The organism is uncultured Modestobacter sp., assembly GCF_947486615.1.
Classification (GTDB): Bacteria; Actinomycetota; Actinomycetes; order Mycobacteriales; family Geodermatophilaceae; genus Modestobacter.
Genome location: NZ_CANKUD010000003.1, coordinates 332,821 through 388,366, shown reverse-complemented (window position 1 = coordinate 388,366; position 55,546 = coordinate 332,821). Strand labels below are relative to the sequence as shown.

At 74.8% G+C, this 55,546-nt stretch carries 58 protein-coding genes (2 of these 58 running past the window's edge); 33 read left to right on the top strand and 25 right to left on the bottom strand.

Going from position 1 to position 55,546, the window contains the following annotated elements; genetic code table 11:
- From Q1A09_RS08115 to Q1A09_RS08090, 6 genes are all read right to left on the bottom strand, one after another.
- Positions 1 to 285, bottom strand: the 5' portion of a protein-coding gene (locus Q1A09_RS08115; protein ID WP_299953417.1) for a DUF4383 domain-containing protein. Its footprint begins 171 nt before the window's first position; only the first 285 of its 456 coding nucleotides appear in the window; the start codon lies at positions 283 to 285; its stop codon lies beyond the left edge, outside the window.
- Positions 286 to 407: 122 nt separating this feature from the next.
- Positions 408 to 2,069 (bottom strand): carbamoyltransferase C-terminal domain-containing protein, encoded by a 1,662-nt coding sequence (locus Q1A09_RS08110; protein WP_299953415.1) that lies wholly within the window; start codon positions 2,067 to 2,069, stop codon positions 408 to 410.
- 118 nt (positions 2,070 to 2,187) lie between these two features.
- Positions 2,188 to 4,455 carry a bifunctional diguanylate cyclase/phosphodiesterase gene (locus tag Q1A09_RS08105; RefSeq protein WP_299953413.1) on the bottom strand — a complete coding sequence of 756 codons (2,268 nt, stop codon included), beginning with the start codon at positions 4,453 to 4,455 and terminating at the stop codon, positions 2,188 to 2,190.
- A gap of 84 nt (positions 4,456 to 4,539) precedes the next feature.
- A complete protein-coding gene (locus Q1A09_RS08100; RefSeq protein ID WP_299953411.1) occupies positions 4,540 to 6,252 on the bottom strand; it encodes an ATP-dependent DNA helicase RecQ in 1,713 nt (570 codons plus the stop codon).
- Positions 6,253 to 6,332: 80 nt separating this feature from the next.
- Positions 6,333 to 7,757: a phospholipid carrier-dependent glycosyltransferase gene (locus Q1A09_RS08095; protein ID WP_299953409.1), complete on the bottom strand. Its 1,425-nt coding sequence runs from the start codon at positions 7,755 to 7,757 to the stop codon at positions 6,333 to 6,335.
- 3 nt (positions 7,758 to 7,760) lie between these two features.
- Positions 7,761 to 8,042 (bottom strand): hypothetical protein, encoded by a 282-nt coding sequence (locus Q1A09_RS08090; RefSeq protein WP_299953407.1) that lies wholly within the window; start codon positions 8,040 to 8,042, stop codon positions 7,761 to 7,763.
- Between the two features lie 146 nt (positions 8,043 to 8,188).
- On the opposite strand from Q1A09_RS08090, the gene Q1A09_RS08085 reads away from it, so the two are divergent.
- The 5 genes from Q1A09_RS08085 to Q1A09_RS08065 all read left to right on the top strand — a co-directional run bounded on the left by Q1A09_RS08085 (position 8,189) and on the right by Q1A09_RS08065 (position 12,087).
- Positions 8,189 to 8,971, top strand: a complete 783-nt coding sequence (locus Q1A09_RS08085) for a polyprenol monophosphomannose synthase (RefSeq protein WP_299953395.1) — start codon at positions 8,189 to 8,191, stop codon at positions 8,969 to 8,971.
- Between the two features lie 62 nt (positions 8,972 to 9,033).
- Positions 9,034 to 9,426, top strand: coding sequence for a molybdopterin-binding protein (locus Q1A09_RS08080; RefSeq protein WP_299953392.1), 393 nt, complete (start codon positions 9,034 to 9,036; stop codon positions 9,424 to 9,426).
- On the top strand, positions 9,423 to 10,208 hold the full coding sequence (modA, locus tag Q1A09_RS08075) for a molybdate ABC transporter substrate-binding protein (protein WP_299953389.1): 786 nt from the start codon (positions 9,423 to 9,425) through the stop codon (positions 10,206 to 10,208). The genes Q1A09_RS08080 and modA overlap by 4 nt, the downstream gene beginning before the upstream one ends.
- Before the next feature lie 53 nt (positions 10,209 to 10,261).
- Positions 10,262 to 11,041 (top strand): ABC transporter permease, encoded by a 780-nt coding sequence (locus Q1A09_RS08070; protein WP_299953387.1) that lies wholly within the window; start codon positions 10,262 to 10,264, stop codon positions 11,039 to 11,041.
- Positions 11,038 to 12,087 (top strand): ABC transporter ATP-binding protein, encoded by a 1,050-nt coding sequence (locus Q1A09_RS08065; protein WP_299953385.1) that lies wholly within the window; start codon positions 11,038 to 11,040, stop codon positions 12,085 to 12,087. Before Q1A09_RS08070 ends, Q1A09_RS08065 begins: the two co-directional genes overlap by 4 nt.
- 3 nt (positions 12,088 to 12,090) lie before the next feature.
- On the opposite strand, the gene Q1A09_RS08060 is transcribed toward Q1A09_RS08065, so the two are convergent.
- Positions 12,091 to 13,290: an epoxide hydrolase family protein gene (locus tag Q1A09_RS08060; RefSeq protein WP_299953383.1), complete on the bottom strand. Its 1,200-nt coding sequence runs from the start codon at positions 13,288 to 13,290 to the stop codon at positions 12,091 to 12,093.
- A 91-nt stretch (positions 13,291 to 13,381) separates the two neighbouring features.
- On the opposite strand from Q1A09_RS08060, the gene Q1A09_RS08055 reads away from it, so the two are divergent.
- The 4 genes from Q1A09_RS08055 to Q1A09_RS08040 all read left to right on the top strand — a co-directional run bounded on the left by Q1A09_RS08055 (position 13,382) and on the right by Q1A09_RS08040 (position 16,662).
- Positions 13,382 to 13,879: a MarR family winged helix-turn-helix transcriptional regulator gene (locus Q1A09_RS08055; RefSeq protein ID WP_299953380.1), complete on the top strand. Its 498-nt coding sequence runs from the start codon at positions 13,382 to 13,384 to the stop codon at positions 13,877 to 13,879.
- Positions 13,876 to 14,451, top strand: a complete 576-nt coding sequence (locus Q1A09_RS08050) for a nucleotidyltransferase family protein (RefSeq protein WP_299953378.1) — start codon at positions 13,876 to 13,878, stop codon at positions 14,449 to 14,451. The genes Q1A09_RS08055 and Q1A09_RS08050 overlap by 4 nt, the downstream gene beginning before the upstream one ends.
- A 40-nt stretch (positions 14,452 to 14,491) precedes the next feature.
- Positions 14,492 to 14,911, top strand: a complete 420-nt coding sequence (locus Q1A09_RS08045) for a molybdenum cofactor biosynthesis protein MoaE (RefSeq protein ID WP_299953376.1) — start codon at positions 14,492 to 14,494, stop codon at positions 14,909 to 14,911.
- A gap of 134 nt (positions 14,912 to 15,045) precedes the next feature.
- Entirely contained in the window at positions 15,046 to 16,662 is a 1,617-nt protein-coding gene (locus tag Q1A09_RS08040; RefSeq protein WP_299953374.1) for a SpoIIE family protein phosphatase, read from the top strand.
- Positions 16,663 to 16,686: 24 nt separating this feature from the next.
- On the opposite strand, the gene Q1A09_RS08035 is transcribed toward Q1A09_RS08040, so the two are convergent.
- From Q1A09_RS08035 to moaA, 3 genes are all read right to left on the bottom strand, one after another.
- Complete coding sequence (locus Q1A09_RS08035; RefSeq protein WP_299953373.1) at positions 16,687 to 16,899, bottom strand: hypothetical protein; 213 nt, start codon at positions 16,897 to 16,899, stop codon at positions 16,687 to 16,689.
- 93 nt (positions 16,900 to 16,992) lie between these two features.
- Entirely contained in the window at positions 16,993 to 17,232 is a 240-nt protein-coding gene (locus Q1A09_RS08030; protein ID WP_299953371.1) for a MoaD/ThiS family protein, read from the bottom strand.
- Positions 17,233 to 17,236: 4 nt separating this feature from the next.
- A complete protein-coding gene (moaA, locus tag Q1A09_RS08025) occupies positions 17,237 to 18,286 on the bottom strand; it encodes a GTP 3',8-cyclase MoaA (RefSeq protein WP_299953369.1) in 1,050 nt (349 codons plus the stop codon).
- A 150-nt stretch (positions 18,287 to 18,436) separates the two neighbouring features.
- On the opposite strand from moaA, the gene Q1A09_RS08020 reads away from it, so the two are divergent.
- The 4 genes from Q1A09_RS08020 (at position 18,437) to Q1A09_RS08005 (ending at position 23,278) form a co-directional block, all read left to right on the top strand.
- Positions 18,437 to 19,684, top strand: coding sequence for an MFS transporter (locus Q1A09_RS08020; RefSeq protein WP_299953368.1), 1,248 nt, complete (start codon positions 18,437 to 18,439; stop codon positions 19,682 to 19,684).
- Positions 19,685 to 19,768: 84 nt separating this feature from the next.
- Positions 19,769 to 21,394: a peptide chain release factor 3 gene (locus Q1A09_RS08015; protein WP_299953366.1), complete on the top strand. Its 1,626-nt coding sequence runs from the start codon at positions 19,769 to 19,771 to the stop codon at positions 21,392 to 21,394.
- 18 nt (positions 21,395 to 21,412) lie between these two features.
- Positions 21,413 to 22,300, top strand: a complete 888-nt coding sequence (locus tag Q1A09_RS08010; RefSeq protein WP_299953364.1) for a tryptophan 2,3-dioxygenase — start codon at positions 21,413 to 21,415, stop codon at positions 22,298 to 22,300.
- 135 nt (positions 22,301 to 22,435) lie between these two features.
- Entirely contained in the window at positions 22,436 to 23,278 is an 843-nt protein-coding gene (locus tag Q1A09_RS08005; RefSeq protein ID WP_299953362.1) for an aldo/keto reductase, read from the top strand.
- Here Q1A09_RS08005 and Q1A09_RS08000 read toward each other — a convergent pair.
- The 3 genes from Q1A09_RS08000 to Q1A09_RS07990 form a co-directional block, all read right to left on the bottom strand.
- Positions 23,263 to 23,763, bottom strand: coding sequence for a GntR family transcriptional regulator (locus Q1A09_RS08000; RefSeq protein ID WP_299953360.1), 501 nt, complete (start codon positions 23,761 to 23,763; stop codon positions 23,263 to 23,265). The two genes, Q1A09_RS08005 and Q1A09_RS08000, sit on opposite strands and share 16 nt — an antisense overlap.
- Positions 23,764 to 23,767: 4 nt before the next feature.
- The gene (locus tag Q1A09_RS07995) at positions 23,768 to 24,343 is read right to left on the bottom strand and encodes a hypothetical protein (protein WP_299953358.1); all 576 of its coding nucleotides are present in this window, start codon (positions 24,341 to 24,343) and stop codon (positions 23,768 to 23,770) included.
- 450 nt (positions 24,344 to 24,793) lie between these two features.
- Positions 24,794 to 25,603 carry a DUF3097 domain-containing protein gene (locus Q1A09_RS07990; protein ID WP_299953356.1) on the bottom strand — a complete coding sequence of 270 codons (810 nt, stop codon included), beginning with the start codon at positions 25,601 to 25,603 and terminating at the stop codon, positions 24,794 to 24,796.
- Between the two features lie 281 nt (positions 25,604 to 25,884).
- Between Q1A09_RS07990 and Q1A09_RS07985 the strand changes: the two genes are divergently transcribed.
- Together Q1A09_RS07985 and Q1A09_RS07980 are read left to right on the top strand one after the other, a co-directional pair.
- Positions 25,885 to 26,709 (top strand): PRC and DUF2382 domain-containing protein, encoded by an 825-nt coding sequence (locus Q1A09_RS07985; protein ID WP_299953354.1) that lies wholly within the window; start codon positions 25,885 to 25,887, stop codon positions 26,707 to 26,709.
- Positions 26,710 to 26,828: 119 nt separating this feature from the next.
- A complete protein-coding gene (locus Q1A09_RS07980; protein WP_299953352.1) occupies positions 26,829 to 27,959 on the top strand; it encodes an FAD-binding oxidoreductase in 1,131 nt (376 codons plus the stop codon).
- A gap of 10 nt (positions 27,960 to 27,969) precedes the next feature.
- Here the strand turns inward: Q1A09_RS07980 and ppk2 are convergent, their stop codons facing one another.
- On the bottom strand, positions 27,970 to 28,959 hold the full coding sequence (ppk2, locus tag Q1A09_RS07975; RefSeq protein WP_299953350.1) for a polyphosphate kinase 2: 990 nt from the start codon (positions 28,957 to 28,959) through the stop codon (positions 27,970 to 27,972).
- Positions 28,960 to 29,117: 158 nt separating this feature from the next.
- On the opposite strand from ppk2, the gene Q1A09_RS07970 reads away from it, so the two are divergent.
- From Q1A09_RS07970 to Q1A09_RS07960, 3 genes are all read left to right on the top strand, one after another.
- Positions 29,118 to 29,363 (top strand): hypothetical protein, encoded by a 246-nt coding sequence (locus Q1A09_RS07970; RefSeq protein WP_299953348.1) that lies wholly within the window; start codon positions 29,118 to 29,120, stop codon positions 29,361 to 29,363.
- A gap of 161 nt (positions 29,364 to 29,524) precedes the next feature.
- On the top strand, positions 29,525 to 29,686 hold the full coding sequence (locus Q1A09_RS07965) for a hypothetical protein (protein ID WP_299953346.1): 162 nt from the start codon (positions 29,525 to 29,527) through the stop codon (positions 29,684 to 29,686).
- Positions 29,687 to 29,726: 40 nt separating this feature from the next.
- Positions 29,727 to 30,482, top strand: coding sequence for a hypothetical protein (locus Q1A09_RS07960; protein WP_299953344.1), 756 nt, complete (start codon positions 29,727 to 29,729; stop codon positions 30,480 to 30,482).
- Between the two features lie 2 nt (positions 30,483 to 30,484).
- On the opposite strand, the gene Q1A09_RS07955 is transcribed toward Q1A09_RS07960, so the two are convergent.
- From Q1A09_RS07955 to Q1A09_RS07935, 5 genes are all read right to left on the bottom strand, one after another.
- Positions 30,485 to 31,678, bottom strand: a complete 1,194-nt coding sequence (locus Q1A09_RS07955) for a glycosyltransferase family 1 protein (RefSeq protein WP_299953342.1) — start codon at positions 31,676 to 31,678, stop codon at positions 30,485 to 30,487.
- Complete coding sequence (locus tag Q1A09_RS07950) at positions 31,668 to 32,603, bottom strand: 1-acyl-sn-glycerol-3-phosphate acyltransferase (RefSeq protein WP_299953340.1); 936 nt, start codon at positions 32,601 to 32,603, stop codon at positions 31,668 to 31,670. The genes Q1A09_RS07955 and Q1A09_RS07950 overlap by 11 nt, the downstream gene beginning before the upstream one ends.
- The gene (locus Q1A09_RS07945) at positions 32,600 to 33,385 is read right to left on the bottom strand and encodes a GNAT family N-acetyltransferase (RefSeq protein ID WP_299953338.1); all 786 of its coding nucleotides are present in this window, start codon (positions 33,383 to 33,385) and stop codon (positions 32,600 to 32,602) included. The genes Q1A09_RS07950 and Q1A09_RS07945 overlap by 4 nt, the downstream gene beginning before the upstream one ends.
- Before the next feature lie 149 nt (positions 33,386 to 33,534).
- Entirely contained in the window at positions 33,535 to 34,182 is a 648-nt protein-coding gene (locus Q1A09_RS07940) for an FMN-dependent NADH-azoreductase (protein WP_299953335.1), read from the bottom strand.
- 83 nt (positions 34,183 to 34,265) lie between these two features.
- Positions 34,266 to 34,652: a YchJ family protein gene (locus tag Q1A09_RS07935; protein WP_299953333.1), complete on the bottom strand. Its 387-nt coding sequence runs from the start codon at positions 34,650 to 34,652 to the stop codon at positions 34,266 to 34,268.
- Between the two features lie 149 nt (positions 34,653 to 34,801).
- Between Q1A09_RS07935 and Q1A09_RS07930 the strand changes: the two genes are divergently transcribed.
- Positions 34,802 to 36,193, top strand: a complete 1,392-nt coding sequence (locus Q1A09_RS07930) for an NAD(P)/FAD-dependent oxidoreductase (RefSeq protein ID WP_299953332.1) — start codon at positions 34,802 to 34,804, stop codon at positions 36,191 to 36,193.
- A 27-nt stretch (positions 36,194 to 36,220) separates the two neighbouring features.
- On the opposite strand, the gene argG is transcribed toward Q1A09_RS07930, so the two are convergent.
- Both argG and Q1A09_RS07920 read right to left on the bottom strand, forming a co-directional pair.
- A complete protein-coding gene (argG, locus tag Q1A09_RS07925) occupies positions 36,221 to 37,669 on the bottom strand; it encodes an argininosuccinate synthase (RefSeq protein WP_299953330.1) in 1,449 nt (482 codons plus the stop codon).
- 69 nt (positions 37,670 to 37,738) lie between these two features.
- Entirely contained in the window at positions 37,739 to 38,629 is an 891-nt protein-coding gene (locus Q1A09_RS07920; RefSeq protein WP_299953328.1) for a dihydrodipicolinate synthase family protein, read from the bottom strand.
- A 112-nt stretch (positions 38,630 to 38,741) separates the two neighbouring features.
- Between Q1A09_RS07920 and Q1A09_RS07915 the strand changes: the two genes are divergently transcribed.
- Entirely contained in the window at positions 38,742 to 38,945 is a 204-nt protein-coding gene (locus tag Q1A09_RS07915; protein WP_299953326.1) for a hypothetical protein, read from the top strand.
- Positions 38,946 to 38,947: 2 nt separating this feature from the next.
- Here Q1A09_RS07915 and Q1A09_RS07910 read toward each other — a convergent pair whose 3' ends face one another.
- On the bottom strand, positions 38,948 to 39,343 hold the full coding sequence (locus Q1A09_RS07910; RefSeq protein ID WP_299953325.1) for a helix-turn-helix transcriptional regulator: 396 nt from the start codon (positions 39,341 to 39,343) through the stop codon (positions 38,948 to 38,950).
- A gap of 271 nt (positions 39,344 to 39,614) precedes the next feature.
- Between Q1A09_RS07910 and Q1A09_RS07905 the strand changes: the two genes are divergently transcribed.
- From Q1A09_RS07905 to Q1A09_RS07885, 5 genes are all read left to right on the top strand, one after another.
- Positions 39,615 to 39,899 (top strand): hypothetical protein, encoded by a 285-nt coding sequence (locus Q1A09_RS07905; RefSeq protein WP_299953323.1) that lies wholly within the window; start codon positions 39,615 to 39,617, stop codon positions 39,897 to 39,899.
- Positions 39,900 to 40,033: 134 nt separating this feature from the next.
- Positions 40,034 to 41,587 carry a methyl-accepting chemotaxis protein gene (locus tag Q1A09_RS07900; protein WP_299953322.1) on the top strand — a complete coding sequence of 518 codons (1,554 nt, stop codon included), beginning with the start codon at positions 40,034 to 40,036 and terminating at the stop codon, positions 41,585 to 41,587.
- 115 nt (positions 41,588 to 41,702) lie between these two features.
- A complete protein-coding gene (locus Q1A09_RS07895) occupies positions 41,703 to 42,344 on the top strand; it encodes a hypothetical protein (RefSeq protein WP_299953320.1) in 642 nt (213 codons plus the stop codon).
- Between the two features lie 127 nt (positions 42,345 to 42,471).
- On the top strand, positions 42,472 to 42,990 hold the full coding sequence (locus tag Q1A09_RS07890; protein ID WP_299953318.1) for a hypothetical protein: 519 nt from the start codon (positions 42,472 to 42,474) through the stop codon (positions 42,988 to 42,990).
- Positions 42,987 to 43,565, top strand: coding sequence for a signal peptidase I (locus Q1A09_RS07885; protein ID WP_299953316.1), 579 nt, complete (start codon positions 42,987 to 42,989; stop codon positions 43,563 to 43,565). The genes Q1A09_RS07890 and Q1A09_RS07885 overlap by 4 nt, the downstream gene beginning before the upstream one ends.
- A 12-nt stretch (positions 43,566 to 43,577) precedes the next feature.
- Here Q1A09_RS07885 and Q1A09_RS07880 read toward each other — a convergent pair whose 3' ends face one another.
- Positions 43,578 to 44,933, bottom strand: coding sequence for a glucose-6-phosphate dehydrogenase (locus Q1A09_RS07880; protein WP_299953313.1), 1,356 nt, complete (start codon positions 44,931 to 44,933; stop codon positions 43,578 to 43,580).
- Between the two features lie 142 nt (positions 44,934 to 45,075).
- Here Q1A09_RS07880 and Q1A09_RS07875 point away from each other — a divergent pair, with 142 nt between their 5' ends.
- Positions 45,076 to 46,305: a serpin family protein gene (locus Q1A09_RS07875; protein ID WP_299953311.1), complete on the top strand. Its 1,230-nt coding sequence runs from the start codon at positions 45,076 to 45,078 to the stop codon at positions 46,303 to 46,305.
- A gap of 13 nt (positions 46,306 to 46,318) precedes the next feature.
- On the opposite strand, the gene Q1A09_RS07870 is transcribed toward Q1A09_RS07875, so the two are convergent.
- Entirely contained in the window at positions 46,319 to 47,590 is a 1,272-nt protein-coding gene (locus tag Q1A09_RS07870) for a M18 family aminopeptidase (protein WP_299953310.1), read from the bottom strand.
- Positions 47,591 to 47,868: 278 nt separating this feature from the next.
- On the opposite strand from Q1A09_RS07870, the gene Q1A09_RS07865 reads away from it, so the two are divergent.
- On the top strand, positions 47,869 to 49,377 hold the full coding sequence (locus Q1A09_RS07865) for an HNH endonuclease signature motif containing protein (RefSeq protein ID WP_299953308.1): 1,509 nt from the start codon (positions 47,869 to 47,871) through the stop codon (positions 49,375 to 49,377).
- Between the two features lie 146 nt (positions 49,378 to 49,523).
- Here the strand turns inward: Q1A09_RS07865 and Q1A09_RS07860 are convergent, their stop codons facing one another.
- Complete coding sequence (locus tag Q1A09_RS07860; RefSeq protein ID WP_299953306.1) at positions 49,524 to 50,516, bottom strand: aldo/keto reductase; 993 nt, start codon at positions 50,514 to 50,516, stop codon at positions 49,524 to 49,526.
- 142 nt (positions 50,517 to 50,658) lie between these two features.
- Here Q1A09_RS07860 and Q1A09_RS07855 point away from each other — a divergent pair, with 142 nt between their 5' ends.
- The 6 genes from Q1A09_RS07855 to Q1A09_RS07830 form a co-directional block, all read left to right on the top strand.
- Positions 50,659 to 51,705, top strand: a complete 1,047-nt coding sequence (locus tag Q1A09_RS07855) for an NAD(P)-dependent alcohol dehydrogenase (protein WP_299953304.1) — start codon at positions 50,659 to 50,661, stop codon at positions 51,703 to 51,705.
- Between the two features lie 95 nt (positions 51,706 to 51,800).
- Positions 51,801 to 52,070: a hypothetical protein gene (locus tag Q1A09_RS07850; RefSeq protein WP_299953302.1), complete on the top strand. Its 270-nt coding sequence runs from the start codon at positions 51,801 to 51,803 to the stop codon at positions 52,068 to 52,070.
- Positions 52,071 to 52,100: 30 nt separating this feature from the next.
- Positions 52,101 to 52,991 carry a MoxR family ATPase gene (locus tag Q1A09_RS07845; protein ID WP_299953300.1) on the top strand — a complete coding sequence of 297 codons (891 nt, stop codon included), beginning with the start codon at positions 52,101 to 52,103 and terminating at the stop codon, positions 52,989 to 52,991.
- Positions 52,981 to 54,093 carry a VWA domain-containing protein gene (locus tag Q1A09_RS07840; RefSeq protein ID WP_299953298.1) on the top strand — a complete coding sequence of 371 codons (1,113 nt, stop codon included), beginning with the start codon at positions 52,981 to 52,983 and terminating at the stop codon, positions 54,091 to 54,093. Before Q1A09_RS07845 ends, Q1A09_RS07840 begins: the two co-directional genes overlap by 11 nt.
- 14 nt (positions 54,094 to 54,107) lie before the next feature.
- Positions 54,108 to 55,250 carry an XdhC/CoxI family protein gene (locus Q1A09_RS07835; protein WP_299953296.1) on the top strand — a complete coding sequence of 381 codons (1,143 nt, stop codon included), beginning with the start codon at positions 54,108 to 54,110 and terminating at the stop codon, positions 55,248 to 55,250.
- Positions 55,251 to 55,293: 43 nt separating this feature from the next.
- Positions 55,294 to 55,546, top strand: the beginning of a protein-coding gene (locus tag Q1A09_RS07830) for an MOSC domain-containing protein (protein WP_299953294.1). Its footprint extends 359 nt past the window's final position; only the first 253 of its 612 coding nucleotides appear in the window; the start codon lies at positions 55,294 to 55,296; its stop codon lies beyond the right edge, outside the window.

Genomic DNA, 55,546 nt, shown 5'->3' with positions numbered 1-55,546 from the left:
CGCGCCGTAACCGACGGCGAGCAGCCAGCCGTAGGCCCGGGCACCACCGAGGGTGCTGGCCAGGGCGATGCCGGCCAGCCCGATGACGATGTGCACCACGTTGTGCATCGGGTTGATCATGAAGCCGAGCAGGGTGTCGTCCGACATCCCGAAGAAGTCGTCGAAGCCGGTGATGAAGAACCCGATGACCCCGATGGCGAGGTAGACGACGCCGAAGGCGAGCGACAGCCACTGGGGCCAGGTACGACCCCGGCTGCCGGCGCCGGGCAGGTCTGCGTTGGACATGGTGGTCCTCCCGTTCCGTGCGGGCCCGCCAGGTCTCAGCAGGCCGCTCAGGGAGTTCCCAGGCAGGCGGTGCGAAAACGACCGCCACCCGAACGGGTGACGGTCGTCATCAACTCGCAACCTCAGGCCGGGCGGGGGGTCGCCTTCGGCCGGCGGACGACGAACGGGCCGATCGCCAGCAGGTCGACCGGCGCCGAGCCGAAGCACTCCAGCGCGTCGCGGGGGTCGTCGACCATCGGCCGGCCGGCGGTGTTCAGGCTGGTGTTCACCACGACCGGCAGCCCGGTGCGCCGCTCGAACGCCGAGATCATCCGGTGCACCAGCGGGGAGACCTCCGGGTCGATGGTCTGGATCCGCGCCGTCCCGTCGACGTGGGTGACCGTGGGGATCCGGTCGCGCCACTCCTGCGCCACGTCGTGCACGAAGAGCATGTACGGCGAGGGGATCGGGCCGCGGCTGAAGATCTCCGGGGCCTTCTCCAGCAGCACCATCGGGGCCACCGGGCGGAACTGCTCGCGGCCCTTGACGTCGTTCATCCGCTCGAGGTTGGCCTCGAAGCCGGGGTGGGCCATCAGCGAGCGGTGGCCGAGCGCGCGCGGGCCGTACTCGCTGCGGCCCTGGAACCAGGCGACGATGCCGTTGTCGGCCAGCACCTCGGCGACCGCCTCGGCGACGTCGTCCGGGCGCTCGTAGTCGATCGCCGCGGTGACCAGCACCTGCTCGATCTCGTCGTCGCTCCAGCCCCGGCCGAGCGCCGCGCCGGGCATCGGCTGGGTCTCCTCGCCGAGCTCGCGGGCCACGTGCAGGGCGGCGCCCAGCGCCGTCCCGGCGTCGCCGGCGGCCGGCTGCACCCAGACCTGGTCGAACGGGCTCTCGGCCAGGATGCGGGTGTTGGCCACGCAGTTGAGCGCGGTGCCGCCGGCCAGGGTGAGGGTCTTCTCGCCGGTCTGCTCGTGCACCCAGCGGGCCAGGTCGACCAGCACCTCCTCCAGGCGCTGCTGGACGCTGGCGGCCAGGTCGGCGTGGTCGGAGGTCCAGGCGTCGCCCTTGCCCAGCCGCGGGGCGAACTCGGTGTAGTCGATCTGCTCGGTGCGGAAGCCGCCGTCGTCGGTGGCCCGGATCAGCTCGGTCAGGTCGCCGACGAACCGCGGCTTGCCGTAGCTGGCCATCGCCATGACCTTGAACTCGTCGGAGCTGCGCAGGAAGCCCAGGTGGTCGGTGAGGTCCTCGTACATCAGCCCGAGGGAGTGCGGCAGCGCCTGGCCGGCGAGCACCTCCAGCTGCCCGTCGACGTAGCGGCCGGCCAGGTGGCTGTGCGCCTCGCCGCGGCCGTCGAGCACCAGCACCGCGTTGTCCCGCTGTCCCGCGCCCCCGGGCGCGGCGAGGCCGGCCGAGGCCGCGTGCGCGACGTGGTGCTGGACGAAGCGGACCTTGGCCGGGTCGAGCCCGGGCAGGGCGTGGGCCAGGAAGTCCGGGGCCATCTCGGCGTACTTCTTGCGCATCACGTCGCCGTCGTCGAACAGCCCGGACTCCTCCGGGGTGCCCATCAGCGCCGGGTCGAAGGAGTAGGCGACCGCGTCCAGCTCCTCGGGCCGGATGCCGGCCTGCCGCAGGCACCAGGCCGCGGCCAGCTCGGGCAGCTCCCAGGCGCTCCAGGGCAGGGGCCGCTTGCCGTGCTTGCGCCGGCTGAAGCGCTCCTCCTCCGCCGCGGCCACGACCTCGCCGTCGACGACCAGCGCCGCCGCCGGGTCGTGGTAGATCGCGTTGATGCCCAGGACCTTCACGTGCGCACTCCTCCCGGCCGGGCTCCCAGCGGCCCGGTCCACGGTCGATGATCAGGTGCAGCGCGTGGCAGCGCACGGCGAGCGGCCGGGATCACCCGTCCGCGCGACCGGCCCCGGCTCAGGCGGGCTGCAACAGACCGGCCTGCGGGCCGGGGACCAGCGTCGCGACGAGCTCCTCGGCCGGCACCGGCCGGGAGTGCAGGTACCCCTGCGACTCGTCGCAGCCGAGCGCGCGCAGCCGGGTGAGGGTGGCCTGCTGCTCCACGCCCTCGGCGACGACCCGCAGGCCCAGCCGGTGGGCCAGCTCGATCGTGCTGGCCACGATCGCCTCGGTGCGGGCGTCGGTGAGCAGGTCGGCGGTGAACGACCGGTCGAGCTTGAGCTCGCTGACCGGCAGCTCCCGCAGGTAGCTCAGCGACGCGTACCCGGTGCCGAAGTCGTCGATGCTGACCGCCACACCCAGGTCGGCCAGCGCAGTGAGCACGGCGAGGCTCGCGTCCGAGTCGCTCATCAGCACCGTCTCGGTCACCTCGAGCACAAGCGCTCCGGCGGGCAGCCCGTGGGTGGCCAGCAGGCCGGCGACCCGTCGCGGCAGCGACGCGTCGAGCAGGTTGCTGACCGAGAGGTTGACCGAGGTGCGCAGCGCCAGCCCGTCCCGGTGCCAGGCGGCGGCCTGGGCGACGGCCTGGGCGAGCACGGCCTCGGTCAGCTGGCCCATCAGGCCGTGCACCTCGGCCAGCGGCAGGAAGTCCGCCGGCGGCAGCAGTCCCCGGGTCGGGTGCTGCCAGCGCACCAGGGACTCCACGCCCACGGTGCGGCCGGTGGCCACCGACACCTGGGGCTGGTGGTGCAGCACCAGCTCGCCCCGGGCGATCCCGGTGCGCAGCTCCTCCACCAGGGTCAGCCGGCCGCTGGTGTCGACGTGCCGGGCCGGGTCCCAGGCCAGTGCGGTGGAGCCGGCCCTCTTCGCGTCGTACAGCGCGGCGTCGGCCCGCCGGAGGAGCCGGGTCGCGCAGGCGCCCGGGTCGTGCTCGTCGCACTCGTGGGTGCTCAGCCCGATGCTGGGGCCGCTGTGCAGCACGAGCCCGGCGACCTCGAAGGGCGCGGCGAACTGGTCGAGCAGCTCGCTGCCCAGGCGGGCGGCCGGGTCGTCGGTGCGCAGCGACCCGGTGACCGGCGCGACCACGGCGAACTCGTCCCCGCCCAGCCGGCCGACCACGGTGCCCGGGCCCGCGGACGCCTCCAGCCGGCGCGCGATCATCCGGAGCAGGTCGTCCCCGGCCGCGTGCCCGAGGCCGTCGTTGACCTCCTTGAACTTGTCCAGGTCGACCAGGCCGAGCACGAAGGGCGTCCCGGCCGTGCAGAGCCGCTCGACGGTGCGCAGCACCGCCCGCCGGTTGGGCAGGGCGGTCAGGTCGTCGGTCAGCGCCTCGCGCCGGCTCACCGCCAGCTCGGCGAGGTCACGGACGTTGACCAGCAGCCGCAGGCTCGACCCGATCGCGGCCAGGCCCGCGCAGCCGGCGGACGCCCAGGACGGCGCGGTGGTGGCTGCGACGACGAGGGTCAGCGTGGCGATGGTGATGACGACGAAGGCCCCGACCGTGGAGTCGACCGGGTCGGCCGGCTGCGGGGTGGACCGGCGCGGCGCCAGTGCCGCGGCGACCGCGAGCAGGCCCAGCGCGGCGCAGCCCAGCGCGACGGCGGTGCCCGGCGACCGGTCGGCGGTGACCAGGCCGACCAGCGCGGCGGAGAAGAGGCAGGTGAGCGCCGCGGCGACCAGCCAGATCCGGGTGTCGGTGCGCAGCTCGGCGATCACCGTCATTACCCAGGTGGTGCCGAGGTACACGATCGTCGCCCCGGCCGCCCCCAGCAGCGGCTGCAGCCGCCAGTCGGGCAGCGCGGCCAGCGGCCCGTCGAGGTGGTCGACGACCACGTTGCCGATGGCCACGACGACCAGGACGGCGGAGACGCCGTTGAGCACGTCGTTCGGGTCGGCCAGGCTGGTGGAGAACCGGTTCCACCGCAGCAGCCCGCCGTACACCGCGGGGAACGTCGCGACGACCGCCAGTGCGATCGGCAGCCCGCCGATCGCCGGTGCCCCCGGGACCGCCGACCAGACGACCGTGGCCGCCACGCCGGTGCCGAGCACCAGGCCGGAGAGCGTCAGCCGGCCCCACACCTCGCGCTCGGGCATCCCCGCACCGGTGCGCGAGCGGACCAGCCGGCCGGCCGCGGCCACCAGCAGCACGGCCACCAGGACGCCGGGGAGGTCCGCCGACCGGCCGGCCGCGACGGTCGCGGTCAGCGCCAGCGCGGCCACCAGCAGAGCGGGGGCCGCGGTGCGGGCGGCACCGGGCAGCCAGCGGACGGCGACGGCGGAGGTCATACGGCCACCCTGCCCGGCGAGATGGTTGACCGCACGCAACGTAGTTGGTTGCTCACCCAAACGGAGTTGCCGGCGCTCGCTCCCTCAACGCCGGGTGAGCAGCTGCTGGTCCAGCACCGCCTGCAGGGCGAGGGTCTTGTAACCGACCTCCTCGAACAGCACGACCACCCGGTCGTCCTCGTGGCGCATCACGACGCCCGGTCCCCACTCGGTGTGGGTCACCGCGGCGTCCACCGGGAACGGGTGGTCGGCATCGGCGGTGTGCTGCTCCCGCGACAGCCCGGCGCTGCAGTTGTCGCAGTTGCCGCAGGGCTCGTCGAGCTGCTCGCCGAAGTAGCCGAGCAGGAACTGCCGCCGGCAGCCGGTGGTCTCGGCGTAGCCGCGCATCATCTCGATCCGGCTCTCGTCGACCCGGGCGTGGTGCTGGGCCAGCTCCCGGGCCGCGGCGGCGGCCTCGCCGGGGGCGGGCGCGTCCGGGGCAGGGGCCGCCGCGCCCTCGTCGTCCAGCACCACCGCACCGGCCTGTTCCAGCAGGTTCAGGTCGCGCACCAGCGGGGTCGCGGCGCGGCCGGTCTCCTCGCGCAGGTCCTTCACCTCGACGCCGTCCATCCCGGACGCGGCACCGGCCTGCACCAGTCCGGCGACCTGCTGCAGCTCCTCCTCGGCCGGGGCGCCCGCGGCGAAGAACCTCCGCAGGCCCAGGTCCTCCTGGCGGTACACCAGCACCGCGATGGCCGGCTCGCCGTCCCGGCCGGCCCGGCCGATCTCCTGGTAGTAGCTGTCCACCGAGTCGGCCGGTTCGGCGTGCACCACGAACCGGGTCTCGGGCTTGTCGATGCCCATGCCGAAGGCGGTGGTGGCGACGACGACGTCCAGCTCGTCGGCCATGAACGCCCGCTGCACCTCGTCACGGTCGGTCTTCTTCAACCCCGCGTGGTAGGCCCGGGCGCGCAGCCCGCGCCCGGTCAGCGCCTCGGCGAGCTCCTCGGTGCTCCTGCGGGTGGCGCTGTAGAGGATCCCGGTGCCCTGCTCGGCGAGCGCGGTCACCCGGTCCAGGACGGCGGTGTGCTTGCCGTGCGCGTCGGCGTGCTGCTCGACCTCCAGCCGGATCTCCGGCCGGTCGAAGCCGGCCACCACGACCGCCGGGTCGGTCATCTCCAGCCGCTCGACGATCTCCGCGCGCACCGGGGGCGCCGCCGTCGCGGTCAGCGCCAGCACGGTCGGGTGGCCCAGCTGCTGCACCACCGCGCCCAGCCGCAGGTAGTCGGGGCGGAAGTCGTGGCCCCAGGCGGAGACACAGTGCGCCTCGTCGACCACGAACAGCGCCGGCGCCGAGGTGCGGATCGCCTCGACCACCTCCGGCTTGGCCAGCTGCTCGGGCGCCAGGAGGCAGTAGCGGACCGTTCCGTCACGCATGCCGTCCAGCACGGCCTGGTGCTCGAGCACGGAGAGGCCGGAGTTCAGCACCGCGGCGCGGCCCACCGCGTCCTCGCCCAGCTCCTCCAGGCGCTGCACCTGGTCGCGCTGCAGTGCGACCAGCGGGGAGACGATCAGCACCGGCCCGTCGAGCAGCAGGCCGGCCACCGTGTAGACCGCCGACTTGCCGGCACCGGAGGGCAGCACGGCCAGGGTGTCCCGGCCGGCAGCGACCGCCTTCATCGCCTCCTCCTGGCCGGGGCGGAGGTCCGCGTAGCCCAGCACGTCCCGGGCGGCCTCCCGGATGCGTCGGGTGCGGACCGAGGCGGAGCCCCCGGCCGTCGTCTTCGGGTCGGCGGGGCGCTGGACGGTCGCAGTCACCGACGCCGTCTGCCCGACCCCCGAGATCGACAAACGAGTCGCAGGGAGCGATGCGGGTCACCGCCAGGACCGGGTGCGGGTCACCGCCAGGAGGGCAGCCAGTACCGCAGGTCGAGGTGGTCGGAGGTCACCGGGAGGCCGAACCAGATGGGGGCGAAGAACACGCAGGCGGCGACGGCGAGCACCAGCAGCACGCCGCCGAGCAGGCGGGGCCGGGGGCTGACCTGCACGGCGCGCACCAGCCCCAGCGCGAGGAAGGGCACCGCCGGCACCAGGTAGAAGAAGTAGCCGGGCTTGCCCGCGGCGAGCCACGGCAGCCACAGCGCGAGGAACGTGACACCGATGCTGGCCGCCACGCCGTCCCGCCGGACGACCGACCGCCACAGCAGCACCGGCGCGGCCAGCAGGGCCGGCCACCACAGTGCGGGGCTGCCGAGCAGCACGATCCGGGCCTGCGTCCCCTCCGGGACGGCGCAGCCCTCCTCGACGTCCTCGGCGGTGGTGCACTTCTCCAGGTAGGCCAGCACCGGGCGCTCCAGCCAGGGCCAGCCCAGCGGGTCCGACCGGTAGGGGTGGGTGGCCTCGAGGCGCTGGTGGAAGGCGACCAGGTCGACCTGGGTGTCGACCCAGGTGTCCAGTCGCTCGCCGACCGACGCGCTGCACTCCCCCGCTCCGCAGGCGCGGGCGCCGGCGTGGCTGTCGGCGTAGTTGACGAACCAGCCGGTGTAGCTGGCCAGGTACACCACGGCCGGGAGGAGCAGGAAGCTCAGCACGCCGCCGGCGGTCACCGCCAGGCCGCGGCGCACGGTCCGGCCGAGCCCTTCGTGCCGGCCGGCCAGCTCGGTGCCGAGCACCAGCAGCCCGGCGGCGGTGACGGCGAGCAGCCCGGACCACTTGGTCGCCACGGCCAGGCCGAGCGCGAGCCCGGCCAGCCAGCGGTACCGCGAACCGAGCAGCGAGCTGCGCAGCGGCTCGCCGGGCCGGCGGTCGGCGCGGCGGGCGTCCCGGTCGAGGAGCACCAGCCAGACCGCCAGGACGACGAACAACCCGAGGACGGCGTCCAGCATGGCGATCCGGCTGCTGGTCAGCGCCAGCCCGTCCAGCGCCACCAGCAGGGCGGCGAGCGTCGCCGCGGCGGGGTGCCGGAGCAGCCGCCGTCCGGCGAGGTAGGTCAGCAGGACCGACAGCGACCCGGCCAGTGCGACGCCGATGCGCCAGCCGAACGGGGTGTACCCGAAGGCCTGGATGCCCAGCGCGATGACCCACTTGCCCAGCGGCGGGTGGGCCGGGCGTTCCTCCTCGACCCCACGGGTGACGTAGTCCAAGGCGTCCCGGGCGTAGTAGCTCTCGTCGAAGTACAGCCGGGTCGGGTCGCCCAGCGCCCACAGCCGCAGGCCGGTGGCCAGCAGGAAGAGGGACAGGGGCAGGGCCCAGACCCACGACGGGCGGCGCCCGGAGGCGCCGCCCGTGGGAGACCGGTCAGCCGCTGGCGCGGCGAGGACCACCGGTCAGTTGTCCTCGGTGACGTCGACGTCGAACTCGGTCTCCGTCTCGGTGTCGACCTCGGTCTCGGTCTCGACGACCTCTTCCTCGGTGTCGGTCTCGGTCTCGGTCGGCTCCAGGGTCTCGGTGACCTCGGTGTCGAGCTCCTCGGTCTCGGTGAGCGACTCGGTCTCGGTGACCTCCACCGTGCCGTCGCCGTCCTCGTTCTCGCCGCTGCAGGCAGCGGTGCCGAAGATGAGCAGGCCGGAGAAGGTGGCGGCAGAGACGCCGCGGACGAGCTTGTTCATGGGGTGCTCCTGACGTGCGGGGTTGGCGGTCCCCTCAGGCATGTCCGTCCTCCTGTCGCCTACACGACGGGCTCGATGACGTTTTTGTCATGCGTGGGATCGGGGCGGCCGGTGTGGCGCCCGCGGCCGCGGGGGAGTGTCCGGAGGTGACCTCAGCCAGCGTGTGCGTCTGCATCCCGACCTACCAGGAGCGGGACAGCCTGCCCCGGACGGTGGCCGCGGTGCTGCGTGCCGCGCCCGCGGTGCACGTGCTGGTGATCGACGACGCCAGCCCCGACGGCACCGGTGAGCTCGCCGACGCGATGGCCGCCGACGACGCCCGGGTGCACGTGCTGCACCGCCCCGGCAAGGCCGGGCTCGGACCCGCCTACGTCGAGGGCTTCCGCTGGGCCCTCGGCCAGGGCTTCGACGTCATCGCCCAGATGGACGCCGACGGATCGCACCGGCCGCAGGACCTGCCGCGGCTGCTGGACCGGCTGGGCGCCGCCGACGCCGTGCTGGGCTCCCGCTGGGTGCCCGGCGGCAGCGTGCGCGACTGGTCGCGGCGACGGGAGCTGCTCAGCCGCGGGGCCAACCGCTACGTGCAGGTCGCCCTCGGCCTGCCGCTGGGTGACGCCACCGGGGGCTTCCGCGTCTTCCGCCGCCGCGCGCTGGAGTCGGTGGACCTCTCGGCGCTCCAGTCCCAGGGGTACTGCTTCCAGATCGACGTGGCCCGGCAGCTGTGGACCGGCGGGGCGCGCATCGTCGAGGTGCCGATCGTCTTCGCCGACCGCGAGTTCGGGCAGAGCAAGATGAGCGGCCGGATCATCCGGGAGGCCCTGGTCCGGGTCAGCATCTGGTCGCTGGCCTCGCTGCGGCCCGCTCCGCGCGGGGCCCGCCCGGTGCGGGGTCGGGCCCCGGTGCTGCACCGCCGCCGCGCTCTCGCCTGATCCTCCGCAGCTGCGGACTCTCCTGCGTTGATCCGCCGCAGCTGCGGATCTAGAGTGCGGCGGTGCCCGCCAGCTACCGCATCGCCGAGGCCGCCGCCCTGCTCGGCGTCAGCGACGACACCGTCCGCCGCTGGATCGACAGCGAGCGGCTGCCCGCCACCCGCGACGGCGGCCCGGCGCAGGTCGACGGCGCGGCCCTGGCCCGGGTCGCCGCCGAGTTGCACGACGCGCCGCAGCCGGGCGCCACCCGCTCCTCCTCGGCCCGCAACCGGCTGGCCGGCATCGTCACCCGCGTCGTCCGGGACACCGTGATGGCGCAGGTCGAGATCCAGGCCGGGCCGTTCCGGCTCGTCTCGCTGATGTCGCGGGAGGCCGCCGACGAGCTGGGCCTGGAGGTCGGCGTCCGGGCCGTCGCGACGGTCAAGGCCACCCAGGTCAGCGTGGACGTGCCGTGAGCGGGCACCCGCCAGGTCATCGTGCCGGGCGCGGGCGGCTGCTCGCCGGGGCCTCGCTGCTGGTGCTGGCCGGCTGTGGCACCGACTCGACCGCGACGGCCGACGGCGAGGTGGGCGGCACGCTGACCGTCTTCGCAGCCGCCTCGCTGACCGACGTCTTCACCGGCCTGGGCGACCAGCTCGAGGCCGAGCACCCCGGCCTGGACGTTCAGTTCACCTTCGCCGGCAGCTCGACGCTGGCCACCCAGATCGGCCAGGGCGCCCCGGCCGACGTCTTCGCCTCGGCCGACACCGCGCAGATGGACGTCGTCGCCGACCTGGCCGCGGACGAGCCGGCGGTGTTCACCGGCAACGCGCTGGAGATCGCCGTCCCGGCCGGCAACCCCGGCGGCGTCACGGGGCTGACCGACTTCGCCGACCCGGACCTGGCCCTCGCCGTCTGTGCACCCGACGTCCCGTGCGGCGCGGCGGCGGAGGCCGTCTTCGCCGACGTGGGCATCACCGCGCAGCCCGACACCCAGGAGCAGGACGTCCGGGCGGCGCTGACCAAGGTGCAGTTGGGCGAGGTCGACGCCGCGCTGGTCTACGCCACCGACGTGCGGGCAGCCGGTGACGACGTCGAGGGCATCCCGTTCCCCGAGGCCGCGCAGGAGCCCAACGAGTACCCGCTCTGCGTGCTCGCGGCCGCGCCGAACCCGGCGGCCGCGGAGGCGTTCGTGGCGCTGGTCCGGTTGGCGGAGGGCCAGCAGGCCCTCACCGACGCCGGCTTCCGCACCCCGTGACCCACCCCGCGCCGCCGAGATGGCCATCTCGGCGGACGAGCAGGGACGGCGGGGTGCCGGTGCCGCTGCTGGTGCCGGCGCTGCTGGCCGTCGGGTTCCTGGTGCTGCCGCTGGTCGGGCTGGTGGTGCGGGCGCCGTGGCCGGAGATCGGCGCGCAGCTGGCCCGGCCCGGCGTCGGTGAGGCGCTGCGGCTCTCGCTGGTCTCGGCGACCCTGGCCACGCTGCTGTCGCTGCTGCTCGGCGTCCCGCTGGCCTGGGTGCTGGCCCGGTCGCAGGTGCGCGGCCGGTCGCTGCTGCGGGCGCTGGTCACCGTCCCGCTGGTGCTGCCGCCGGTCGTCGGGGGCGTGGCGCTGTTCCTGGTGCTGGGCCGGCAGGGGATCGTCGGCCGGTGGCTGTTCGAGGCCACCGGCTTCTCGCTGCCGTTCACCACCGCCGCGGTCGTGGTGGCCGAGACGTTCGTGGCGATGCCGTTCCTGGTGATCAGCGTGGAGGGCGCGCTGCGCGCCGCCGACGCCCGGTTCGAGGACGCCGCGGCCACCCTCGGCGCCGACCGGTGGACGACGTTCCGCCGGGTCACCCTGCCGCTGGTCGCGCCCGGGGTGGCGGCCGGCGCGGTGCTCTGCTGGGCGCGGGCGCTGGGCGAGTTCGGCGCCACGATCACCTTCGCCGGCAACTTCCCGGGGACGACGCAGACGATGCCGCTGGCGGTGTACCTGACCCTGCAGCGCGACCCGGAGGCGGCGATCGTGCTCAGCCTGGTGCTGCTGGCGGTCTCGCTGGCCACCCTGCTGCTGCTCCGCGGCCGCTGGCTGGGGCGGGGGGCGGTCGGATGAGCCTGGCCGCGCACGTCGTCGTCCGCCGCGGGGCGCTCACGCTGGACGTGGAGCTGGCCGTCGCCGACGGGGAGGTGCTCGCCGTCCTCGGCCCGAACGGCGCGGGCAAGTCCACGCTCCTGCGGGTGCTCGCCGGGCTGCTGGCGCCCGACGGCGGGCGGGTGGTCGTCGACGGCGACCGGGTGTGGGACGACGCCGGCCGGCACGTACCCGCCCACCAGCGGTCGCTGGGCATGGTGTTCCAGGACCACCTGCTGTTCCCGCACCTCTCGGTCGCCGACAACGTCGCCTTCGGGCTGCGCACCCGCGGGGCGCGGCGGGCCGATGCGCGGGCCACCGCCGAGGGCTGGCTGGACCGGGTGGGCCTGGCCGGGCTGGGCGACCGCCGCCCCGGTCAGCTCTCCGGGGGCCAGGCGCAGCGCGCCGCGCTGGCCCGGGCGCTGGTCGGCGACCCGCGGCTGCTGCTGCTGGACGAGCCGCTGTCCGCGCTGGACGCCCGTACCCGGCTGACCGTGCGGGCCGAGCTGCACCGGCACCTGGGCGACTACGCCGGCAGTGCGGTGCTGGTCACCCACGACCCGGTCGACGCGATGGCGCTGGCCGACCGGGTGCTGGTGGTCGAGGACGGCCGGGTGGTGCAGGCCGGCACGCCGGCCGAGGTCGCCCGGCGGCCGCGCACCGACTACGTGGCCCGGCTGGTCGGGCTGGTGCTGCTGGCCGGCACCGGCACCGGGACGACGGTCGCCCTCGACGGGGGTAGCGCGGTCGCGGTGGCCGCGCAGGTGCACGGGCCGGTGTTCGTCGCCGTGCGGCCCGAGTCGGTGGCGCTGTACCTGTCCCGCCCCGAGGGCAGCCCGCGCAACGTGTGGCCGCTGAGGCTGGTGACGGCGACCCCGCACGGTCCGGTGGTGCGCTGCGACCTGGCCGGGGAGGTGGCGCTGACCGCCGACGTCACCGCCACCTCCTTCGCCGAGCTCGGGCTGGCCCCCGGCGCGCAGGTCTGGGCCTCGGTCAAGGCCTCCGAGGTCGCCGTCTACCCGCGCTGAGCCTCAGCGCAGCCGGCGGAACGTCGTCCGGATCTCCTCCACCAGCAGCTCCGGCTGCTCCAGCACGGCGAAGTGCCCGCCGGCGGCGACCTGGTCGAAGTGCAGCAGGTCGGTGTAGCGGCGCTCGACCCAGCGGCGGGACTTCCGCACGTACTCCCCGGGCATGATCGTGATCCCGGTCGGGAGGCCGATGGGCGCCGCGCCGGCCGGCGGCCCCCAGTGCCGCTGGCTGAGCTCCCAGTACATCCGGGCCGAGGACGCCGCAGTGTTGGTCAGCCAGTAGAGCATGACGTCGTCGATCATCTCGTCGACCTCGAAGACCGCCTCGGCGTCGCCGTGCGCACCGCCGACGTCGGCGAACATCGCGTAGATCCAGGACGCCAGCCCGACCGGGGAGTCCGACAGCAAGTAGCCGATGGTCTGCGGGCGGGTGGACATCTGCTTGGCGTAGCCGGAGAGCACCTCGTCGTAGTAGCGGGCCTCGGTGAGCATCTGCTGCTCCTCCGGCGTCGCCTCCGCCATCTCGGCCGGGGTGGGCCAGAACATGGCCATGTTCAGGTGCATGCCGGCCAACCCGGTCGGGCTGGTGGCGGTCAGTGCGGCCATCTCCTCGGTGACCCCGGCGCCGAGGTCACCGCCCTGGGCGACGAAGCGGTCGTAGCCCAGCCGGGCCATCAGCGTCACCCAGGCGCGGGCGGTTCGCGGCAGGTCCCAGCCGGTGGTGGTGGGCCGCCCGGAGAAGCCGAAGCCGGGCAGGCTGGGGATCACCAGCGAGAAGGCGTCCTCGGCGCGGCCGCCGTGCGCCACCGGGTCGGTCAGCGGGCCGATGACCTTCCGGAACTCCAGGACCGAGCCGGGCCAGCCGTGCGTCATGACCATCGGCATGGCGTCCGGCTCGGGGGAGCGGATGTGCAGGAAGTGCACGTCCAGCCCGTCGATGCTGGTCACGAACTGGTCCCAGCCGTTGAGCAGCGCCTCGGTGGCCCGCCAGTCGTAACCGGTCCGCCAGCGCTCGACCAGGGCCTGGACCTTGGCCAGCTGCGGGCCCTGGCTGGTGTCGGGGACGGTCTCGGCGTCGGGCCACCGGGTGGCGTCCAGCCGCTGCTGCAGGTCGTCGAGCTGGGCCTGCGGGACGGCGATGGTGAACGGCCGGACCGCGTCGTCGGCGGTCACGTCGTGCTCGGGGTGCGTCGTCGTGCTCATGTCGGGCTGCCTCACGGTCGTCATCCGGTGAGATCGTCTGTCAGTCAGACGATCTGTTGGCAGGACGGTAGCACCGACGTACGATGTGCCGGTGACGAGCAGTCGAGAGCAGGACGTCCCCGGGCTGGAGGACGAGCTGGGGTGGTCGCTGCACCGGGTGGCCACGGCCTTCCGGCAGACCGCCCTCACCGCGGTCGACGACCTGCCCGGTGGTCCGCGCGGCTACCAGGTGCTGGTGGCGGTGCAGGCCGGGCCGCCGTCCTCCCAGCTGGCGCTGGCCCAGCGGCTGGCCATCGACAAGACGGCGATGACCTACCTGGTCGACGAGCTGCAGGACGCCGGGCTGGTCACCCGCCGCCCCGACCCCGCAGACCGGCGGGTGCGGCAGGTCGTGGTCACCGCCGAGGGGCGCGCGGCGCTGGAGCGGTCCCGGTCCGCGTTGCGGACGGTGGAGGGTCGGCTCCTGGGCGACCTCGACGCCGACGAGAGCGCCCAGCTGCGGCGCCTGCTGGCCCGGGTGGCGCAGGCCAGCGACCAGGTCGAGCCCTGCCTGACCAGCGAGCAGGCCCGTGCGGAGGTGGTCGGATGACCTCCGACGCCCCCGTGGCCGGGCTGGTGCTCGCCGCCGGCGGCGGCCGCCGGTACGGCATGCCCAAGGCGCTGGTCGAGCACGAGGGCAGCCTGCTGGTCGAGCGCGCCGTGCGGACGGCGGCCGCGGTCTGCGATCCGGTGCTGGTCGTGCTGGGCGCCGCGGCGGTGGAGGTCTGGCAGCGCGCCGACCTGACCGGGGCCACGGTGCTGGCCAACCGCGACTGGGAGTCCGGCATGGCCTCCAGCCTGCGCACCGGGCTGGACGGGCTGCGCGGCTGGCCGGGCCGCGTCGATGCGGTGCTGGTGCAGTTGGTGGACATGCCGGGGATGACGCCGGCCGCGCTGGCCCGGGTGGCCGAGCAGGCGGCACCGGACGCCCTGGCGGTGGCGACCTACGACGGCGTCCGCAGCCACCCGGTGCTGCTGGGCCGCGAGCACTGGGCCGGGGTGGCCGAGACGGCGACCGGCGACGAGGGCGCCCGCGCCTACCTCGCGGCCCACGACGTGCTCGAGGTGGACTGCACCGGCCTGGCCGACCCCACCGACCTGGACCACCCGCCCACGGCCTGACGCCCTCGCCCGCGCCCGACCGCCGGGTACCTTCGCGGCCGTGGAGACGATCCTGGCCCGGGTGACCGAGGAGCCGCTGTCGGTCGCCGAGCACGAGGCTGCCGTCGGCTATGACGCAGCCGGCGCGGTCGTCTCCTTCGCCGGCGTCGTCCGCGACCACGACGGCGGCCGGTCGGTGACCGAGCTGGAGTACACCGGCCACCCGACCGCGCCGGAGCTGATCGCCGAGATCGCCGCCGAGTTCGCCGCCCGCCCCGAGGTGCACGCGGTGGCCGTCTCGCACCGGATCGGGCTGCTGGGCATCGGGGACGTCGCACTGGCCTGCGCGGTCAGCTGCTCGCACCGCGGTCAGGCGTTCACCGCGTGCGCCGAGCTGGTCGACGAGGTCAAGGCCCGGCTGCCGATCTGGAAGCGCCAGGTGTTCGCCGACGGGGCGGAGGAGTGGGTCGCCTGCCCGTGACCGGAGGGGAGCCTGGGAGGCCGTCCTTGCCGGGGCACCGGTCGTCGTGGCATAACTGGACCGGCTCGACTCCAACCACGGGGCGGGTGCTCCTCCGGTCTCCCCCGCGAGCAGCGGATCACCGGGAGGTCCCCATGCCCTGGCGGGCGGGTGAACGCGTCGTCGAGACGATGCCGGTCGGCTTCATGTCCCTGGACGCCGACTGGCGGATCACCTACGTCAACCCGGCGGCGGTCCAGGTCCTCGGCCAGTCGCGGGAGCAGCTGGTCGGGGCCGACTACTGGACGGCGTTCCCGGCCGTCGGCGACAGCGACTTCGGCCGCGCGTACCGCACGGCGATGGCCACGGGTGAGCCCGTCACGATCGAGGGCTTCTACCCGCAGCCGCTGAACCGGTGGTTCGAGGTGCAGGCGCTGCCCGCGGACGGTGGGCTGCTCTTCTACTTCGCCGACGTGACCGACCGCCGGGTCGCCCAGGACCGGCTGGCGATGCTGGCCCGGGTCAGCGCCGAGCTGGCCGGCACCCTGGACGTCGAGACGGCCGCGGCCCGGGTCCCGCGGCTGATCGTGCCGGTGCTGGGCGACTGGTGCGTGCTCACCGTGCTGGACGTCGACGGCCGCCCGCAGGACGTGGGCTGGTGGCACGTGGACCCGGCCCGCCGGGCGCTGGTCGAGCGGTACGCGGCCGTGCGCCTGGCGTCGATGCCGGTGACCTCGCCGGTGGTGCGGGCGCTGCTCGGCGAGACCGTGCTGGCCGAGGCCGAGGACGTCGCCGACCTGATGCCCGCCGGCGAGGCACAGGACCTGCTCCGGCTGCTCGGCCCGCACTCCGGGCTGACCCTGCCGCTGCGCGGGCGTGGCCGCACGCTCGGGGCGCTGACCCTCTACTTCGACGGCGAGCGTGCCGTCGGTGAACCCGAGCTGGCCACCGCCCAGGAGGTCGCCGACCGGATCGGCCTGGCCCTGGACAACGTGCGGCTGTTCGCCCAGCAGCGCCAGCTCGCCGAGGAGCTGCAGCGCAGCCTGCTCACCGGCGCGTTCACCCACGACCAGGCCGAGGTCGTCGTCCGGTACACCCCGGCGGCCGAGGCCGCCCGGGTGGGCGGGGACTGGTACGACGCGTTCCGGCAGCCGTCCGGGTCGACGATGCTGGTCATCGGCGACGTCGTCGGGCACGACACGGCGGCCGCCGCGGCGATGGGCCAGCTGCGCTCACTGCTGCGCGGCATCGCGACCTACAGCGACGCCGGCCCGGCCGAGGTGCTCCGCGGGCTGGACGCCTCCATGGCGCAGCTCCAGGTGGGCACCTACGCGACCGCGGCGGTAGCGCGGTTCGAGCAGACCCCCGACGAGCTCGCCCGGGGCCTCACCAGGATGCGGTGGAGCAACGCCGGGCACCTGCCGCCGCTGGTCATCCACCCCGACGGCACGCTGGCCGCGCTGGCCGACTGGCGCGGGGAGCTGCTGCTCGGCGTCGACCCGGCCGCCCCCCGCGGCGAGTCGGTGGTCACCCTGGACAGCGGGACGACGGTGCTGCTGTTCACCGACGGGCTGATCGAGCGGCGCGGCGACGACCTGGACGGCGGGATGAACCGGCTGCGCGCCGCGGCGATGGACCTGGCGGGAGAACCGCTGGACGTGCTCTGCGACGAGCTGGTCGAGCGGCTGGTGCACGGCCAGCCCGAGGACGACGTCGCCCTGGTGGCGATCCGGCTGCTGCCCCAGCTGCCCGCGGGGCCGACCGCCGGCTGACCCTGGCGGTCGGCGCCGAGCGGGTCAGCGGGCGCCGGCGCCGGCCAGCCCGTCGTCGTCCCGGCGGTCCTGCTCTGCGTGCCCGCCCTCGGCGCGCTCCTCCTCGGCCTCGCCCTCCAGGCGGCGGGCCTCCCCGTCCAGGGTGGCCGCGGCGTCGCCGTGGGACTCGCCGTACACCTGCTCGGCCCGGCCCAGCAGCTCCTCGGCCTTGGCCTTCGCCTTGTCGAACACGCTCATCGAGGTCTCCTCATCCGCCGGTCGTGCTGAATGGCCGGCCGCCGTCCCCGGTCCGCGCCTCGCTCGTTCCTCGCTGCGATGCTCCCGGGGACGTCAGCCTCCGGCGAAGGGAGGCAGGACGTCCACCACCGCGCCGGGCGCCAGCACCAACGCGCGGTCCCGGGTGGAGGTTCCGTCGACCAGGAAGGAGCAGGCGGTGAGCACCTTCTCGAGCCTCTCGCCGTGTGCGTCGACGAGCTGGCCGACCAGTTCGTCCAGCGAGCCGGCCTCGCGGGTCTCGGTGTCGACGCCGACGGCGGCGCGGGCCCCAGCGAAGTAGCGGACGGTGACCACCGGGTCAGCCCCCGATCGCGGACATCGGCCGGGACGGCTGGAGGAACGACGGGTCGTCGATCCCGTGCCCGGGCAGCTTGGACAGCGTCGCGATCCGCCAGCGGTCGGCGATCTCGGCGTCGTCCGCGCCACCGCGCAGCGCGCTGCGCAGGTCGGACTCCTCGCGGGCGAACAGGCAGTTGCGGATCTGCCCGTCGGCGGTGAGCCGGGTCCGGTCGCAGGCGCCGCAGAACGAGCGGGTCACCGAGGCGATCACGCCGACGGTCAGCCCGGAGTCGTCGACCAGCCAGCGCTCGGCCGGGGCCGCACCGCGCTCCTCGACGTCCGGGGTGAGCGTGTGGGCGGCGGTCAGCCGGGCCAGGATGTCCTCCGCGGTGACCATCTCGCCGCGGGTCCAGGCGTGGTGGGCGTCCAGCGGCATCTGCTCGATGAAGCGCAGCTCGTAGCCGTGCTCCAGGCAGTACTCCAGCAGCGGGACGGCGTCGTCCTCGTTGATCCCGCGCAGCAGCACCGCGTTGACCTTGACCGGGGTGAGGCCGGCGTCCTTGGCCGCCTGCAGCCCGGCGAGGACGTCGGGCAGCCGGTCGCGGTGGGTGAGCTCCTTGAACCGCTGCCGGTCCAGGGTGTCCAGGCTGACGTTGATCCGGTCCAGCCCCGCCTCGGCGAGGGCCGGCGCCATCCGGGACAGCCCGATGGCGTTGGTGGTCAGCGAGACCTCGGGCCGGGGGCGCAGCGCGGTCGCGGCGGCGACGATGCCGGGCAGGCCGGGGCGCAGCAGCGGCTCGCCGCCGGTGAACCGGACCTCCCGGATGCCCAGGTGCTCCACGCCGATGCGCACCAGCCGGACGACCTCGTCATCGGTGAGCTGCTCGACCTTGGGCAGCCACTGGAGACCCTCGGGCGGCATGCAGTAGCTGCAGCGCAGGTTGCACCGGTCGGTCAGCGAGACCCGCAGGTCGGTGGCGGTGCGGCCGTGCCGGTCGACCAGGCCGCCGACGCCCGGCGTCCCCTGCGGGCGCACCCGGGGGTCGGGCAGGGGGCTGGGAGTCGTCACAGCCCGAATGTAGTGCCGGAACGGCACGTCGGCCGGACCGGCGGCAGCGCCTCCGGCAACCGGGTGACGACTGTTACGTTCGCGGAGCCACCCGAGGGTCCGGCGGGCACCCCCGCACTCGCCTGTGGCCAGGAAGCGCGAGAAGCAGCTGTGCCAGCCACCACCGTCCTCAGTCCCTACGCCCGGCTGTTCACCGTCCCCGGCGCGCGGGCCTTCTCCCTCGCCGGCTGGTTCGCCCGGGTGCCGATGGCCACCGTGGGCCTCGGCTCGGTGCTGCTCGTCCAGGCGGAGTCGGGCAGCTACGCCCTCGCCGGGGCCATCGCCGGCACCCTGTCGCTCGCCTTCGCCGTCGCCAGCCCGCAGTGGGCCCGGGTGATGGACCGGTACGGGCAGAGCCAGGTGCTGCGCTGGACGGCGCTGGCCTACCTGGTGCTGGGGCTGTCCTTCGTCGCGGTGGTGGTGGCCGGCGCCCCGGTGTGGTCGTGGTTCGTCCTCGCCGTGCTGGCCGGGGCGAGCGGCACCAGCATCGGCTCGGTGGTGCGCAGCCGCTGGGCGCACGCGCTGGACGACCCGGCCCAGCGGCAGACCGCCTTCGCCTTCGAGTCGGTCGCCGACGAGGTCGTCTTCGTCACCGCACCGCCGCTGGTCACCTTCCTGGCCGCACTGGTCTCCCCGCCCGCCGGCTTCCTCACCGGCCTGCTGGTCGGCGTCGTCGGCGGCCTGGTGATGTCCCGGCTGGAGGCGACCGCGCCGCCGGTGGTCCCCCGGGTGGCCGGGCAGCCGCACGTGCGGATCCGGGTGCTCACCGCGGGGTTGATCGCCGTCTCGGTCACCTACCTGGCCATGGGTGCGGTCTTCGGGGCGATGGACGTCGTCGTCGTCGGTTTCGCCGACGCGGAGGGCCGCCCGGCGGTGGCCGGGCTGGCGCTGTCGGCGTACGCGGGGGGCAGCCTGGTCGCCGGGCTGGCCTACGGCGTGCTCCGGCTGCCCGGCACGCTGGTCACCCGGTTCCTCGGCTGCGCGCTGCTGTTCGCCGTCGCCGCGCAGACCCTGTACCTGGTCAGCTCCCTGACGCTGCTGATCGGCCTGGCCTTCCTGGCCGGCCTGACGATCGCCCCGGTGCTGGTCGCCGGGATGTCGCTGGTGGAGTCCCGGGTGCCGCGGGCGGCGCTGACCGAGAGCCTGACCTGGACCTCGACCGGCCTCACCGTGGGGGTCACCGCCGGCTCGGCGCTGGCCGGGACGGCGGTCGACCGGTGGGGAGCCGAGGCGGCCTTCGCCGTCCCGGCCCTCGGTGCGGCGGCCACCGGCCTGCTCGGGATCGCGGCCTGGGCCGTGCTGCGCCGGCCCGGCGCGCCGGCCGGGACCGCCGCGGCCGTCCCCGCCGAGCTCGGCTGAGGCCGGTCGAGGGGTGCCGCCGCCCGGCGGCCCAGCCGTACATTGGGCAGACCGCCCGCGCCACCCGAGGAGCACCGCCCGTCCATGAGCACCGTCCCGAGCACGGAGCTCGCCCGTCCCGACGCGTCCACCACCGAGGTGCTCGGGCAGGCGGCCCGGCGGCGCACCTTCGCCGTGATCAGCCACCCGGACGCCGGTAAGTCCACGCTCACCGAGGCCCTGGCGCTGCACGCGCGGGTGATCGGGCAGGCCGGCGCGGTGCACGGCAAGGCCGGGCGGCGGGGCACGGTGTCGGACTGGATGGACATGGAGAAGGCCCGCGGCATCTCCATCACCTCCGCCGCGCTCCAGTTCGAGTACCGCGACGCGGTGGTCAACCTGCTCGACACCCCCGGCCACGCGGACTTCTCCGAGGACACCTACCGGGTGCTCACCGCGGTGGACGCCGCGGTGATGCTGATCGACGCCGCCAAGGGCCTTGAGGCGCAGACCATGAAGCTGTTCGCGGTCTGCAAGCACCGGGGCATCCCGGTGATCACCGTGGTCAACAAGTGGGACCGGCCGGGCAAGGACGCCCTGGAGCTGATGGACGAGGTCAGCGAGCGCACCGGGCTGACGCCCACCCCGCTGACCTGGCCGGTGGGCATCTCCGGTGACTTCCGCGGCGTGCTCGACCGCCGGGACGGCACCTACCGCCGCTTCACCCGCACCGCCGGCGGGGCGACGATCGCCCCCGAGGAGACGCTGACCCCCGAGGCCGCCGAGGCGCGGGAAGGCGTCGACTGGACCCGGGCGGTCGAGGAGAACGAGCTGCTGGACGCCACCGAGGCCGACCACGACCAGCAGCGGTTCCTGGACGGCGAGACGACGCCGGTCATCTTCGCCTCCGCGGTCTCCAACTTCGGCGTCGGCGCGCTGCTGGACGTGCTGGTCGACCTGGCCCCGGCCCCCGCCCCGCGGCCGGACGCCGAGGGTGCGCTGCGGCCGGTCGAGGCCTCGTTCAGCGCCTTCGTGTTCAAGGTGCAGTCGGGCATGGACGCCGCCCACCGCGACCGGCTGGCCTACATCCGGATCGCCTCCGGGGTGTTCGAGCGCGGCATGGTCGTCACCCATGCCACCACCGGCCGGCCGTTCGCCACCAAGTACGCCCAGCACGTGTTCGGCCGGGAGCGGGAGAGCGTCGACACCGCCTACCCCGGCGACGTCGTCGGCCTGGTCAACGCCAACGCGCTGCACGTCGGCGACACGCTCTACGCCGGCACCAAGGTCACCTTCCCGCCGCTGACCACCTTCGCCCCCGAGCACTTCGCGGTGATGCGCGGCAAGGACACCGCCAAGTTCAAGCAGTTCCGCCGCGGCGTCGGCCAGCTGGGCTCCGAGGGCGTGGCCCAGGTGCTGCGGTCGGACCGCCGCGGCGACCAGGCCCCGGTGCTCGCCGTCGTCGGCCCCATGCAGTTCGAGGTGGCCGCGCACCGGATGGCGCAGGAGTTCGGCGCGCCGGTCGAGCTGGACCACCTGCCCTACCAGGTCGCGGTGCGCACCGACGCCGCCTCCGCCCCCGCGGTCGCCGCGGCGCGCGGGGTCGAGGTCTTCGAGCGCGAGGACGGCGAGCTGCTGGCGCTGTTCATGGACAAGTGGGACCTGCGCTCGCTCCAGCAGCGCAGCCCGGAGCTGACGCTCGAGCCGATGGTGGCCGCCCAGCTGAGCTGAGGCGGCAGGATGTCGCGGGTGACCACGCGCTCCTCCCCCAGCCACCCGGCTCCGCTGGACGCCGGCACCCGGGCCGCCCGGGCCGCCGGCAACGCCGGCGAGCCGACCGTCGAGTTCGCCGACGCCACCCCGTACGAGCAGTACGTCGGGGTGCGGCAGCTGCAGGCGCTGGTGCGGCCGGTCACCGAGCACCCGGCCGAGCCCGCGTTCCTGGTGGTCACCCAGGTGATGGAGCTGTGGTTCACGCTGCTCCGCCGGGAGTGGGAGCTGGCCCAGCGGCAACTGCGGGCCGACGACCTGGACGCCGCGATCGGCTCGATCCGCCGGTCGGTGCACCACCTGCGCTCGCTGGACGCCAGCTGGGGCTCGCTGCTCTGGCTGACCCCGGCGGAGTTCAACGGCTTCCGCGACCAGCTGGGGGAGGCGTCGGGCTTCCAGTCCTACGAGTACCGGCACGTGGAGTTCCTGCTGGGGCTGAAGGCGGAGTCCGTCGTCCGGCCGCACCGCGGGCTGCCGGTGGTGCACGCGGACCTGCAGCGGGCACTGGCCGCGCCCTCCCTGGAGGACGACGTGCTGGCGTACCTGGCCCGGCGCGGGCTGCCGGTGCCGGCCGCCGTCCTGGACCGGGACCGGACGGTGACCCACGAGGCCGACCCGGCCGTCACGGCCATCTGGGCCGAGGTCTACGCCGACCCGCGGCCGGGCAACGAGCTGTTCGCCCTGGGGGAGGTGCTCACCGACGTCGCCGAGGTCTTCACCACCTGGCGCCAGCGGCACGTCACCGCCGTCCGCCGGGCGATGGGCGCCAAGCCCGGCAGCGGCGGTTCGGCCGGGCTGGCCTGGCTGGAGCGCAGCGCCGCCCGGGTGGTCTTCCCCGACCTGTGGGCCGCCCGCACGGTGCTCTGAACCGCATTCCCGGTCGATCGGTGAGATCTGTCGCGGGTAGCGACCGTGAGCACGGGTAAGGGTGGAACAGGCCGGTCGCGCCCCATGAGGTCGCGCGCCGCCTCCCCATCCCGTTCGACGCTTGGAGGATCCCCCATGGCCACCGTGCCCACGATCACCCTGAACAACGGCGTGCAGATCCCGCAGCTGGGCTTCGGCGTCTTCCAGATCAAGCCCGAGGACACCGTCGAGGCCACTCGCACCGCGCTCGAGGTCGGCTACCGGCACATCGACACCGCGGAGATGTACGGCAACGAGGCCGAGGTCGGCGAGGCCGTGCGGCAGTCCGGTGTCCCGCGCGAGGAGGTCTTCGTGACCTCCAAGCTGAACAACGGCTTCCACGCCCGCGAGGACGCCCTCAAGGCGTTCGACGGCACCATGGACGCGCTGAAGTTCGACTACCTGGACCTGTTCCTCGTGCACTGGCCGCTGCCGGGCATCGACGTCGACTACATCGAGACCTGGAAGGCCATGGAGGAGATCTACCGCTCCGGCCGGGTCAAGGCCATCGGCGTCTCCAACTTCAACGCCCACCACCTGAACCGGCTGTTCAGCGAGACGGAGGTGCGCCCGGTGGTGAACCAGATCGAGGTGCACCCCTACTTCGCGCAGAACGAGCTGCGGGCGTTCAACGCCGACCACGAGATCCACACCGAGGCCTGGGCGCCGATCGCGCAGGGCAAGGTGCTCGACGACGCCACCCTCATCCGGGTCGGCGAGCGGTACGGCAAGAGCCCGGCCCAGGCCGCCCTCCGCTGGGCTGTCCAGCGCGGCGACATCATCTTCCCGAAGTCGGTCACCCGCAGCCGGGTCGAGCAGAACTTCGACCTGTTCAGCTTCGAGCTCACCGAGGACGACATGCGGGAGATCGACGGTCTCGACCGCGCCGACGGCCGCAACGGCCCGAACCCGGACGAGTTCAACTACATCCCCAGCTGAGGAAGGACCCCCTCGCCCCCCACCACTCGCGAGCTCGTGGCGGGGCCCTGCGAGGGGGCCGGACCGACGGCCGTCGTCCCTTCGGGGACGGCGGCCGTCGCCGTGTCCGGGGCAGGTGGCCCCTGCAGAGCGGTCCGGACGACGGCGAGCACCGTCTCGTCGTCCACGCGGTCCTCCCGGGCAGCCCGGGCCAGCGCGCCGGCCGCGGCCCGTACCCGGTCCTGACCCACCGATGACGCCGGCCGGCCCACGACGACGGTGCCGACCCGCCGCCGGCTGACCACCAGGCCGGCGGCCTCCAGCTCCGTGTAGGCGCGGGCCACCGTCCCGGGCGCCACGCCCAGGTCCGCGGCGAGCGCCCGGATGGTGGGCAGCCGGGCGCCGTCGGTGAGCAGGCCGCTGCCCACGTGCCCGGCGATCTGGCTGCGGATCTGCTCGTAGGGCGGGATCGGGCTGCCGACGTCGACCGCGATGTCCAGGGCCACGGGCTCAGACCGAGGTCGGCTCGTCGGCCGGGACGCCGGGTGCCCGCACGCACGAGACGACCAGGCCGGCGATCGTGGTCAGCAGCCCCGGCACCGCGCCCACCAGGCCGGACACCGGCAGCAGGTCGACGTTGGCCATCGCCATCCCGCCGACGGCCATCAGCCCGCCGGTCACCACCAGGCTGCCGCCGACGGCCGTCCGGAGCACCCGATGGGCCGAGACCCGGCGCAGGGCCGACTCGATCCGCTCGTCCTCGGTGGCCACCGCGGGCCGGTTCGCCACGACCCACAGGGCGGCGAACGTGACGACGGCGAGGGCGACCAGGCCGATCCCCGCCGGCCGGCCGTAGAAGAGGCCGGGGAAGGGGCTGGCCGTCGACAGGGACATGCCGTCGGCCGTCGCCAGGTGGGTGAGCACGCCCGAGCTGCCCGGCAGGGCGGGGGAGGGATCGGCCGCCGACCAGGGAGCCTCGTCGGCCATCGACGCGTGGACGACCCGCCGGCCGGTCTCGTCCGACAGCAGTGCGCCCAGGCCGAGCACCCCGGCGGCCAGGAGGGCCGCGACGGCCGCCGTCCGCACCAGCCAGCGGGGGGGCGGCGTCCAGCGGCCCGCGGCGTACCAACCGGGCCCGGCGCACCTCCCCCTGGGGGCGGGGCCAGGTCAGCTCGCCGACGGCGAGCACGAGGGTGTGCACGACCGCGAAGACGAGCGGCACGAGCAGTGCGGTCACCCCGAGGCTCCCGGGGGCGGTGCCCCCGACCCCACCGACCGCGACCATCAGCGCCGCGGCTGCCCCGAGCGCCAGGGCGGTCGTCGCCGCCAGCCGCGCGTGCCGGCGGGCGGCGGAGACCGACGCCTCGTGACTGGGCGGCGACCGGTGCCCGATCGCGAGGACGAGGCCGATCGGGCAGGCGAGCGCCAGGACGGCGAGCAGCGGCACCAGTGCCACGGCGTCCTCCACACAGTCATTGAATCAATGGATTGACACAATGCCGTGTGTGCCTGGCCCCGGGCAAGTCCCGGAGGGGGTCAGTCGGTGGTGACGAAGTCGATGAGCTCCTCGACCCGGCCGATCAGCGTCGGCTCCAGGTCGGTCCAGACCTTGACCCGGGCCAGGATGCGCTGCGCCCACACGTAGCCGGTGTCGTCCTCCCAGCCCAGTCGCTTGCAGACGCCGGTCTTCCAGTCCTCGCCCCGCGGCACCGTCGGCCAGGCCGTGATGCCGACGACGGAGGGCTTCACGGCCTGCCAGATGTCGATGAACGGGTGCCCGACGACGAGGGAGTGGTCGCCGGTGATCTGGGCGGCGATCCGGGACTCCTTGGAGCCGGTCACCAGGTGGTCGACGAGCACGCCCAGCCGCCGCCCGGACGAGGGGCGGAACTCCTTGACGATGCCCGGCAGGTCGTCCACGCCGTGCAGCGGCTCGACGACGACGCCCTCGATCCGCAGGTCGTGGCCCCAGACCTTCTCCACCAGCTCGGCGTCGTGCTTGCCCTCCACGTAGATGCGCCCCTCGCGGGCCACCCGGGCGCGGGCGCCGACCACGTAGGTCGACCCCGACGCGCTGCGCTGCGGGCCCGACGGTGCGTTCTGCTTCGGCCGCACCAGCACCACCGGCCGCCCGTCGACCCAGAAGCCGGGGCCGAGCGGGTACGCCCGCACCTTGCCGAAGCGGTCCTCCAGGTGGACGACGTCCTTCTCGCAGCGCACGACGGCGCCGACGAACCCACTGCTGGGGTCCTCGACGACGACGTCCTTCAGCGCCTCGACCTGTGGCGAGGGCGCCTTCTTGGTGCGCGGGTGGACCAGGTCGTCGTACGGCGAACGGGGAGGCACGGCTCCATGCTCGGATGGGACGGCGCCCGGTCGGTGGCACGACACGCCCGGTGCCCGGGGTCGCCCAGATCCGATCGGCGTGTCGGACGGACGGGTCCGTCCGGCGTGTCGGCCGCGCGCCCCCTACCTGACCTGCGACGACACCGGCAGATCCGGCCGGCGCCGACGCGCCTGTGGTGACGCAGGGTCAGGTCGATCATGGACTGCCTGTTTCCGGGTGGTCTCGAGGGGCAGTCCAAGAGCAAGACCTGAGCACGAACCCCGAGCGAAGGAGCGGAACCATGATCGGCACCGACACCCTCGACCGCGTGATCGGCGCAGACGTCTACGACGCTGACGGCGACAAGATCGGCACTGCTTCCGAGGTCTTCCTCGACGACCAGTCCGGCAACCCCGAGTGGGTCACCGTGAAGACCGGCATGTTCGGCACCAAGGAGACCTTCGTGCCGATCCGGGAGGCCGACCTGACCGGTGACGGCCTCCGCGTACCGGTGAGCAAGTCCGCCGTGAAGGACGCCCCCAAGATCGACCAGGACGGGCACCTCTCCCCCGACGAGGAGGCGGAGCTGTACCGCCACTACGGGATGCACGGCACGTCGGACACGACGCGGACCGAGACGGCTCGTACCGACACCACCACCGGTGTGGCTGCGGGGACGACCGACACCCGGGGCACCGACGTCAACCGGCACGGCACCAAGGGCCACGACACCTCCGGCCCCACGACCGACGACGCGATGACCCTCTCCGAGGAGCGCGTCAACGTCGGCACCCGCCAGGAGGAGACCGGCCGGGCCCGGCTCCGCAAGTACGTGGTGACGGAGAACGTGACCGAGACGGTCCCCGTGTCGCACGAGGAGGTCCGCGTCCAGCGCGAGCCCATCACCGAGGCCAACCGTGGCAACGCGATGGACGGCCCGGCGATCTCCGAGGAGGAGCACGAGGTCACGCTGCACGCCGAGCGTCCCGTCGTGGAGAAGGAGGCCGTGCCGGTCGAGCGCGTGCGCCTGGACACCGAGACGGTGACCGAGCAGCAGCAGGTGTCCGAGACCGTCCGCAAGGAGCAGGTCGACACCGACGACGTCAGCGACACCACGCGTCGTTGATCTGAGGCCCCGTCCTCCGGGACGGACCTGATCCCGCCAGCACCCGCCCCGGCCGTTCGGGGCGGGTGCTGTGCTGTCCGGGGTCGGGGGGCCGGCTGCCGCCGTGACAGATTGACCGGGTGACTGCGGACGTGCGGGTGGCGGTGGTCGGGGCCGGGATCGTCGGGGCGACAGCGGCGTGGCAGCTGGCCCGGCGGGGCGCGGACGTCGTCCTGGTCGAGTCCGGTGAGACCGGCCGGGCCACCTCGGCCGGCGCCGGCATCGTGCAGCCCTGGCGGCCGGCGGCCACCGGGTCGTGGGGCGCCTACAGCGACCTCGCCGGGCAGACCTGGCCCTCCCTGGCCGCCCAGCTGGCCGCCGACTCCGGGCAGGACCCGAGCTACGCCGCGGTCGGTGGGCTGACCCTCGGCAGCGACCCGCAGGGCCTGCGGGACGCCGCCGACGACCTCGCCGCGGCGGCCGCCGCACGCGGCTGGTCCGGGCTGGGGGACGTCGAGGTGCTCCCTCCGGGGGCGGCCGCCCGCCGGTTCCCGGTGCTGCGCACCGACCTGCCGGCGCTGTGGGTGGGCGGCGTCGGCCGGGTGGACGGCCGGCTGTTCCGCGACGCGGCCGTGGTCGCCGCCGAACGGGCCGGGGTGGACCGGCGGTCGGGCCGCGCCGAGCTGGTGGCCGAGGAGGGCCGGGTGCGCGGTGTGCGGGTGGACGGCGTCCTGGTCGAGGCCGACGCCGTCGTCCTGGCCGCCGGGGCGTGGACGACGCAGCTGGTGCGCCCGCTGGGCGCCGAGCTCGCGCTGGGCCCGATGCGCGGCCAGATCGTGCACCTGCAGCTGCCCGACGACGGCACCGCGGGCTGGCCGACGGTGATGACGGCGGGTGAGGAGTTCGGCCACCACTACCTGCTGGGCTTCCCCGGCGGCCGCGTGGTGGTGGGTGCGACCCGCGAGCCGGACGCCGGGTTCGACCACCGGGTCACCGCCGCCGGGCAGCGGCAGGTGCTCGACGCCGCGCTGACCCTGGCGCCGGGGCTCGCCGAGGCGACGGTGCTGGAGACCCGGATCGGGTTCCGCCCGGTCACCCCGGACGGGTTCCCGCTGCTCGGTGCGCTGCCCGGGTGCGACGGGCTGGTCGTGGCGACCGGGCTGGGCGCCAACGGGCTGACCTACGGCCCGCTCATGGGCCGGCTCGCCGCCGGCCTGGCCCTGGGCGAGCAGCCCCCGTTCGACCTGACGCCCTTCCGCCCCACCCGGTGAGGCCCGTCGTTCAGCCGGCGGTCGGGGGCAGCGTCTCGCCGGGGTGCGGCATCACCGGGGCGCCGGCCTCTTCCTCCAGCACGTCGGCGGCCGAGCCGACGATCAGCGGGTCGGGAGTGCCCACGGCGTCGGCGTCCTTGCCGGTGTAGTCGAACCGGGCGAGCACGTGTCGCATCGCCTCCAGCCGGGCGCGCTTCTTGTCGTTGCTCTTGATCACCGTCCAGGGGGCGTCCTCGGTGTCGGTGTGCAGGAACATCGCCTCCTTGGCCTCGGTGTAGGCCTCCCACTTGTCCAGCGAGGCGAGGTCGGTGGGGGAGAGCTTCCACTGCCGCACCGGGTCGATCTGGCGCACGATGAACCGGCTGCGCTGCTCGCCGCGGGTGACCGAGAACCAGAACTTGACCAGCTTGATGTCGCTCTCGACGAGCATCCGCTCGAACTCCGGGGCCTGACGCATGAAGAGCAGGTAGTCCTCGGCCGTGGTGTAGCCCATCACCCGCTCGACGCCGGCGCGGTTGTACCAGGAGCGGTCGAACATGACGATCTCGCCGGCCGCGGGCAGGTGCTGGACGTAGCGCTGGAAGTACCACTGGGTGCGTTCCCGCTCCGAGGGCTTGTCCAGCGCGACCACCCGGGCGCCGCGGGGGTTGAGGTGCTCGGTGAACCGCTTGATCGTGCCGCCCTTGCCGGCCGCGTCCCGTCCTTCGAAGACAAGCACCATCTTCTGGCCGGTCTCCTTGACCCAGCCCTGCAGCTTGAGCAGCTCGATCTGCAGCCGGCGCTTCTCGATCTCGTACTCGCGCCGCTCCATCCGCTCGCTGTAGGGGTAGCCCTCGCGCCAGGTGTCGACCCGGTTGCCCGTCGGGTCGAACAGCTCGCGGTCGTCGTCCCAGTCCTCGTCGGAGCTGGTGTCCGGCAGGGCGTTGAGCCGCCAGCGGGACAGGTCGACCACGGGCGACGGGATGTCCTCGGGGGCGTGGTCGCGCGTCTGCTGGGTCATGTCGTCTCCGGTGAGCGGGGGCGGGTTGCCGGTCCGATCCTGCCCGGCCCCGGCTCCGTACACCTCTGCCCGGGCCGAGCGCCGGGTGAACTCCTGAGGCGGACGTTCCACGTGGAACGTGTGGGGCGCCCCGGCTCACGGGCGGCTACGGTCCGGCCATGGTCGACCTGCCCACCGCGACCCAGCTGCTCGCCTTCGGGAACGGCCGCATCCCCCGGCCCGCGTCCGCCCATCGGACGCTGCTGGCCGAGGGGGTCGTGCTGGCCGACTACGACGACCCCGGCCACGTCTTCCTGGTCACCGTCACCCAGGTGCCCCGGGTGCACCTGCCGACCGGCTCGCCGGTCGTCGCCCAGGTCGACGGCGTTGCGGTGCGACTGGTCGACGTCGAGCTGGCCCATTAGGTCACCGTCGTGCTCGCCGGCACCGGCCCGGTGGCCGACGCGCAGGCTGCCCGGTATGCGGCGGCGTTCGCCGCCTGGGGTGCCGCGGCCAACGAGAACGGCGACCCGCCCCGAGCCCGGCCGAGCAGCTGGCCGGCCTGCCGTGCCGGCTGGCCGACGACGTGGGCACTCGGTACCGCCTGCACACCGGTGAGGTCGGTGGGGACGACGCCCCCTGGCGGGTGGCCTGGCGGTACCTGCCCGCACCGCCACCGGAGGCCCGGGAGCTGCTGGTCGACGTCGCCGCAAGCCCGACCGTCGTGCTGTCGTTGCCTGCAGGCTGATCGCGCGGCAACCGCCTCGACAGCCGCGCCAGGATGGGGCGTGCCCACGTCTCCCCGGTGGTCCGCCGACGTCCGCCCGGCCGACTGGATCGCCCCGCGGTTGTCCCGGGAGCTCGGCACGGTCACGTCGGTGGTGCCGGACGGCTTCCCCGCCTACGCCCGGGTGCTGCACCCGGCCGACGAGGACGTCCGCTGGGCGCAGGTCGCCGCGGACACCGGTCGGCTCGTGCACCCGCTGGTCCAGTGGCACCGGCTGGTCGGCTCGGACGACCCGGCGAACGCCGCCGGCGCGGACTGGCCCGGCGGCGCACCGCGCACCGGTGAGCTCGAGCCGGCCAACCTGGCCGCGCTGCTCGCGGTCGTGCGCCGACACACCTCGACCCCGCAGACGTGCTGGTACTGCCTGTGGGAGGGGTGGGGCTGGCTGCCCGGGTCGCCGTCGGTCGCCGTCCTCGGATCGGCCGAGCCGGTGCCGCCGGCGTTCCCCGCTGAGGTGCTGGACGGGCCGCGGGCGCGGCACCCGCTCGGCCGGGACCACCTGCTCTTCTCCGGGCCGCTGGAGTCGGCGCTCGAACTCGGGCACCACGCACGGCCGGACTGGTTCATCCCCCAGTCGCCGCAGTTGCTCTGGCCCGACGACCGGGCGTGGTGCGTCGGCACGGAGATCGACTTCGACTCCACCCTGGTCGCCGGCACCGCGGAGCTAGTCGACGACCTGCTGACCGCCGATGGGCTGGAGGTGTGGCCGGTGCGGCCCGGGGACTCGCTGCGGTCCGACGGTGACCTGCTGAACTGAGGTCAGGCCGCGTGGGCCGCCGTCCGGAGGCGGTGCAGGTGGTCGATCAGGTCGTCGCCGACCCGGCCCCAGGTGCGGCCCTCGACCGAGGGTCGGGCGCGGGCGGCGGCCGCCTGGAGGGCGGTCCGGTCGTCGCGCAGGCCGGCGACGATCGCGGCGAGCAGGTGCGGGTCGGCCCCGGCCCACAGCCAGCCGTTCTCCCGGTGCCGCACCAGGTCCAGCGGCCCGCCGGAGGCGGCGACGACCGCGGGCACGCCGGCGGCGAGCGCCTCCTGCACCGCCTGGCAGAAGGTCTCGTCGGCGCCCGGGTGCACGAACAGGTCGAGCGAGGCGACCACGGCGCCCAGCTCGGCACCGCCCAGCTGGCCGAGGAACCGGGCCCGCGGCATCAGCCGGGTCAGCGCGCGGCGCTGCGGGCCGTCGCCGACCACGACCAGCCGGACGCCGGGCAGCTCGCTGAGCGGGGCGAGCAGCTCCAGGCGCTTCTCCACCGCCAGCCGGGCCACCACGCCGACCAGCAGCTCGCCGTCCGGGGCGAACTGCTGGCGCAGCGTCTCGTCCCGGTGGCACGGCGCGAACTGGTCGAGGTCCACGCCGCGCGGCCACAGCGCCACCGGGCCGATGCCCTGCCGGGCCAGCACCGCGGCGGTGGCCGAGGAGGGGGCCAGGGTGAGGTCGGCCGTGCCGTGCACGCGGCGCAGGTAGCGCCAGGCCGCCGGCGCCCCGCCGGGCAGCCGGTACCGCTGCGCGTAGGCGGCGAGGTCGGTCTGGAAGACGGCGACCGACGGCACGCCCAGGGTGCGGGCGGCCCGGGCGGCGGCCAGGCCGAGCACCGCGGGGGAGGCCAGGTGCACCACGTCGGGGGCCAGCCGGCGCAGCACGGCGGTCAGGTCGCCGGCGGGGCGGGCGAGGGAGAGCTGCCGGTAGCGGGGCAGCCGCATGGCCGGCACGGTCACCACCTCGACCCGGGCGCCGCACCGGGACTCGTAGCTCGCGCCGGATGGGGCGACCACCACCGGGTCGTGCCCCCGGACGGCGAGGTGGTCGACGAGCCGGAGCACCGAGTTGACCACGCCGTTCACCGCCGGCAGGAACGTCTCGGCCACCACGGCCACCCGCAGCCCGGTCGACCCGGGCACCAGCACCGGGAGCGCGTCGGCGGTCAGCTCGACGAGACCGGCGTCCTCACGCAGCACGGGAGGCCCCGGAGCGGCTGGGTGGCTCGGGAGCCGCGGTCTGCCGCCGCACCGGCACCGGCCGGGCCGGCACGCGCGGCCGGCGGGGGTGCGCGGCGACGACCGGCGGGCTCGCCTCGGTGACGGCGGCGACGGCGTACTCGGCCAGCGCGGCCAGCTCCCGGCGGTCGGCGCCGGCCGGGTCGAGGGCGGGCAGCAGGTGCACCTCGACCACCAGGCCGCGGGTGCGCACCACCCGGGCGATGCTGCGCCACAGCGGCTCGTCGGCCAGGTAGCCGGCGACGGCGCTGGCCGACCCGCCGTCCACCCGGTAGCGGACGGCGACCGGGCAGACCGGCGCGGCGGCGTCCACGGCGGCCTGGAAGAACGCCGGCCGGAACCGGCCCAGCTCGACCCCGCAGGACGTCGTCCCCTCCGGGTGCACGGTCACCGGCGTCCCGGCCCGCAGCACGTCGGCGGCCTCGGCCACGGTGCCCGGCAGGGTGCGGATCCGACCGCGGTCGAGCAGCACGACCCCGGCCCGGCGGGCCAGCGGCCCGATCAGCGGCCACCCGGCGACCTCACGCTTGGCCACCGGGAGCCCCGGCACCACGGTGAGCATCGCCAGGTCGTCGACCCACGAGACGTGGTTGCTGACCACCAGCTGGCCCGGGCCCCGGCCGGCGCCGGCGCGCGGCCAGGCGGTCGGCGAGGAGTGCACCTCGACCCGGACGCCGACGGCGGTGAGCACCCGGGCGGCGCCGCAGACCAGGAGCCGGCGGCGACCGCGGGCGGTCATCAGGGGGGCCTGCACGGAGGCCGCCCCTGCCCCGGCGAGCGCGGCGGTCAGCCGCAGCCACCGGCGGCGCCGGGTGGCGGGGTCGACGGACGGCGCGGCGTCGGCGGCGCAGGCCGCGGTGCAGGAGGAGACGGGCACCCAGCTCATCGGACACCGCCCAGCAGCCGGTCGAGCACCCGCGCCGGGATGTCCTCCATCGCCAGCAGCACGTACAGGTCGGCGGTGCCGAACGCCGGGTCGTAGGCCGGCCGGCCGCAGACCCGGGCGCCGAGCTTGAGGTAGGCGCGCAGCAGCGGGGGCACCAGGAGCCGGTCGGGCAGCGGTGGGGCGGAGACGTCGAACGGCAGGTGCGGCACGACCCGCAGCCGGGCCGGGGCGAGGTGGCGGCTGCGGACCAGGTCCCAGACGCCGGCCATCGTCGCGCCGCCGTCGGCCAGCGGGACGGACGCGCAGCCGGCCAGGTGGGTCGCGCCGCGGTCGAGCACGTACCGGGCGACCCCGCCCCACAGTGCGGTGATCACCGCGCCGGAGCGGTGGTCGGGGTGCACGCAGCTGCGGCCGGCCTCGACCAGCCCGGGGCGCAGGGACGCGTGCCGGGAGAGGTCGAACTCGCCGTCCCCGTAGCTGCGGCCCGCCGCGGCGGCCCGTTCCGGCGGCAGCAGGCGGTAGGTGCCGACGACCTCCCCGGTGGCCTCCTCGCGCACCAGCAGGTGGTCGCAGAGCTCGTCCCACTCGTCGGCGTCCCGCCCGGCGGCCGCGGCCGGCGGGTCGAGCAGCGCGCCGCACTCCAGGGCGAACACGCGGTGGCGCAGCCGCTGGGCGGCCTCGACGTCGGCGGGCCCGGCGGCCAGGGAGGTGGTGTAGCGCAGCGGTGGGGCGGAGGTCGGTGCGGGGTCGGCCAGTGCGGTGGTCACCAGTGCTGTGGTCACGACGACACCTCGGGTGTCGAGAGGCCCCTGGACGAGGCCCGGACGCCGCCAGGCTCAGCGGGTCAGGTGTCCGCGCGGTGGCGCAGGCGCGGCGCGTCCCCGTCGGGACGGCGAATGTCGGCGCAGGTGACCACCGATCGGGTGAACGGTCAGGCGGCGATCCGGCCGGCCAGCTCCTCGGCGTAGCTGCGGGCCGCGTCGGCCTCGGCGGCGGCCTGACCGCGCAGGTCGGCCATCGCAGGCACCCGGTCGGCCAGGGTCAGCTGCAGGGTGATCACCGAGACGCTCATCCCGAACGACCGGCCGAGCACCAGCTCCAGCGGCGGCACGGTGTGGTCCCAGCTGGCCTGCTCGCCGCCGGAGTCGTAGCTGGCGCCCCGGCTGGAGACGACGACCGCGGTGCGCCCGGCCAGCGGCCGGGCCTCGAAGTCGCCGAACGGCACGGTGGTGCCGAGCACGTGCACGTGGTCGACCCACGCCTTGAGCGTCGAGGGCAGCGACCAGTTGTACATCGGCGCGCCGACCAGCAGGACGTCGGCGGCCAGCAGCTCGTCGAGGTGCCCCTGCTGCCGCGCCTCGGCCGCCGGGTCCACGGTCTCGGCGTCCGTGCGCAGCCGCGGCGCCCAGTGCAGCGCCGCGTCGGGCAGGTGCGGGGGTGGGTCGGCCTGCAGGTCGCGGGAGGTGACGGTGAACCCCGCGCCGCGCTCCTGCCAGCCGCGCACGAAGGCGGCGGTCACCTCGCGGGACGCCGAGCTGCGCGGGTCGGCGGACGAGTCGAGGTGCAGCAGGTGCGGCATCGGGGCCTCCCGGGTCGGTGTGCGGCGCCCCCACCCTTGCACCCGGGGCCCTGGCCGCCCGACCCGGCCGCCGGCCGCGTGGATCAGGGCAGCGAGACGCCGTCCAGGTAGCGCCAGGCGCCGTCCTCGCGGGTGAAGCGGCTGCGCTCGTGCTGGGCGCCGGGCCGGCCGCCGGCCAGCCAGTGCGCCCGGAACTCGACCGTGCCCTCGGCGGCCAGCAGCGCGCCGCCGCTGGTGGCGAGCACCTCCAGGCCGGTCCAGCGCACCTCCGGGTCGATGTCCAGCGTCGACGGGCGGGTGCTGGAGTGCCAGGTGGCCAGCAGGTACGCCGGGTCGCCGACGGCGAAGGCGCTGTACCGCGAGCGCATCAGCTGCTCGGCGGTGGCCGCCGTCGCCGTCCCGTCGTGCAGCCGGCCGCAGCACTCCGCGTAGGTCAGGCCGGAGCCGCACGGGCATCGTCGGGGAGCCATCGTCGCAGTCTCCCAGCCGGAGGGGACGCCGTTCACCGAGCCGACCCCCGGTCCGGGCCGATACGTTGCAGGGACTCGGCGCCGAGGACGTCCCGGGCAGCGGCGGGGCCGTCCCGGCGGACTCGGAACCAGGCACCAGGAGGCGCGCAGTGAGCGACGCGGACCAGGAGAAGACCACTCGGATCGTGGTGGTGGGCGGCGGGTTCGCCGGCTTCTACGCCCTCAAGCACCTGCAGAAGCACCTGCCGGCCGGGCAGGTCGAGCTGGTGCTGGTCACCCCCACCGACTACCTGCTCTACAGCCCGCTGCTGCCCGAGGTGGCCACCGGCGTGATCGAGGCACGGCACATCGCCGTGTCGCTGCGCCGGGCGCTGCCCCGGGTCCGGCTGGTGCTCGGCCGGGTCACCGCCGTCGACCTGGACGGGCGCACGGTCACGGTTACCCCGGTCACCCCCGGCGGGCTGGGGGAGCCGTACGCCGAGCCCTGGGACCGGCTGCTGCTGGCGCCGGGCTCGGTGACCCGGCAGTTCGACATCCCCGGGGTCGCCGAGCACGCCCGCGGGCTGAAGACGCTGGTCGAGGCGGTGTACCTGCGCGACCACCTGCTGCAGATGCTCGACCTGGCCGACGCCGAGCCGGACACCCCCGCGGGCCGGGCACGACGGTCGGAACTGCTCACCGTGGTGGCCGTGGGCGCCGGGTACACCGGCACCGAGTTCGTCGCCCAGACCCAGCGCTGGCTGCGCACCATCGAGGCGCGCTGGGGGCGCACCCGCGCCGAGGACGTGCGCTGGGTGCTGATCGACCTGGCGGAGGCGGTGCTGCCCGAGCTCGGCCCGCAGCTGGGCAGCCGCAGCCTGGACCTGCTGCGCAAGCGCGGGATCGACGTGCGCCTCGGGGTCACGGTGAAGTCGGCCGACGCCCACGAGGTCGAGCTCACCGACGGCACCACGGTCCCCGCCCGCACGCTGGTCTGGGGCGCGGGGGTCACCGCGAACCCGCTGGTGGCCGAGCTCGGGCTGCCGCTGCGCAAGGGCCGCCTGGTGGTGGAGACGGACCTGTCCGTCCCCGGCGTCCCCGACGTGTGGGCGGCCGGTGACGCCGCCGCCGTCCCCGACCTCGCCACCGCGAAGGGCCAGGACGACGTCCCGGACACCCCGCCCACGGCGCAGCACGCGCAGCGGCAGGGCACCGCGCTGGGTCGCAACGTCGCCGCCAGCCTGGGCGTCGGGGAGGCTCGTCCCTACCGGCACAAGGACCTCGGCCTGGTCGCCGACCTCGGTGGCTGGGACGCGGTGGCCAAGCCCCTCGGCGTCCCGCTGACCGGCCCGCTGGCCAAGGTGGTCACCCGCGGCTACCACCTGTACGCCCTGCCGGCGATGGCCAACCGGTTGCGGGTGGCCGTGGACTGGCTGTGGCAGACGGTGCTGCCGCCGGAGAGCACCCAGCTGTCCGTCGTCCGGCCGGAGGACGCCCGGCTGGACGCCGCCCAGGCGACGAGGATCTACGACACCGAACGCGCCGCCCGCGACGCCGGCTGAGCGCCGCGCGGCGCTCCCGGTCGCCGGTCAGTCGGTGCCGAACTCCATCGCGGCGCGGTCGAGCAGCTCGTCGTGCTCGGACACCCGGCCGCGGGAGGCGATCGCCTCGGCGCCGCCGGCCTCCGTGGCGTCGATCAGCCCGGTCGAGGCGGCCTGCGCGGCGCCGATCGACGTGGGGGTCGAGCCGCCCACCATGCCCATCCGGGCGTACTGCTCCAGCTTGGCGCGGGAGTCGGCGATGTCCAGGTTCCGCATGGTCAGCTGGCCGATCCGGTCGACCGGGCCGAACGCGGAGTCCTCGGTGCGCTCCATGGAGAGCTTGTCCGGGTGGTAGCTGAACGCCGGCCCGGCGGTGTCGAGCACCGAGTAGTCCTCGCCGCGGCGCAGCCGCAGGGTGACCTCGCCGGTGACGGCCATGCCGACCCAGCGCTGCAGCGACTCGCGCAGCATCATCGCCTGCGGGTCCAGCCAGCGGCCCTCGTACATCAGCCGGCCCAGCCGGCGGCCCTCGGCGTGGTAGGTGGCCAGGGTGTCCTCGTTGTGGATGGCGTTGACCAGCCGCTCGTAGGCGGCGTGCAGCAGCGCCATGCCCGGCGCCTCGTAGATGCCCCGGCTCTTGGCCTCGATGATCCGGTTCTCGATCTGGTCGGACATGCCCAGGCCGTGCCGGCCGCCGATGGCGTTGGCCTCCAGGACCAGGTCGACCGGGGTGGCGAACTCCTTGCCGTTGATCGTCACCGGCCGGCCGTACTCGAAGCCGATGGTCACGTCCTCGGGGGCGATCTCCACCGCCGGGTCCCAGAACTTCACGCCCATGATCGGCTCGACGGTCTCGATGCCGGTGTCCAGGTGCTCGAGCGTCTTCGCCTCGTGGGTGGCGCCCCAGATGTTGGCGTCGGTGGAGTAGGCCTTCTCCGCGCTGTCCCGGTAGGGCAGGCCGTGGGCGACCAGCCACTCCGACATCTCCTTGCGGCCGCCGAGCTCGGTGACGAAGTCGGCGTCCAGCCACGGCTTGTAGATCCGCAGCCCCGGGTTGGCCAGCAGGCCGTAGCGGTAGAACCGCTCGATGTCGTTGCCCTTGTAGGTGGAGCCGTCGCCCCAGATCTGGACGTCGTCCTCGAGCATCGCGCGCACCAGCAAGGTGCCGGTGACCGCGCGGCCCAGTGGGGTGGTGTTGAAGTAGCTGCGCCCGCCAGACCGGATGTGGAAGGCGCCGCAGGTCAGCGCGGCGAGCCCCTCCTCGACCAGGGCGGCGCGGCAGTCGACCAGCCGGGCGAGCTCGGCGCCGTAGGCGCTGGCGCGGCCGGGCACCGAGCCGATGTCGGGCTCGTCGGCCTGGCCGATGTCGGCGGTGTAGGTGCAGGGCACCGCGCCCTTGTCGCGCATCCACGCGACGGCCACCGAGGTGTCGAGCCCTCCGGAGAAGGCGATGCCGACGCGTTCGCCGACGGGCAGGGAGGTGAGCACCTTGGACACGATGAGGATTATGCACGGGCTTGCATGACCATGCAAAGGCAGGGGTGTGCTCGCTGATCGTCCGTCCGGTCAGCCCGGCCGGGCCGCCAGGGCGGCGCGGGTGGCCGGCGCCGAGGCGGCCGACAGCGGCATCCGGACGTCCGGGGTGGGGATCCGGCCGTCGGCGTGCAGCAGCGCCTTGATCACCGCGGGGCTGGGCTCGGCGAACAGGGCGAGGGCGAAGGGCAGCAGCACCTCGGCGTGCGCCCGGCCGCTGTCGAGCCGGCCGGCGAGACCGTCCTCGATCATCGCCACGAACCGGCTGGTCACCAGGTTCGCCGACGCCGAGATCGTCCCCGTGGCGCCCATGAGCACCATCGGGAAGAGGTAGGGGTCGTCCCCGCCGAGGACGGCGAAGTCCTCCGGGGCGCGGGCCAGCACGGTGAGCGTGTCGGCGTCGATGCCGTTCACCGCCTGCTTGACCCCGGCGATCCCGTCGCTGGCGGCCAGCTCGAGCAGGGCGGCCGCGCCCAGGCCGGTGCCCACCCGGTGCGGGACGTTGTAGACGACCACCGGCACCGGCGCGCGCTGGGCGACCAGCTGGAGGTGGGCGACGACCGCTGCCTCCGTGGGCCGCACGTAGTACGGCACGACGGCCAGCGACGCGGTCACCCCCCGGACGTCGGCCAGCGCCTCGTGCCGGGCGATGGTGCTGCGCGTGTCGTTCGTGCCGGCACCCACGATCAACTGGGCGCCGCGGTCGACGCACACCCGGCTGCACGTGGCCACCACGGCGTCCCGCTCGGCGTCGTCCAGCGCGGCGGCCTCACCGGTGGTCGCCAGGGCGACCACCCCGGCCGCGCCGGCGTCCAGGCAGTCGGACACCAGCTGCTCGAGGGCCTCGTGCGCCACCGCACCGCGCTCGTCGAACGGCGTCACGAGTGCGACATAGGTGCCACGCAGCTGCCCTGGACCGACCACGGCCGGACCGTAGCCGGTCAGTGGCTCAGGTCACGCTGCGGGGTGCATCCGGCGGGGTGGGTCCGGGCGAACACCCGACGTGGAGTTGCGTCCTCGAGCCGAGCAGCAGTGGGTGGTCCAGCCGTTGATCGATGCCGGCCTCGACCTGGACGAGATCGGGCAGCTGGTCTTCCGGCTGGCCTTCACCGCCATCGTCACCGAGGGCTGCGGCGCGCTGACCAGCCTCACGGAGCTGGTCGCCGACCGGTCGGCCGAGGTTCAGGAGGCCTGGTGCCAGGTGATCACCCGGATGCTGGTGCTGGACGCGTCGCCCTGAGGTCAGCGGTCCTGCGGTGTCGGCAGGAGCCCCGCCCGGCGTGCTGCCGCGACGGCGGCCGCGCTGCTCTGGACGTTGAACTTCCGGCGGACGGCGACCAGGTGCTGCGCCACGGTGTTGGTGGCCAGCCCGAGCTCCTCGGCGATGTCGGCACCGGTGCGGCCGCCGGCGACCAGCTCCAGCACCTGCGTCTCCCGGGCGGTCAGCCGGGGTTCCTGGTCCGGGTGTCCGCCGGCCGCCCGCACGGCGGCCTCCAGGGCCAGCAGCTCGGACTCGGCCAGCAGCACGGCGCGCTCGCCGGACGGGGTCTCAAGGACCAGGCGCTGCTCGCCCCGCGCGATCACGGCCAGGAGGTCGGGCCAGGTCGGCAGCGCGCCGGGATCGACCGATCGGTCCACGGTGCGCTCGTCCCCCTCGTGCAGGTGTCTCTCGCACGTCCCCGTGCGGCCGGCGTGGCCGGGCCATGATCGGAAGCGCCCAGCGCGGACGATCATTCCTCCTCCCACTGGTCCGGGTGTGGCGCCCGGGTGCGCCGGGGCTCGAGGGGCGGGTGGTCCGCTCGGGCCACCGCGACTCGTAATCGTTTCGGAACCCAAGCAGACGCTCGGTGGCCTAGGTTGCACGCCGGGGGTGGCGACGGTCGCTCGTGGCGGTGCGGACGGGGGTGGCATGGGTCAGCGGGAACGGGACACCAGGAGGCCTGCGCGCGTCCGCGCCGGGCTCGTCGACCTCTGGGGCGACGACCTGCCGCCGACGGGCGACCCGGTGCTCGCCGTCCTCGGCGACGCGGTGGCGCTGGACGACCAGCAGGGGATCGAGGACGGCTTCGTCGTGCTCGGCGAGCGGTTGCCGATCGCCACGCTCGCAGAGCTCGTCCGGGGTGATGGCTCTCCCGCCGACCGGCTGTCCCTCCTCCCGGCGGCACTGCAGCTGCGCCTGGCCCCGCTCCTGTAGCCCCTGGACGGCGTCGCGTTCGGCCGGCGGTGGCGCGGGGGCACATCGGTGCGTTCGGCTCAAGGTTCGTTGCGCCCCGCCGATTCATGCTTCTAGAACTCACGGTGAGCTTCTAGAAGAGGCGGAGGGTCAACATGGCGGCCTGGCGGCGGACCGGATCGAGCACCGCGGCGCCCGTCGGGCCGGAGCCACGGGACGTCGAGTCCGTCGAGCAGGTGATCGCCGTCCTCGACCGCGGGGTGAGCAGCCCCCTCGACGCGCACCGCGCCATCGTGGCCACCCTCGTCGACGAGCTGGGGCTCTCCTACGGGGCGGTGTGGCTGCCCGATCCCGACGGCCCGTTCCGGCTGGTGGGCCAGGCCGGTGAGCTGGCCGAGGCGATCGCGGCCTCCCCGGCGGGCCGGCTGGAGACCGTCGCGCCCGGCGACGGGTACGGCGGTCAGGCGATCCGCACGAAGACCGCCGTCCTGGTCGGCCTGGACAGCGACCGGGCGACCTGCGCGCGCTGGGCCGGTGCGCTGTCGGTCGGCGCCACGCACGGCTGCGTCCTCCCGCTGGTGGAGAAGGGTGTCGTCACGGCGCTGTACGAGTACTACGACCGGGGAGAGCTGCCGTTCACCGGCGCCCGGCAGGGCAAGTGGGACTCCCTGGGCCGGCTGCTCTCGCACGCCCGTCGCGCCGCGCTGGCGAAGGCGGAGCTGCAGGAGACCCTCGACGACCGCGAGGCGGTGACCAGCGTGGTCACCGAGATCGGTGCCGCCAACGACCAGGCGTCGGCGCTGCGGATCGCGCTGGAGACCGTGCGGGAGGCCTTCGGCTGGGCCTACGGCTCCTACTGGGCCCTGGACGAGACCGCGAACGTGCTGCGCTTCCAGCAGGAGTCCGGCTCCGCGGGTGAGGAGTTCCGGAAGGTCACCCTGGCCGCCTCCTTCGCCGAGGGGGTGGGCGTCTCCGGCCGCGCGTGGCGGTCCCGGGACCTGTTCTTCGTCCGCGACATCGGCGAGATGACCGACTGCGTGCGCGCACCGGCCGCCCAGCGCGCCGGGGTGAAGTCCGGCGTCTGCTTCCCGCTGATGGTGGGCGGGCGGGTGATCGGCACGATGGACTTCTTCGTCACCACCACCATCGAGCTGTCCGAGTCCCGCCGCTCCGCGCTGCGCAACGTCCAGCAGCTGGTCTCCCAGCGGCTGGACGTGCTGCGCCGCACCGAGGAGTCCGCCGACAACGCCCGCGAACTGCTGGACACCGTGTCCCGGCTGCGCGAGGCCGCCGGTGACGCCGGCCGGGTCGCCGAGAACGCGGTCAGCCAGGCCTCCACCATGACCGGTGAGGTCGAGGCCCTCGACGAGGCCTCGGCCGCGGTCGGGGAGGTCATCCGGATCATCTCCGGCATCGCCGACCAGACCAACCTGCTGGCCCTCAACGCCACCATCGAGGCCGCCCGCGCCGGCGAGCTGGGCAAGGGCTTCGCCGTCGTGGCCAGCGAGGTCAAGGACCTGGCCCGGGAGACCGCCGACGCCACCCAGAAGGTCTCCGACCAGATCGCCGGCATCCAGGCCAGCAGCAAGGCCGTCGCGGAGGGCATCCACACCACCAGCGAGATCATCGGCCAGCTCGACGCCGTCCAGGCCCGGATGGGCGAGGTGCTGGAGGAGCAGGCCCGGATGGCCTCGGCCTTCCGCGGCTGACCAGCCGGCGGGGGCGCGCCCTCCGCCGGCGCCGGTGCACACCGACACCCGGGGCGACGGCGTCCCGGTCCACGGCACCCACGGATCGGGTGCCTCGAAGAAACGGAGTTCTGCCATGCCACACCGCCGCCACCGGGCCTCCGGCGCCCACCACTGCGGCACCTGCCCGCCCCGGCGCCCACGCGCCCGCCGGGTGACCGCGCTCGCGCTCGCCGCCGGTGGGGCTGCGCTGGTCAGCACCGGCGCGCTCTCCAGCTGGGACGCCACGGCCAAGGTCGACTCGGGTGACCTCACGGCCAGCAGCGGGGAGACCACCCTGCTGGACGCCAACGGAGGGGCGTTCAGCGCGGCGGTGGCCAACCTGCTGCCCAACGACTACTTCCACCGGTACGTCGACGTCCGCAACGACGGGACCCAGGTCCACACCTACACCGGGACGGTGAGCGCCACCGGCGACCTGGCGGGGTACCTCTCGGTCGACGCGGTCACCTGCTCGGTCCCGTGGACGACGGTGGCGGGGGCCAGCATCTGCGGTGGCGTGCAGGGCACCAGCCTGGTGTCCGGCGCCTCGGCGCTGAACGCGCCCGTCGTCCTCACGCACGGGAGCATCGCCACCGGCGCCGCGGCGGCCCAGCACGTGCGCTACACGTTCACGTTCGCCTCGAACGCGCCCTCCAGCCTGCAGGGGAGGGCCGGCAAGGTGACGATCGCGGTGAACAACACCCTGGTCGGCGGCAACGACCGCACGTCCGGCTGAGTGCCGGTCGATGACCGCGCAGTCCTGCAGATGCCGCCCGGGCGGCCGTCCTCCGCGGGGAGGGCGGCCGCCGCGGGCGGCGGTACCGCGTGACCGGCCCGCTCGGGCCGCGTGGACCGTGCTCGCCGTGCTGGTGGTCGCCGCGATGATCGGCGGCACCACCACCCCGGCCCGCGCCGCCTGGCAGGCCGGCGCGTCCGTGGTGTCCGGGTCGCTGACGATGGCTCAGGTGGGCAGCCGGTTCGCCGCGGTGGCCGGGCGGGGCGCGGTCGCGGCGAACGGTGCCAGCTGGTCCATCACCGGCCTGGCGACCGCCGCGACCGGCTACGTCGACCTGGTCAACGCCTCCACGGTGCCGGCCCGGCTCTCCCTGACCGTCACCGCCGGGACCCTGGTCGGGGTCAGCCCGGCGGCGGTGTGCTCCCAGCCGTGGAACACCACGACCGGCGCCTGCCCGGGGACGGCGACGCAGATCGGGCTGGCGATGGTGCTCGGTACCTCGACCGGCGGCCACAGCACGGAGGCGCTGCTGCCGGTCGCCGGGCGGGTGCACCTCAAGGCCAGCGTCACCGGCGTGCTGAACACCGTCACGCTCACCGCCGCAGACGTCGTCCCCCGGCCGGCCGGGGACCGGACCACGTCGTGAGCGGTGCCCACCGTGCTCCCCGCCGGCGAGGACTCCTCCGCCGGGTCGTCTCGGCGGCCGTGCTGGCGCTGCTCGTGGTCTCCACCGCCGCCCTGGCCGCGGCGCACGTCCAGGGCGCGCGCTTCGTGCCCGTGCTGACCGGCTCGATGAGCCCGTACGCCCCGGTGGGCTCGCTCGTGCTCACCGTGCCGGTCGCCGGGCAGGACGTCGTCCCCGGCGACGTGATCGCCTTCCGGCCGCCGGCGCCGTTCCAGGTGGCGGGTGACCGGGCCGTCCTGCACCGGGTCGTCTCGCTGGGCACCCAGGACGGTCAGCGCTACCTCACGACGCGGGGCGACGCGAACGCCACCGCCGACCCCTGGCAGGTGCGGCGGGAGGACGCCCGTTTCGGGCGCAGCGTCCTCGTCGTGCCGTGGCTGGGCCGGGTCGTCGCCGGGGGCGGCACGGCGACGATGGCGCTCGTCCTGGGCGCCGCGGCCCTCCTCGCGGGCGGCCGCGCGCTCCTCGGTGGGCGGCGGCACCGGGCCGGAGCCTGCGACTGCCTGCCGTCAGCCGGTCCGGCGCGGGTGGGATGACGGCACCGCCACTCAGCCGGGACCGGGCGAACCCGCCGGGTACTCCCGCAGCGGCACCTCGCCGGCCGACCAGGCGGTGAGGATCGGCTCCACGATCCGCCAGGACTGCTCGGCCTCCACGTCGCTGATCGACAGCGCCTGCCGGCCGGTCAGCATCTCCTGCAGCAGCAGCCCGTAGGCCGACAGCGGCGGAGCCGGCAGGTCGATCTCCAGGGCGCGCCGCTCCAGCTCGAACGGGTCGTCGGCGCCGTTGAGGTTGATCCCCAGGCTGATGTGGTCGGGGTCGAAGCTCATCCGCAGCACGTCGGGCTCGGCGTCGCCGCGACGGCCGAACGCCTGGTGCGGCACCGGCTTGAAGTGGACGGCGATCTCCTGCCGGCCCTCGCCCAGCGCCTTGCCGGTGCGCAGCCGGAACGGCACCCCGGCCCACCGCCAGTTGTCGATCGTCACCGTGTACTCGGCGTAGGTCTCGGTCTGCCGCGCCGGGTCGACGCCGTCCTCGCTGGTGTAGTCGGGCAGGTCGCGACCGGCCACCGTGCCTGCGGTGTAGCGGGCGCGCACGGTGTCCCGGGCCATGTCCACCGGGGGCTGCACCGCGCGCAGCACGTCGGCCTTGCGCGCGGCCAGGCTCGGGCCGTCGATGGCGTTCGGGGGCTCCATCGCGATCAGCGCCAGTTGCTGCAGCAGGTGGTTCTGCAGCATGTCCCGCAGCGCGCCGGCGGTGTCGTAGTAGCCGGCCCGGCCCTCCAGGCCCAGGGTCTCGTCGAAGACGATGTCCACCCGGTCGACGTGCCCGGCGTTCCAGACCGGCTCGAACAGCCGGTTGGCGAACCGCAGCCCGAGCAGGTTCAGCACGGTCTGCATGGCCAGGAAGTGGTCGGTGCGGAACACCCGCTCCTCCGGCACCAGCCGGTGCAGCACGGCGTTGAGCCGGCGGGCGTCGGCCTCGTCGCGGCCGAACGGCTTCTCCACCGCGATCGTCGTCCCCTCGGGCAGGTCCACCTCGGTCATCGCCTCGAGGGTGGGCAGGAAGACGGTGTTCGGCAGCGCCAGGTAGACGACCGGCCGGCCCGGCGCGCGGCCCAGTGCCGTCCGCAGGTCCTCGGGGGTGGTCACGTCGCCCTGCTGGTACCCCAGCCGCTCGACCAGCCGGTCGCGGGCGGCCTCGGGCACGTGGCCGGCGTGCTCGGCCAGCCGCTCGCGGGCCCAGTCGCGGTACTCGTCGTCGGTCCAGTCCTCGCGGCTGACCGCCAGCAGCGTGACGTCGTCGGTCAGGCAGTCGGCGCCGAAGAGCTCGGCCAGCCCGGGCAGCAGCAGCCGGCCGGTCAGGTCACCGGACCCGCCCAGCACCACGAAGGTCACCTGCATCGTCGTCCTCGTCCCGTCGTCGTCGGCGCTCGCCTGGTCGTCCCGGAGGCCCTGCCCACCGTCCGTGCGGCTGAACCGCGGCGGCGTGTGGGGCTGGGGGCCTGCTCGGCGCGTGAGAGGGGTGAGGGAGAGGAGACGCGCGATGGGACGAGCTCGACTGACGGTGGCCCTCGCGGCGACCACGGCACTCACCGCGTGCGGCAGCGCCGGCGCCACCCCGCAGGTGCACGAGGGCGGAGCGCTGGTGGTGCCCGCCGGCGCGCTGACCGCGCAGGACGTCGCCACGGCGCAGACCGCCTTCGGCGTGGACCTGCTGCGGGAGGTCTGCCCCGGCCGGCCGGGGGAGGACGTGCTGCTCTCGCCGACGTCGGCCGCCGAGGCGCTCGGCCTGCTGTACCCGGCCACGGGCGGGGAGACCGCCGCCGCATTCGGCGAGGTGCTGCACCTGCCGGCCTGGTCACCGGACCTGGTGGCCGCGACCCGCGAGCACACCGCCGCGCTCGACGGCCTGCGGCACGACGGCGACCTGGACGACGAGGACGCCCCGGACGCGCTGCAGCTGAGCAACCACCTGTGGACGGCGCTGGGCGTGCAGCCCGAGCAGGCGTACCTCGACGACCTGGCCACCGCGTTCGCCGCTGACGTCCGGGCGCTGGACTTCGCCGGCGATCCCCAGGGGGCCACCGACCGGATCAACAGCACCGTCGCCGAGGACACCCGTGGCGTCATCGAGCAGCTCTTCGACGAGCCGCTCTCCTCGGCCACCCGGGCGGTGCTGACGAACGCGGTGCACCTGAAGGCCCGCTGGGCCACCCCGTTCACCGGCACCCGTCCGGCTCCGTTCGCGACGCCGGACGGCGAGCGGGACGTGCAGATGATGAGCGGCGGGTCCGGCCGCGCCCGGGCGGTGGACGGCTGGGAGTCCGTCGAGCTGCCCTACCGAGACGGCACGCTCGCCGCGGTCGCCGTCCTCCCGCCCGAGGGCACCGATCCGTGCGCGGTCGACGCCGGCACGCTGGCCGCGCTCGACGCCGCCGAGGCCGCGGACGTCGGCGTGCAGCTGCCGAGGTTGCACGTGGAACAGACCCACCAGCTGCTGGCGCCCCTCAGCGAGCTGGGACTGCCGGTCACCGGTGACTTCGCCGGCCTGGGCGCGGGTGGCGTGCAGATCTCCCAGGTCGTGCAGAAGACGTACCTGGACGTCGACGAGCAGGGCACCGAGGCCGCGGCGGCGACCGGCGTCGCCATGGAGGCCTCGGCCGCCGCGCCCCGGCGGGTGGTCACCGTCGACCGGCCCTTCCTGTTCCTCCTCACCGACACCGCGACCCGGTCACCGCTGTTCGCGGCGGCCGTCTACTCTCCCTCGGCCTGACGGCCGGTCCTGGTCAGTCGGCGAAGCAGGTGGTGAGCGCGCCGACCACCAGCGGGACGTCGAGCGCCGAGGCCAGCTCGCGGCAGGAGTGCATGGCCAGCATCGGGGCGCCGACGTCGACGGTGGCGATGCCCAGCCGGGTGGCGGTCAGCGGGCCGATCGTGCTGCCGCAGGGCAGGTCGGCGCGGGAGACGAACCACTGCACGGGCACCGACGCCTGCGCGCACCGCTCGGCGAACCAGCCGCTGGTGACCGCGTCGGTCGCGTAGGCCTGGTTGGCGTTCACCTTCAGCACCGGCCCGCCGCCCAGCTGCGGCTGGTGCGCCGGCTCGTGCCGATCGAAACGGGTGGGGTGGACGGCGTGCGCCATGTCGCAGGACACCAGCCGGCTCTGCGCCAGGGCCCGGGGCAGCGCCTGCGGGTCGCCGGCGTCGGTGATCGTCACCAGCCGCCGGACGACGTCCTCCAGGAAGCTGCCGCGCGCCCCGGACATGGAGCCGCTGCCCACCTCCTCGTGGTCGTTGGCGACGAGCACCTGGGTGCGCCGGCCGCCCGGGGCGGCGATGAGCGCGGCGGCCCCGGCGTGGCAGCTGGCCAGGTTGTCCAGCCGTGGTGCGGCGATCCAGGTGCCGTCGGCCCCGGTGACGCCGGCGGGCTGGGTGTCGGCGAGCACCAGGTCGTGGCCGACGACGTCGTCCACGGCGACGCCCGCCTCGGCCGCCAGCGCCTCGCGCAGGCCCGGCTCGGTGCCCAGGTCGCGGGACCACACCGGCACCAGCTCCCGCTGCGGGTCGATCTTCAGGCCGTCCCGGACGCCGCGGTCGAGGTGGATCGCCAGCGACGGGAGGCGCAGGGGTGCGCCGGGCAGCCGCACCAGCGCGGTCGAGCCGCCGCGCAGTGCGACCCGGCCGGCCACGGTGAGCTCCCGGTCGAGCCAGGTGTGCCACAGCCCGCCGCCGTAGGGCTCGACGCCGACCAGCCGGTACCCGGCCTGCCGGAGGTCGTTGCGCGGCCGCACCTTGAACGTGGGGGAGTCGGTGTGCGCGCCGACCAGCCGCATCCCCGCCTCGGCGACCGGAGCGGTGCCGACGCGGAAGGCGACCAGGCTGCCGTGCCGGACGACGAAGTGCTGCCCGCCCGGGGCCAGCGTCCAGGCGTCGGACTCGGCCAGCTCGGTGAAGCCGGCGGCGCTCAGCCGGCGGGCCAGCTCGGCGACCGCGTGCGACGGGGAGGGCGAGGCGTCGACGAAGGCGCGCAGGTCGTCACCGAGGGAGAGGTCGGGCATGTCGCCATCTTGCTCGACGGGCGGACGCCGGGCCCGCGTGGACCCGCTCCCACGCCCCATGCCCCTGGAGTCCGCGGCTGGAGTCGACGGCATCAGCCCGGTGCGTGCGGTCCTTGCGGACGGCCGTCGAGGGCGTCCGCTGCACGCCCGGAAACTGTCGTACCCCCTGCGTACGTTCCAGGTGTGACGACGACCGCGATGCCCCCGGCACGGTGGGCCTCGTCATCGACCTGCGTTACCCCATCGGCGTTGGCGACCCGGGTGAGTTCGCTGAGCAGGTGGCGGCGGAGCTGCAGCGAGTACAGGCCCGGCGGGCGCTGGACGCCGCCTACGAGGCCCAGCTGATCCTCCGCCTGGCCGCCGCCCGCCCAGCCGGGCTGGACCCTGACGGTCCCGGTGCACGCCGCCCCGGCTGGGCAGGTGCGGGCGCCGATGAGGGGATCAGTGAGTTCTTCCCGGCCGAGCTGTCCGCGGTGCTCAACCTGGGTCGGGGCACCGCCGCCCACCGGTTGGGCCGGGCACTGACCTGGGCCCGGAAGCTGCCCGCCACGTTCGCCGCGCTGCGGGTCGGTGCCCTCGATGAACGCCGCGCCGACGCCCTGGCCGACGTCCTGGCCCACACCACCGCCGAGGTCGCCGGCCAGGTCGAGGACGCACTGCTGCCGGAGGCCGGCGACCTGTCGGTCTACCGGCTCCGCGAGCGGGCCACCGCCCTCATGCTGGAACTGGATGCCGCTGCGGCCGAGGAGCGGCGCGCCGAGGCGGAGAAGACCGCCGACGTCCGGGTGTACCCCTCCCCGACCGACGGGCGGTCCACGCTGGCCGCGGACCTGCCCACCGACGAGGCGGTGGAGTGCCACGACCTGATCGACCAGCTCGCGACGATGCTCAAGGCCGACGGTGACCCCCGCCCCATCGGGGTGCTGCGGGCGCACGTGCTCTCGGCCCTGATCCGCCGCCCCGCTGACTCCGGGCTGCCATCGGTGGCCGCGAACCTGACGATCACCGCCGACCTGAGCGCCCTCGAAGGCGCCAGCAGCACCACCGGTGAGGTCAACGGGCTGCCGATCACAGCCGCGCACCTGCGCGACCTCCTGGCCCGCGTCGGCGCCCTCGGCCTCACCACCCCCGACGGCGGCACGCTCACCTACGCCCTCACCGGTCCCGACGGGCAGCTCCTGGCCACCGTGACCCCCGCCGAGCTGGCCCGTCTCGCTCGCCGCGGCTGCCCGGACCACCCCGCCGGTCACGCGACTCCGGGCGTGGCTGCCGGCACCGGCCCGGACCCAGCCCGAGACGTCGGCCCCAGCAACTCACCGAGCCGAGACACCGACGGCACGTGCGACGAACCGCGCGTAGCGACTCGCGATGAGTGCGCCTGCCCGGTGCTCGGGCCACCACCTCCCACAAACGCCTACACACCCACCGCGCGACAACGTTCCTTCGTCATCACCCGCGACCGGCGTTGCCGGTTCCCCAACTGCGGCCAACGTGTCGGCTGGACCGACCTCGACCACGTCACCGCCCACGCCTGCGGCGGGGTCACCGACTGCGGCAACCTCTGCTGCCTGTGCCGCTCCCACCACCGGCTCAAGACCTTCGCCCCGGGCTGGCGGTTCCGCCTCGACGACGACGGCAGGCTGCACGTCACCACGCCGTCCGGGGTCACCCGCACCACCCGCCCACCGGGCCAACGGCCCCCGCCGGCGTCACCACCCCCCGGGCCCGGACCTGCAGAACCCGGCCCGCCCCCGAGTCGGACGACCGACGACCCGCCGCCCTTCTGATCGGCGCGCGGAGGCAACCCGACGGGCGGCATCGGCCACCTCTCGGCGTCCCCGCACGTCGTGTGCTCTGCGATCGGCGTGCTCCGCCAGACGAGATCCGGGTGACGGCCCGGTCTCCGGCCCGCCCGGCCCGGTCGTCGGCCCGGTCAGGTCTCCAGCCAGCGCATGCCGGACGGGGAGTAGCGCTCGCCGGCGGTCACGCCGACCGGCGCGACCTCCTCGATGGCGGCCAGGTCGTCGGCGGTGAGCTCGACGTCGAGGGCGGAGACGTTCTCCTCCAGGTTGGCGATCCGCCGGGTGCCGGGGATCGGCACGACGTCCTCGCCCTGGGCCAGCACCCAGGCCAGCGCCAGCTGGGTCGGCGTGACGCCCTTGGCCTCGGCGATCGCCACCACCCGGTCGAGCACCTGCAGGTTCTTCGCGAAGTTCTCCCCCTGGAAGCGGGGCGAACTGCGCCGGAAGTCGTCCTCGGCGAAGTCGTCGACGGTGCGGATCTTGCCGCTCAGGAAGCCCCGGCCCAGCGGCGAGTAGGGCACGAAGCCGATGCCGAGTTCCCGCACCGTGGCCAGCACGCCGTTGTCCTCGACGTCGCGGGTGAACAGCGACCACTCGGTCTGCACCGCCGACAGCGGAGCGGCGGCGTGCGCGCGGCGGATGCTCTCCGGCGACGCCTCGCTGATGCCCAGGTACCGCAGCTTGCCCTCGGCGACCAGCTCGCCCAGGGCCCCGAACGTCTCCTCCAGCGGCACGGCCGGATCGACCCGGTGCAGGTAGTAGAGGTCGATCACGTCGGTGCCCAGTCGCTGCAGCGACCCCTCGACGGATGCCCGCACGTACTCCGGCGTCCCGTTGACCGCCCCGGTGCGCTTGCCGTCGGCGTCCAGCTCGTTGCCGAACTTGGTGGCCAGCACCACCTGGTCGCGGTGGTCGCGCAGCACCTGGGCCAGCAGCCGCTCGTTGGTCCACGGGCCGTAGACGTCGGCGGTGTCCAGCAGGGTGATGCCCAGCTCCAGCGCCCGGTGCAGGGTGGCCAGGTTCTCGGTGTCGTCGAAGGCGCCGTAGTAGGAGCTCATCCCCATGCACCCCAGCCCCTCGGCCGAGACGGTGAGGCCCTGCGCACCCAGTGATCGTCGCTGCATGCCCTGGGTCTTCCGCCCCGGCCGGCACGGCAAACCCGCCGGCGGGGAAGGGTCCGGGAGCGGCCTGCGTTCCCCGCCTGGGTGCCCGGCAACGCCGGTGTCCTCGCCCACACCCCCGAGCTGATCCCAGGAGCCCTGCTTCGTGCTGACCGTCAACGCCCGTTCCACCGCCAGCGCCGGCGCGCCCTTCGAGGCCACCACCATCGAGCGCCGCGACCTGGGCCCGCACGACGTCCTGATCGACATCGCCTACGCCGGCATCTGCCACTCCGACATCCACACCGCGCGCGGCGAGTGGGGCGAGACCCTGTTCCCGCTCACCCCCGGCCACGAGATCGCCGGCACCGTCTCCGCGGTCGGCCCCGAGGTCACGAAGTTCGCCGTCGGCGACCGCGCCGGGGTCGGCTGCATGGTCGACTCGTGCCGCGAGTGCGAGCACTGCCGGGCCGGTGAGGAGCAGTACTGCCTGCAGGGCAACATCGGCACCTACAACGCGATCGGCAAGGACGGCCGGCCCACCGAGGGTGGCTACGCCGAGAAGATCGTCGTCGACGAGAACTACACGCTGCGCATCCCCGAGGGCATCTCCCTCGACGTCGCCGCCCCGCTGCTCTGCGCCGGGATCACGCTCTACTCCCCGCTGCGGCACTGGAACGCCGGCCCCGGCACCCAGGTCGCCATCGTCGGGCTCGGCGGCCTCGGCCACGTCGGCGTCAAGCTGGCCACGGCCATGGGCGCGGAGGTCACCGTGCTGAGCCAGTCGCTGAAGAAGCAGGAGGACGGGCTGCGCCTGGGCGCGGAGCACTACGCCGCCACCAGCGACCCCGACACCTTCGCGTCGCTGGCCGGCAGCTTCGACCTGATCATCTCCACCATCTCCGCCACCGTGGACATGGGCGCCTACCTGGGCCTGCTCAAGCTGGACGGCGCACTGGTCAACGTCGGCGCCCCGGAGGAGCCGCTGTCGGTGCCGGCGTTCGCGCTGATCGGTGGCCGGCGCAGCCTGGCCGGGTCGATGATCGGCGGCATCGCCGAGACCCAGGAGATGCTCGACTTCTGCGCCGAGCACGGCGTGGGCGCCGAGGTCGAGGTCATCAGCGGCGACCAGATCGACGAGGCCTACGAGCGGGTCGTCGCCAGCGACGTCCGGTACCGCTTCGTCATCGACACCAGCACGCTGGCCGGCTGACCCGGTCCATCGCGGTGGCGAGGCCGCCGGCCTCGCCACCGCAGCCGCCGGGCCGAGGCAGCGTTTCGACCGGCCGACGCGGGTAGGGCGGGTGCATGGCCGATGACGACATCGAGATCGACGCACAGGGCGACAACACCTACCTGGTCGTGCAGCCCAGCGAACTGGAGGACGTCCGCACCTACGTGACCGTGACCCCGGAGGTCATGGACCGGCTGGCCTCCGACGACGAGGAGGACGTCGTCCGGCGGACCGTGCTCTTCCTGCGGCGGCACCAGGAGGTCGCCGACTTCCCCGAGGTCATCGACCTGGACGACGTCGTCGCCAGCTACGACGACTACCTCGAGGTGATGGGCGCCGACTGACCGGTGGACGACGGTGGGATGCTCCAGGGCGTGAGCCAGCCCACTCTCCCCGCCGACCCCGGCGCGCTCGCCGACGCCCTCGAGTCGACCGGCTACCTCCCCGACGAGGGGCTGGCCACCGCGGCCTACCTGGCGCTGGTCATGCACCGGCCGCTCTTCCTGGAGGGCGAGGCCGGGGTCGGCAAGACGGCGCTGGCCCGCGCGCTGGCCGAGGTGACGAAGCGGCCGATCTACCGGCTGCAGTGCTATGAGGGCCTGGAGGCCAGCCACGCCCTCTACGACTGGGACTTCGGCCGCCAGCTGCTGCACCTGCGCGCCGCCGAGGCCGCCGGTACCGCCTCCGGGGCCGACGAGCTGGAAGCCGGTCTCTACGACCGCCGCTTCCTGCTCGCCCGCCCGCTGCTGCAGGCGCTGGAGGACTCGCCGTCGGTGCTGCTCGTCGACGAGGTCGACCGGGCCGACGACGAGTTCGAGGCGTTCCTGCTCGAGGTGCTCAGCGACTTCACCATCTCCATCCCCGAGCTCGGCACCATCCGGGCGCAGACCCCGCCGCTGGTCGTCCTCACCTCCAACCGCACCCGTGAGGTGCACGACGCGCTCAAGCGCCGCTGCCTCTACCACTGGCTGGAGCACCCCGACTTCGAGCGCGAGGTGGCGATCCTGCGCCGCCGCCTCCCCGACGTCACCGAGGAGCTGGCGCGCCAGGTGGCCCGGGCGACGGCCCGGCTGCGCGAGCTCGACCTGCTCAAGCCGCCCGGCGTCGCCGAGGCGATGGACTGGGCGACCGCCCTGCACGCCCTCGGCGCCCGCGAGCTCGACCCGGACACCGCCGCCCGCACGCTGGGCGCGGTGCTCAAGTACCGGGAGGACACCGACCGCGTGCACGCCCTGGCCCGGGGAGCGCTCTTCGGTGGCGGGTGAGCCGCGGGACGTCGTCAGCACCGTGCTCGGGTTCGCCCGCACGCTGCGGCACGCCGGCGTGGATGCCTCCCCGGACCGGGTCGAGGCGATGCTCGCCGCCGTCGCGCACCTCGACGTCCTGGACCCCACCGCCGTCTACTGGTCCGGCCGGCTCACCCTCTGCGGCAGCCCGGACGACCTCGACCGCTACGACGCCGCGTTCGCCGCCTGGTTCGGCGGGGAGGCGCCGCGCACCCGGCGGCCCTCGGGCGTGGAGGAGCAGCGGGTCGCGCAGTCCGCGCCGCTGCAGACCGCCGAGGCCGGCCAGGACGGCGGCGACCCGTCCGACCTCGCCACCCTGGCCAGCGGTGAGGAGGTCCTCCGGCACCGGGACGTCGCCGGGCTGACCGTCGCCGAGCGCGATCAGTTGCGGCGGCTGTTCGCCCTGCTCCGGCCGGCCGCCCCGATGCGGCCCTCCCGGCGACGCAGCCCGTCCGCGCACGGCGCCGTCCACCGGGGCCGAACCGTGCGGCGGGCACTGCGGGACGGCGGCGAGGTCACCCGGCTGCTGCACCACCGCGCCCGGCCCCGCCCGCGCCGCGTCGTCCTGCTGATCGACGTCTCCGGGTCGATGAGCCCCTACGCCGACGCCCTGCTGCGGGTCGCGCACGCCGCCGTCCGGGCCCGGCCGGCGTCCACCGAGGTGTTCACCATCGGCACCCGGCTGACCCGGGTCACCCGCGAGCTGCGGCTGCGCGACCCGGACAGGGCGCTGGCCGCCAGCGGGTCGGCGATCCCCGACTGGTCCGGCGGCACCCGGATCGGCGAGGTGCTCAAGGCCTTCCTGGACCGCTGGGGGCAGCGTGGCACCGCCCGCGGCGCGGTCGTGGTCGTCTGCAGCGACGGCTGGGAGCGCGGGGGGCCGGAGCTGCTCGGCGAGCAGATGACCCGGCTGCGGCGGCTGGCGCACGCGGTCGTCTGGGTGAACCCGCACAAGGGCCGGGCCGGCTACGAGCCGCTCACCGGCGGGATGGTGGCCGCGCTGCCCAGCGTCGACCACTTCGTCGCCGGGCACAGCCTGGCCGCGTTCGAGGAGCTGGCGGCAGTGATCACGCGTGCCTAGCGTGAGCTGGAGCGGTGACCGACGGAGGTGGCGCGATGCGGGACGTGCTCGATGACCTGATCGGGTGGTGGCAGGCGGGGGAGACCGTCGGCGTCGGCACCGTGGTCGGTACCTGGCGGTCCGCGCCGCGCCCGGCCGGGGCCGCGATGCTGGTCGGCCCGGACGGGACGGCGGTGGGCAGCGTCTCCGGCGGCTGCGTCGAGGGCGCGGTCTACGCGGAGGCGACCGACGTCGTCGCCAGCGGCGAGCCCACCCTGGAGCGGTACGGGGTGAGCGACGACGACGCCTTCGCCGTGGGCCTGACCTGCGGCGGGATCCTCGACGTCTACGTGGAGGCGATCTCCCGGGAGTCCTTCCCGGAGCTCGGTGAGGTGGCCGCGTCGGTCGGCGCGCACGAGCCGGTCGCCGTCGTCACCTGCGTGAAGGGCCCGGCCGACCGGCTGGGCAAGCGGCTGGTGCTCTGGCCCGACCGCGCCTCGGGCACCCTCGGCGCCCAGCGGCTGGACGACGCCGTCGCCGACGACGCCCGCGGCATGCTGGCCGCCGGACGGACGGCGACCCTGACCTACGGCTCCGACGGGCAGCGGCGCGGTGACGAGCTGACCCTGTTCGTCTCCTCCTTCGCCCCGCCGGCCCGGATGGTGGTGTTCGGCGCCATCGACTTCGCCGCCGCCGTGGCCCGGGTGGGGGCGTTCCTCGGCTACCGGGTCACCGTCTGCGACGCCCGGCCGGTGTTCGCCACCGCCCGCCGCTTCCCGGACGCCGACGAGGTCGTCGTCGAGTGGCCGCACCGGTACCTGCAGTCCCAGGTGGACGCCGGCGCGATCGACGAGCGCACGGTGCTCTGCGTGCTCACCCACGACCCGAAGTTCGACGTCCCGCTGCTGGAGGTCGCGCTGCGGCTGCCGGTGGCCTACGTCGGGGCGATGGGCTCCCGGCGTACCCACGACGAGCGGCTGGCCCGGCTGCGCGAGGCCGGACTGGGGGAGGATGAACTGCTCCGTCTCGCCTCACCGATCGGGCTGGATCTGGGCGCGCGCACTCCCGAGGAGACCGCGGTGAGCATCGCCGCGGAGATCATCGCCGGTCGCTGGGGCGGCAGCGGTGAACGCCTGACCGGCGCCGACGGCCCCATCCACCGCACCGCCGACCGCTGACACCCTCCGGCCGTGCTGGCCGACACGGCGGGATGATCGGCGGGTGAGCGACCTCCCGTACCGCTACGACGTCGAGGTGGTCGGGCTGCTCGCCTCGCCCGCGCACCGCTGGGACGGCCGGCCCGACCCGGCACTGGCCGGCCCGGTCGAGCGCGCCGACCGGATCCAGGTCCGCGCCGGGCTCGGCATCGTCGGTGACCGCTATTTCGGCCAGCCCGCCCACCGGGACGCCGCGGTGACCGTGCTGGCCGCCGAGGGGCTCGACGCGCTCGCCGCCGAGCTGGGCAGCGGGCCGC

Bases quoted from the DNA above. Each gene is read 5' to 3' on its own strand.
- Q1A09_RS08105 (WP_299953413.1), bottom strand. From the start codon at position 4,455: ATGACCTCCGCCGTCGCCGTCCGCTGGCTGCCCGGTGCCGCCCGCACC.
- Q1A09_RS08090 (WP_299953407.1), bottom strand. From the start codon at position 8,042: ATGAACAAGCTCGTCCGCGGCGTCTCTGCCGCCACCTTCTCCGGCCTG.
- Q1A09_RS08065 (WP_299953385.1), top strand. From the start codon at position 11,038: ATGAGCCTGGCCGCGCACGTCGTCGTCCGCCGCGGGGCGCTCACGCTG.
- Q1A09_RS08060 (WP_299953383.1), bottom strand. From the start codon at position 13,290: ATGAGCACGACGACGCACCCCGAGCACGACGTGACCGCCGACGACGCG.
- Q1A09_RS08050 (WP_299953378.1), top strand. From the start codon at position 13,876: ATGACCTCCGACGCCCCCGTGGCCGGGCTGGTGCTCGCCGCCGGCGGC.
- Q1A09_RS08040 (WP_299953374.1), top strand. From the start codon at position 15,046: ATGCCCTGGCGGGCGGGTGAACGCGTCGTCGAGACGATGCCGGTCGGC.
- Q1A09_RS08035 (WP_299953373.1), bottom strand. From the start codon at position 16,899: ATGAGCGTGTTCGACAAGGCGAAGGCCAAGGCCGAGGAGCTGCTGGGC.
- Q1A09_RS08015 (WP_299953366.1), top strand. From the start codon at position 19,769: ATGAGCACCGTCCCGAGCACGGAGCTCGCCCGTCCCGACGCGTCCACC.
- Q1A09_RS08005 (WP_299953362.1), top strand. From the start codon at position 22,436: ATGGCCACCGTGCCCACGATCACCCTGAACAACGGCGTGCAGATCCCG.
- Q1A09_RS07985 (WP_299953354.1), top strand. From the start codon at position 25,885: ATGATCGGCACCGACACCCTCGACCGCGTGATCGGCGCAGACGTCTAC.
- ppk2 (WP_299953350.1), bottom strand. From the start codon at position 28,959: ATGACCCAGCAGACGCGCGACCACGCCCCCGAGGACATCCCGTCGCCC.
- Q1A09_RS07970 (WP_299953348.1), top strand. From the start codon at position 29,118: ATGGTCGACCTGCCCACCGCGACCCAGCTGCTCGCCTTCGGGAACGGC.
- Q1A09_RS07950 (WP_299953340.1), bottom strand. From the start codon at position 32,603: ATGAGCTGGGTGCCCGTCTCCTCCTGCACCGCGGCCTGCGCCGCCGAC.
- Q1A09_RS07940 (WP_299953335.1), bottom strand. From the start codon at position 34,182: ATGCCGCACCTGCTGCACCTCGACTCGTCCGCCGACCCGCGCAGCTCG.
- Q1A09_RS07935 (WP_299953333.1), bottom strand. From the start codon at position 34,652: ATGGCTCCCCGACGATGCCCGTGCGGCTCCGGCCTGACCTACGCGGAG.
- Q1A09_RS07905 (WP_299953323.1), top strand. From the start codon at position 39,615: ATGGGTCAGCGGGAACGGGACACCAGGAGGCCTGCGCGCGTCCGCGCC.
- Q1A09_RS07900 (WP_299953322.1), top strand. From the start codon at position 40,034: ATGGCGGCCTGGCGGCGGACCGGATCGAGCACCGCGGCGCCCGTCGGG.
- Q1A09_RS07895 (WP_299953320.1), top strand. From the start codon at position 41,703: ATGCCACACCGCCGCCACCGGGCCTCCGGCGCCCACCACTGCGGCACC.
- Q1A09_RS07880 (WP_299953313.1), bottom strand. From the start codon at position 44,933: ATGCAGGTGACCTTCGTGGTGCTGGGCGGGTCCGGTGACCTGACCGGC.
- Q1A09_RS07875 (WP_299953311.1), top strand. From the start codon at position 45,076: ATGGGACGAGCTCGACTGACGGTGGCCCTCGCGGCGACCACGGCACTC.
- Q1A09_RS07870 (WP_299953310.1), bottom strand. From the start codon at position 47,590: ATGCCCGACCTCTCCCTCGGTGACGACCTGCGCGCCTTCGTCGACGCC.
- Q1A09_RS07860 (WP_299953306.1), bottom strand. From the start codon at position 50,516: ATGCAGCGACGATCACTGGGTGCGCAGGGCCTCACCGTCTCGGCCGAG.
- Q1A09_RS07850 (WP_299953302.1), top strand. From the start codon at position 51,801: ATGGCCGATGACGACATCGAGATCGACGCACAGGGCGACAACACCTAC.